Annotated in this window: 53 protein-coding genes and 2 pseudogenes (1 of these 55 cut by a window edge); 15 read left to right on the top strand and 40 right to left on the bottom strand. The window is 63.2% G+C overall.

Annotation, left to right across the window (positions count from 1 at the left end):
* Position 1: 1 nt before the first annotated feature.
* The 3 genes from MYCSM_RS38705 to MYCSM_RS09610 form a co-directional block, all read right to left on the bottom strand.
* The gene (locus MYCSM_RS38705; RefSeq protein WP_257720737.1) at positions 2 to 133 is read right to left on the bottom strand and encodes a hypothetical protein; all 132 of its coding nucleotides are present in this window, start codon (positions 131 to 133) and stop codon (positions 2 to 4) included.
* Positions 134 to 420: 287 nt separating this feature from the next.
* Positions 421 to 711, bottom strand: coding sequence for a hypothetical protein (locus MYCSM_RS09615; RefSeq protein WP_015305956.1), 291 nt, complete (start codon positions 709 to 711; stop codon positions 421 to 423).
* Positions 708 to 1979 (bottom strand): cytochrome P450, encoded by a 1272-nt coding sequence (locus MYCSM_RS09610; RefSeq protein WP_041311664.1) that lies wholly within the window; start codon positions 1977 to 1979, stop codon positions 708 to 710. Before MYCSM_RS09610 ends, MYCSM_RS09615 begins: the two co-directional genes overlap by 4 nt.
* Positions 1980 to 2243: 264 nt before the next feature.
* Between MYCSM_RS09610 and MYCSM_RS09605 the strand changes: the two genes are divergently transcribed.
* Positions 2244 to 2798 carry a TetR/AcrR family transcriptional regulator gene (locus MYCSM_RS09605; protein ID WP_015305954.1) on the top strand — a complete coding sequence of 185 codons (555 nt, stop codon included), beginning with the start codon at positions 2244 to 2246 and terminating at the stop codon, positions 2796 to 2798.
* 323 nt (positions 2799 to 3121) lie between these two features.
* On the opposite strand, the gene MYCSM_RS09600 is transcribed toward MYCSM_RS09605, so the two are convergent.
* Both MYCSM_RS09600 and MYCSM_RS09595 read right to left on the bottom strand, forming a co-directional pair.
* A complete protein-coding gene (locus MYCSM_RS09600) occupies positions 3122 to 3517 on the bottom strand; it encodes a nitroreductase family deazaflavin-dependent oxidoreductase (protein ID WP_041311662.1) in 396 nt (131 codons plus the stop codon).
* A gap of 1079 nt (positions 3518 to 4596) precedes the next feature.
* Complete coding sequence (locus MYCSM_RS09595; RefSeq protein ID WP_015305953.1) at positions 4597 to 5403, bottom strand: hypothetical protein; 807 nt, start codon at positions 5401 to 5403, stop codon at positions 4597 to 4599.
* Between the two features lie 273 nt (positions 5404 to 5676).
* Here MYCSM_RS09595 and MYCSM_RS09590 point away from each other — a divergent pair, with 273 nt between their 5' ends.
* The gene (locus MYCSM_RS09590; protein WP_015305952.1) at positions 5677 to 6312 is read left to right on the top strand and encodes a TetR/AcrR family transcriptional regulator; all 636 of its coding nucleotides are present in this window, start codon (positions 5677 to 5679) and stop codon (positions 6310 to 6312) included.
* A 54-nt stretch (positions 6313 to 6366) separates the two neighbouring features.
* On the opposite strand, the pseudogene MYCSM_RS09585 reads toward MYCSM_RS09590, so the two are convergent.
* From MYCSM_RS09585 to MYCSM_RS09570, 4 genes and pseudogenes are all read right to left on the bottom strand, one after another.
* A pseudogene (locus MYCSM_RS09585) lies at positions 6367 to 7390 on the bottom strand (class I adenylate-forming enzyme family protein); the annotation flags it as partial.
* A 128-nt stretch (positions 7391 to 7518) separates the two neighbouring features.
* Positions 7519 to 8649, bottom strand: a complete 1131-nt coding sequence (locus MYCSM_RS09580) for an adenylate/guanylate cyclase domain-containing protein (protein WP_015305951.1) — start codon at positions 8647 to 8649, stop codon at positions 7519 to 7521.
* Between the two features lie 81 nt (positions 8650 to 8730).
* On the bottom strand, positions 8731 to 10347 hold the full coding sequence (locus MYCSM_RS09575; protein WP_015305950.1) for a fatty acid--CoA ligase: 1617 nt from the start codon (positions 10345 to 10347) through the stop codon (positions 8731 to 8733).
* 167 nt (positions 10348 to 10514) lie between these two features.
* Complete coding sequence (locus MYCSM_RS09570) at positions 10515 to 11168, bottom strand: helix-turn-helix domain-containing protein (RefSeq protein WP_085976608.1); 654 nt, start codon at positions 11166 to 11168, stop codon at positions 10515 to 10517.
* 196 nt (positions 11169 to 11364) lie between these two features.
* Here MYCSM_RS09570 and MYCSM_RS09565 point away from each other — a divergent pair, with 196 nt between their 5' ends.
* Positions 11365 to 12150, top strand: coding sequence for an IclR family transcriptional regulator (locus MYCSM_RS09565; protein WP_015305948.1), 786 nt, complete (start codon positions 11365 to 11367; stop codon positions 12148 to 12150).
* Here the strand turns inward: MYCSM_RS09565 and MYCSM_RS09560 are convergent, their stop codons facing one another.
* Genes MYCSM_RS09560 through MYCSM_RS09530 form a run of 7 tightly spaced genes read right to left on the bottom strand, consistent with a single transcriptional unit; the run spans position 12151 to position 17627 of the window.
* The gene (locus tag MYCSM_RS09560; protein ID WP_015305947.1) at positions 12151 to 12585 is read right to left on the bottom strand and encodes a hypothetical protein; all 435 of its coding nucleotides are present in this window, start codon (positions 12583 to 12585) and stop codon (positions 12151 to 12153) included.
* Positions 12582 to 13415, bottom strand: a complete 834-nt coding sequence (locus MYCSM_RS09555) for an SDR family NAD(P)-dependent oxidoreductase (RefSeq protein ID WP_015305946.1) — start codon at positions 13413 to 13415, stop codon at positions 12582 to 12584. The genes MYCSM_RS09560 and MYCSM_RS09555 overlap by 4 nt, the downstream gene beginning before the upstream one ends.
* Entirely contained in the window at positions 13412 to 14287 is an 876-nt protein-coding gene (locus tag MYCSM_RS09550; RefSeq protein ID WP_015305945.1) for an alpha/beta fold hydrolase, read from the bottom strand. The genes MYCSM_RS09555 and MYCSM_RS09550 overlap by 4 nt, the downstream gene beginning before the upstream one ends.
* A 20-nt stretch (positions 14288 to 14307) precedes the next feature.
* Positions 14308 to 14883, bottom strand: a complete 576-nt coding sequence (locus MYCSM_RS09545; RefSeq protein ID WP_015305944.1) for an aromatic-ring-hydroxylating dioxygenase subunit beta — start codon at positions 14881 to 14883, stop codon at positions 14308 to 14310.
* Position 14884: 1 nt separating this feature from the next.
* Positions 14885 to 16126, bottom strand: coding sequence for an NAD(P)/FAD-dependent oxidoreductase (locus MYCSM_RS09540; RefSeq protein WP_015305943.1), 1242 nt, complete (start codon positions 16124 to 16126; stop codon positions 14885 to 14887).
* Positions 16123 to 16458, bottom strand: a complete 336-nt coding sequence (locus MYCSM_RS09535) for a non-heme iron oxygenase ferredoxin subunit (protein WP_015305942.1) — start codon at positions 16456 to 16458, stop codon at positions 16123 to 16125. The genes MYCSM_RS09540 and MYCSM_RS09535 overlap by 4 nt, the downstream gene beginning before the upstream one ends.
* Positions 16455 to 17627, bottom strand: a complete 1173-nt coding sequence (locus MYCSM_RS09530; protein ID WP_041313679.1) for an aromatic ring-hydroxylating dioxygenase subunit alpha — start codon at positions 17625 to 17627, stop codon at positions 16455 to 16457. The genes MYCSM_RS09535 and MYCSM_RS09530 overlap by 4 nt, the downstream gene beginning before the upstream one ends.
* Before the next feature lie 287 nt (positions 17628 to 17914).
* Between MYCSM_RS09530 and MYCSM_RS09525 the strand changes: the two genes are divergently transcribed.
* The 8 genes from MYCSM_RS09525 (at position 17915) to MYCSM_RS35870 (ending at position 26314) form a co-directional block, all read left to right on the top strand.
* Positions 17915 to 18910 (top strand): zinc-binding dehydrogenase, encoded by a 996-nt coding sequence (locus MYCSM_RS09525; protein WP_015305940.1) that lies wholly within the window; start codon positions 17915 to 17917, stop codon positions 18908 to 18910.
* Positions 18907 to 19851 (top strand): 3-carboxyethylcatechol 2,3-dioxygenase, encoded by a 945-nt coding sequence (locus MYCSM_RS09520; protein ID WP_015305939.1) that lies wholly within the window; start codon positions 18907 to 18909, stop codon positions 19849 to 19851. Before MYCSM_RS09525 ends, MYCSM_RS09520 begins: the two co-directional genes overlap by 4 nt.
* Before the next feature lie 28 nt (positions 19852 to 19879).
* Positions 19880 to 21586 carry a PHA/PHB synthase family protein gene (locus MYCSM_RS09515; protein ID WP_015305938.1) on the top strand — a complete coding sequence of 569 codons (1707 nt, stop codon included), beginning with the start codon at positions 19880 to 19882 and terminating at the stop codon, positions 21584 to 21586.
* On the top strand, positions 21583 to 22395 hold the full coding sequence (locus MYCSM_RS09510; RefSeq protein WP_015305937.1) for an alpha/beta fold hydrolase: 813 nt from the start codon (positions 21583 to 21585) through the stop codon (positions 22393 to 22395). The genes MYCSM_RS09515 and MYCSM_RS09510 overlap by 4 nt, the downstream gene beginning before the upstream one ends.
* A gap of 74 nt (positions 22396 to 22469) precedes the next feature.
* Complete coding sequence (locus tag MYCSM_RS09505; RefSeq protein ID WP_015305936.1) at positions 22470 to 23270, top strand: 2-keto-4-pentenoate hydratase; 801 nt, start codon at positions 22470 to 22472, stop codon at positions 23268 to 23270.
* Positions 23267 to 24223 carry an acetaldehyde dehydrogenase (acetylating) gene (locus tag MYCSM_RS09500; protein WP_015305935.1) on the top strand — a complete coding sequence of 319 codons (957 nt, stop codon included), beginning with the start codon at positions 23267 to 23269 and terminating at the stop codon, positions 24221 to 24223. The genes MYCSM_RS09505 and MYCSM_RS09500 overlap by 4 nt, the downstream gene beginning before the upstream one ends.
* On the top strand, positions 24223 to 25260 hold the full coding sequence (dmpG, locus tag MYCSM_RS09495; RefSeq protein WP_015305934.1) for a 4-hydroxy-2-oxovalerate aldolase: 1038 nt from the start codon (positions 24223 to 24225) through the stop codon (positions 25258 to 25260). The genes MYCSM_RS09500 and dmpG overlap by 1 nt, the downstream gene beginning before the upstream one ends.
* Before the next feature lie 55 nt (positions 25261 to 25315).
* Entirely contained in the window at positions 25316 to 26314 is a 999-nt protein-coding gene (locus MYCSM_RS35870) for an NAD(P)H-dependent flavin oxidoreductase (RefSeq protein ID WP_015305933.1), read from the top strand.
* Here the strand turns inward: MYCSM_RS35870 and MYCSM_RS09485 are convergent.
* Positions 26238 to 27734, bottom strand: a pseudogene (locus tag MYCSM_RS09485) (acyl-CoA dehydrogenase); the annotation flags it as partial. The gene MYCSM_RS35870 and the pseudogene MYCSM_RS09485 sit on opposite strands and share 77 nt — an antisense overlap.
* A gap of 294 nt (positions 27735 to 28028) precedes the next feature.
* A complete protein-coding gene (locus MYCSM_RS09480; RefSeq protein ID WP_015305931.1) occupies positions 28029 to 28823 on the bottom strand; it encodes a nitroreductase family protein in 795 nt (264 codons plus the stop codon).
* A gap of 533 nt (positions 28824 to 29356) precedes the next feature.
* Here MYCSM_RS09480 and MYCSM_RS09475 point away from each other — a divergent pair.
* Positions 29357 to 30112: an SDR family NAD(P)-dependent oxidoreductase gene (locus tag MYCSM_RS09475; protein WP_015305929.1), complete on the top strand. Its 756-nt coding sequence runs from the start codon at positions 29357 to 29359 to the stop codon at positions 30110 to 30112.
* A gap of 4 nt (positions 30113 to 30116) precedes the next feature.
* On the opposite strand, the gene MYCSM_RS09470 is transcribed toward MYCSM_RS09475, so the two are convergent.
* The 21 genes from MYCSM_RS09470 to MYCSM_RS09370 all read right to left on the bottom strand — a co-directional run bounded on the left by MYCSM_RS09470 (position 30117) and on the right by MYCSM_RS09370 (position 54059).
* The gene (locus MYCSM_RS09470) at positions 30117 to 32429 is read right to left on the bottom strand and encodes an ATP-binding protein (protein WP_015305928.1); all 2313 of its coding nucleotides are present in this window, start codon (positions 32427 to 32429) and stop codon (positions 30117 to 30119) included.
* A gap of 52 nt (positions 32430 to 32481) precedes the next feature.
* Positions 32482 to 33273, bottom strand: coding sequence for a 3-oxoadipate enol-lactonase (gene pcaD, locus MYCSM_RS09465; RefSeq protein WP_015305927.1), 792 nt, complete (start codon positions 33271 to 33273; stop codon positions 32482 to 32484).
* Positions 33270 to 34049 (bottom strand): acyl CoA--acetate/3-ketoacid CoA transferase subunit beta, encoded by a 780-nt coding sequence (locus MYCSM_RS09460; protein WP_015305926.1) that lies wholly within the window; start codon positions 34047 to 34049, stop codon positions 33270 to 33272. The genes pcaD and MYCSM_RS09460 overlap by 4 nt, the downstream gene beginning before the upstream one ends.
* Positions 34046 to 34876, bottom strand: coding sequence for a CoA transferase subunit A (locus MYCSM_RS09455; protein ID WP_015305925.1), 831 nt, complete (start codon positions 34874 to 34876; stop codon positions 34046 to 34048). The genes MYCSM_RS09460 and MYCSM_RS09455 overlap by 4 nt, the downstream gene beginning before the upstream one ends.
* Positions 34869 to 35162: a muconolactone Delta-isomerase gene (gene catC / locus MYCSM_RS09450; protein ID WP_015305924.1), complete on the bottom strand. Its 294-nt coding sequence runs from the start codon at positions 35160 to 35162 to the stop codon at positions 34869 to 34871. Before catC ends, MYCSM_RS09455 begins: the two co-directional genes overlap by 8 nt.
* A gap of 18 nt (positions 35163 to 35180) precedes the next feature.
* The gene (gene catA, locus MYCSM_RS09445; RefSeq protein WP_015305923.1) at positions 35181 to 36017 is read right to left on the bottom strand and encodes a catechol 1,2-dioxygenase; all 837 of its coding nucleotides are present in this window, start codon (positions 36015 to 36017) and stop codon (positions 35181 to 35183) included.
* A gap of 34 nt (positions 36018 to 36051) precedes the next feature.
* On the bottom strand, positions 36052 to 37155 hold the full coding sequence (locus MYCSM_RS09440) for an enolase (protein ID WP_015305922.1): 1104 nt from the start codon (positions 37153 to 37155) through the stop codon (positions 36052 to 36054).
* A 1-nt stretch (position 37156) separates the two neighbouring features.
* Positions 37157 to 38209: an NADH:ubiquinone reductase (Na(+)-transporting) subunit F gene (locus MYCSM_RS09435; RefSeq protein WP_015305921.1), complete on the bottom strand. Its 1053-nt coding sequence runs from the start codon at positions 38207 to 38209 to the stop codon at positions 37157 to 37159.
* A gap of 18 nt (positions 38210 to 38227) precedes the next feature.
* Positions 38228 to 38548 carry a phenol hydroxylase subunit P4 gene (locus tag MYCSM_RS09430; RefSeq protein ID WP_015305920.1) on the bottom strand — a complete coding sequence of 107 codons (321 nt, stop codon included), beginning with the start codon at positions 38546 to 38548 and terminating at the stop codon, positions 38228 to 38230.
* A complete protein-coding gene (locus MYCSM_RS09425; RefSeq protein WP_015305919.1) occupies positions 38545 to 40080 on the bottom strand; it encodes a YHS domain-containing protein in 1536 nt (511 codons plus the stop codon). The genes MYCSM_RS09430 and MYCSM_RS09425 overlap by 4 nt, the downstream gene beginning before the upstream one ends.
* A 1-nt stretch (position 40081) precedes the next feature.
* Entirely contained in the window at positions 40082 to 40366 is a 285-nt protein-coding gene (locus MYCSM_RS09420; RefSeq protein ID WP_015305918.1) for an MmoB/DmpM family protein, read from the bottom strand.
* On the bottom strand, positions 40363 to 41370 hold the full coding sequence (locus MYCSM_RS09415; protein ID WP_015305917.1) for a phenol 2-monooxygenase P1 subunit: 1008 nt from the start codon (positions 41368 to 41370) through the stop codon (positions 40363 to 40365). Before MYCSM_RS09415 ends, MYCSM_RS09420 begins: the two co-directional genes overlap by 4 nt.
* Positions 41371 to 41391: 21 nt before the next feature.
* The gene (locus MYCSM_RS38130) at positions 41392 to 41628 is read right to left on the bottom strand and encodes a hypothetical protein (RefSeq protein ID WP_232425753.1); all 237 of its coding nucleotides are present in this window, start codon (positions 41626 to 41628) and stop codon (positions 41392 to 41394) included.
* 163 nt (positions 41629 to 41791) lie between these two features.
* On the bottom strand, positions 41792 to 44380 hold the full coding sequence (locus MYCSM_RS09405) for a flavin-containing monooxygenase (protein WP_015305915.1): 2589 nt from the start codon (positions 44378 to 44380) through the stop codon (positions 41792 to 41794).
* A 112-nt stretch (positions 44381 to 44492) separates the two neighbouring features.
* On the bottom strand, positions 44493 to 47444 hold the full coding sequence (locus MYCSM_RS09400; protein ID WP_015305914.1) for a protein kinase domain-containing protein: 2952 nt from the start codon (positions 47442 to 47444) through the stop codon (positions 44493 to 44495).
* 14 nt (positions 47445 to 47458) lie between these two features.
* Positions 47459 to 47827, bottom strand: a complete 369-nt coding sequence (locus MYCSM_RS37100) for an adenylate cyclase regulatory domain-containing protein (RefSeq protein ID WP_041311646.1) — start codon at positions 47825 to 47827, stop codon at positions 47459 to 47461.
* 106 nt (positions 47828 to 47933) lie between these two features.
* Positions 47934 to 49505 (bottom strand): class I adenylate-forming enzyme family protein, encoded by a 1572-nt coding sequence (locus tag MYCSM_RS09390; RefSeq protein WP_015305912.1) that lies wholly within the window; start codon positions 49503 to 49505, stop codon positions 47934 to 47936.
* Between the two features lie 14 nt (positions 49506 to 49519).
* The gene (locus MYCSM_RS09385) at positions 49520 to 50818 is read right to left on the bottom strand and encodes an acyl-CoA dehydrogenase family protein (protein ID WP_015305911.1); all 1299 of its coding nucleotides are present in this window, start codon (positions 50816 to 50818) and stop codon (positions 49520 to 49522) included.
* A gap of 29 nt (positions 50819 to 50847) precedes the next feature.
* Positions 50848 to 51681 (bottom strand): enoyl-CoA hydratase/isomerase family protein, encoded by an 834-nt coding sequence (locus tag MYCSM_RS09380; protein ID WP_015305910.1) that lies wholly within the window; start codon positions 51679 to 51681, stop codon positions 50848 to 50850.
* 30 nt (positions 51682 to 51711) lie between these two features.
* Complete coding sequence (locus MYCSM_RS09375) at positions 51712 to 52938, bottom strand: thiolase family protein (protein WP_015305909.1); 1227 nt, start codon at positions 52936 to 52938, stop codon at positions 51712 to 51714.
* Positions 52935 to 54059: a saccharopine dehydrogenase family protein gene (locus tag MYCSM_RS09370; RefSeq protein ID WP_015305908.1), complete on the bottom strand. Its 1125-nt coding sequence runs from the start codon at positions 54057 to 54059 to the stop codon at positions 52935 to 52937. Before MYCSM_RS09370 ends, MYCSM_RS09375 begins: the two co-directional genes overlap by 4 nt.
* Positions 54060 to 54257: 198 nt before the next feature.
* Here MYCSM_RS09370 and MYCSM_RS09365 point away from each other — a divergent pair, with 198 nt between their 5' ends.
* Genes MYCSM_RS09365 through MYCSM_RS09355 form a run of 3 tightly spaced genes read left to right on the top strand, consistent with a single transcriptional unit; the run spans position 54258 to position 57047 of the window.
* Positions 54258 to 55223 carry a helix-turn-helix domain-containing protein gene (locus tag MYCSM_RS09365; RefSeq protein ID WP_015305907.1) on the top strand — a complete coding sequence of 322 codons (966 nt, stop codon included), beginning with the start codon at positions 54258 to 54260 and terminating at the stop codon, positions 55221 to 55223.
* A gap of 49 nt (positions 55224 to 55272) precedes the next feature.
* Positions 55273 to 56202: an alpha/beta hydrolase gene (locus tag MYCSM_RS09360; RefSeq protein WP_015305906.1), complete on the top strand. Its 930-nt coding sequence runs from the start codon at positions 55273 to 55275 to the stop codon at positions 56200 to 56202.
* The gene (locus MYCSM_RS09355; protein ID WP_015305905.1) at positions 56202 to 57047 is read left to right on the top strand and encodes an SDR family NAD(P)-dependent oxidoreductase; all 846 of its coding nucleotides are present in this window, start codon (positions 56202 to 56204) and stop codon (positions 57045 to 57047) included. Before MYCSM_RS09360 ends, MYCSM_RS09355 begins: the two co-directional genes overlap by 1 nt.
* A gap of 262 nt (positions 57048 to 57309) precedes the next feature.
* Here the strand turns inward: MYCSM_RS09355 and MYCSM_RS09350 are convergent, their stop codons facing one another.
* Positions 57310 to 57671, bottom strand: the 3' portion of a protein-coding gene (locus MYCSM_RS09350; protein WP_442928526.1) for a CAP domain-containing protein. 283 nt of this gene lie beyond the right edge of the window; the window shows 362 of its 645 coding nt (coding positions 284–645); its start codon lies off the right edge, out of view — the gene reads right to left on this strand; its stop codon occupies positions 57310 to 57312.

The raw sequence follows: 57671 nt of genomic DNA, 5'->3' as shown, positions 1-57671 counted from the left end.
GTTATGTGCGGGCCGCGGGCGTCGCGCGGCGTTCCCACCAGTCCGGGTTGAAGCCCTCGGAATCATCGAACGGGGTCCAGCTGTACGTGTCCGCTCTGCCGCGCCATATGTCAATAAGTTCAAATTCCCCCATGGCCGCAGAGTGTAGGGCCGGTATCCGAAGCGACGTCTCCATCACGTTGGAGCCAGGTCCAGCGCCTGCAAGAAACTACACAACGTCGCGGAGGGTTGACACACGTCGCAGAGGCGATCAGATCGCAGCTGGTCCGATTGGCGCATGCCCGTGATCCGGCCATTCGTGACGCGTGCGACAGTGCTGGCGGCCGGTCGGCGGGATACACCTCACAGGTTCCACACCCGCCGCCGCCCGTGGCCAACCTACAAGATGGCGGTCGATTCCACCCGCGCCTACGAGTGTGATTAGTTGGCCAAGGCGCGCTGCCTGTGCAGGAGGCTGGCGTTGAAATAGGTCAGGTAGGCAAGTGTGGCTGCTAGGGCGGGTCGACGAGTCCGAGAGTTGAGCAGCGCTAGACCGAGTGCAGCTTCGATGCTGCCGTTGATGAGAACGTGGGCACGGATGTTGTCCTTGAAGGCCAACCGATTCACCGGTTCGAACGCAGGTGGGCACACTAAGTGCGCAACGCCGGACACCGTGAGGGCAAGCCCGCCGAACAATGCCCATCGTTCAGATGGCTTGAGCTTCGACTTCATGGCGTCGACCCCTCGTGGAGGATGACGGGTAGTTGGGTAGGCCCGCGAAGTGAGCTATTGGTGGACCACGTTGTGGGTCCGGTGGTTTCGATTCGCGAAACGCGGTCGACCAGTTCACGGAGTACGGCCTGTGCCTCCATGCGGGCCAGTGGCGCTCCGAGGCATAGATGTGGACCGTAGCCAAAACCGACGTGGGAGCGTGGGTTTCGGTCGGCGCGGAAGGTGTTGGGGTCGTCGAAGGCAAGTGGATCGCGGTTGGCCGCTCCGAATGACATCAACACACGCGAGCCCGATGGGATGGTGACCTCGCCTACTTGATAGTCGGCACGGGTGTAGCGGTAGAGGTTCTGAATGGGGCTGGTGTAACGGACATGTTCTTCGATGGCCTGCGGGATGAGGTCCGGATTGGCACGGATCATGTCGTATTGATCGGGATGCTCGGCGTAGGTGTGCAGCATCCCGCCGAGCAGGTTGGTCGTGGTCTCGTTACCGGCGATCAGCAGCAGGATGGCGATATAGAACAACTGGTTGTCAGTGAGCGCTCCGTCGGTGTTGTGCTCCAACAGGCGTCCGAGGACGGTGTCCGATCCCTTGAGCTCTCCATCTGCGAGGTGCTTCAAGAAGTAGCGGTGCAGCGCTACAGCGGCCCGCATGGATCGCGCGGTACTCACGACACCACTGAATGTAGGGGTGAAGTTGATCAGTTGGGTGCTGTCGTCTGACCAACGGCGGAAGTCGGCGATGTCGCTCTCGGGGACACCCAGGATGGCGGCGATCACTCGAAGCGGCATCGGCATTGTTAGCCGCTCGACGGCATCACAGTTGCCAGCAGCAATCATGTCGTCGACGAGTTCGGCGGCAAGCTTGTCGATGATGGTGCGCCAACTGTCCAGTGCACCTTTTGTGAACGCCGGCTGGACTTGTTTACGCAGGCGGCTGTGCTGCTCGCCATCGGTGACCACTACCAGATCGGCGACCATCCGTACTCGGGTCACTCCATGGCTGCTGGTTACCCGGTCTGTGTCGCGTAGGGCTGCGCGGACATCGTCGAGTCTGTGCAGAATCCAGGTCGCGCGCCGGGGGTTGTAGTGGACTCGTCCGCTGCGGTGCAAAGCGTCGTAGGCAGCGTGGGGTTGTGCGGCGACGGCTGGGTCCAACGGGTCATAGCCGGTATTGACCGCGCCCGTCCAGCCGCTGTAGCCACGTCTGTGCGTGCGGATCGCCGCAGAGACGTTCAATCGCCCCGCCGCAATGAGGGGCGAGAACATCGAGGCCGCGCCGTCAGCGGCCCTTCCAAGCTTCAAGATTCAGCACACCCTTTCGACAGCACTTCCCCCAGAGTCATTACCTGCCGACCGGGCGGTCAACGGTTGGCATCAAAGTTGAAAGGCTCACCACATTGCCGGTTACCACTTCTGTCCTCGGGAATTGCGCAGAGCTGCGAAAATCGATGAGGCATATCACCGAATATGTCTCGTGGTGAGAGAACGGATTTCTTGTCTGTCTGCGCCTCAGCGGGAAGGCTGGTAGCCGTGGGACGGAAAGACTGGGTCCTCAGAGCGGACCGTAGCGCGGAAGCGCGTGACCGGATTATGTCGACGGCCTCAGAGTTCGTCTCGCGCAATGGTTTTGAAGCGTTCACCATCAATGCGCTGGCTGCGGAGTTGAATTGCTCGCCGGCAACGATCTATCGCCACGCCGGAGGGAAGGCGGAGATCCTCGAACGTCTTATCTTTGCGTTTTCCCAGCGGATAATCGGCTCGATACGGCAAGCCATAGCCGGGTTGGAGGGAACCGAGCGCGTCGCGACTGCCATCATCGTCGCGCTCGACCTCATGCGGGGTGAGCCGCTCGGAAAGCTGATGATCGGAGGCCCTAGCCCCGACCGCGACGCTGGCACCGTGACCGCATCGCCGTTCGTGGCCAAAATGGCCGAAGAAATGATCGGGCGCAGCGACCCGCTGGCCGCGCAGTGGCTTATCCGCATCACCTTTGCCTTGTGGTACTGGCCCGCCAAGGACAAACACACCGAGCACGAACTGGTGAAACGGTTCGCCGCACCATCAGTGACCCTGGGACTTCGCTGATTGACTGCGCCCTAGCTTCGGAGGCAAACCGGGGAATTGAACTAACACTGTTCGGTGAGAGCTCGGTACACGGGTCGCCCTGCGCGAACTTCTGCAAGATAGCGGGGACAGGATTCGAACCTGCGACCTCTTGGCTAGAAGTCCGCATATAAAGACCTTCGCTCGCGTCATGGCCCACCAGCCACGGTTGGGTCGCCGAAACACTCGACAGCCGCAATGAAATGGCGCGCCTCGGTCGCCCTATACCGGCTGATCTCCTCGACGTCGCGACCGCATGTTCCTTATAACACGGTCGTGTGTGAAAGCGCGAGGAGTGATGAATGTCAATCCGCCTGGGTAATTTTCGTCAACACCAATGCTGCTTCGTTGTAGGGGAACAGCCGATAGAGCGATCGGGGTGCCGGCCTGATAAGGGGCGCGGCCTCAGCTTTACTGACGATGCGCGGGCTGCCCAACGCGAGGGCGTTGCCCCGCTTGTGCAGTACGGTCGGCCCGCCGGCCAATACGTTTTTGACCCAGTCCGTTTCAGGCCCGTAGCCGATGAGAATGACGAAGCCGTCCCGGGTCTTGAACACCAAGAGGGGCGTTCGATAATGCCTGCCTGACTTGCGTCCGGTGTGCTCGAGCGTCCCTAGGCACGGAAGCCACGGTGTGAGCGAGCGAGCCACAGGATTAGTGACACGGCGATTGAACTGTGCGACAGCACGAGGCACTCGCATGAAAATCCTTTCTCACCATATGCAGTTCTGGTCCGCCCGGGTGACTGCAGCGGGTCTGGCGTGAAACCTACGTCGTTGGAACCTCTTTGGGCCGATCCATAACGGCTCGCCCAATTTGGCACGTATTTCCCCCACGGGTCGGCGTACTGACCGGGTGCGTTCCGATACGGCGACCGGCGCGCCATGACCACTCGCACAAGCCGGGCGATGAGCGGGCCTTGGTAGCGCAACAATCGGTACTTCTCGACAATCCGGCCCGCAGTTCGGGCCACGAGTGGTTCTGGAAATGCAAACGCCTCTTGGGCGCGGGTGGTGTCCATCCAGTCGGTGACGAACCAATCGTCGTCGCTGTTCGGATCCCCGGGCCGGCCCGGTGGCATGGCGCCCGGTAGACCCAGAGCCGCGACGAGGCCCGAGGTGACCTCCGCGTACGTCAAACGGTGGGAATCGTCGCCACGGTTGCCAAGATCATGTTCACGTCCGGGTCCACCGGCATGCCGTTGTGATTGCCACCGAAGCAGCGGCGTCATGGGCGCCGACTCGATGTCGGCAAGCGGTGTCAGGCCCGGCACGGTGCATACATCCGCTGAGCGAAAGCTGCTTGCGCCCCATTGAGGATGGTCGGCATCGGGGAGCGGCGAGTCGGCCATCACCATTGCGAACACCCTCAAAGTCAGTCGAGCCACTGTCTATCGCTCACTTAGCGTCGATGGGACCTGACCTCGCACGTCAGCGGCGACGTCGTCTTCAGCGAGGAGGCCGATGGGGGCGGTGAGGCGAGACCGCGCGGTGGCGCAGCACCAACAGCAGGTGGCGAATTTCCTCCTCCGACAAGGTGACTAACTTAGATTCGGCCCGGCAGTTGGATTCGGGAAGTGCATTCTCCTGCGACTCATCGCGCGCGTCCAAATGAGGTTTCTCATTTTCACTCTTCACAACTGCCCACCCCTAGATGCGTGCGTGCGGCGAGTTGCGCGAAGCGATGAGTCAGGTGTGATCCACATGCCCGAAACGAAACACCGCCCGGCCGCTGGCCGAAAGCCATTGCGTCGGGCGGTGTTCGGTGACAATGGTCTGTTTCAGACGCCGATTGCAGTCGTGCGGCCGTCGGGCGCAAAGTTGTCAACCGGCGCGGAGACGGTCTTGCGGTATAGGTAGCCCAACTGCTTGGCGACGAAAGGCAGGCTGACGACGGGCGCGATCATCCACGGCAGGTTCTCGTAGATCAGGACGATCGAGACATCCCAGAATCCATGGCGGGGAAAATTGGGGAACCCATGGCGTGCTTCGGCGACGAAGTAGATGAAGAACACCGTCAACATCGCCGACATGGTCGCAAAACTCCACCACAGTGGCCGGATGCGCTTGTGGGGGTCGTTGCCTGCCTTCCTCAGCTTCCACCACGAGAACAGCAAAACGGCAGCACCAACCACGACGACCAGTTCCATGGCCCACAACGGCCCGTCGCTATTGAGATACCGCACGTCATTAATGCCGTAATACCAAAAGACCCATCCCCACCGCTGCTGGTCGTTGATGTGCATCCACCCCGCAAGATCACCGACCAGCCATGCCACTTCCCACCACAACTCGCTCGCCGCGCCCGCGATGCAGAACCAAAGCATCTGAAACTCGTTGGCCTTTTCCAGCGTTGTTCGCGTCTCGCCCGGAGCGTTGATCCACGATGCCCCGAACATGACGAAAACTGGCGTCATGAACAGGAAGCAGGCAATGACTCCTGTCAGGGGCACCATGGGGATCCAGCCCACGCCGACACCAATGATGCTTCCGACAGCGACCGTGGCGGTGATCGCAGAGCACCAGGCGTAGACCTTGACGCGCCGCTTCGCCCATGGTCTAGCGAAGTCGTGTTCTTCCTCGCGCATCGTCACGTTAACCCCTTTTTCAATGTGCTCATCTGGCTGCTCAGCGGTCTAGCAGAACATTAGTACTGATAAACAGAATCATGATTCTGGTAAGATAGCAGCGTGTTCGCCGCGGCGCAATGGGCTGTCCCGCCGTGGATCACGTCCAAGCGGGCGACACGCTGGCTTGCACGCGGGGTGGGCAGCGCTCAGTCCACGTCTGCGGCTTGCCCGCCTATGATTCGAACGTCAGACCTCGGCAGAGAGGTGGCCCTACGTGGTGGCAGAAGAGTTGTGAAAGTTCCGAATATTCGCGATGCACGCCGCGACATGTACCGCCAGCAGATCATCTCTGCCGCAGAGTTCGAATTCGCCAGAGCGGGCTTCGACAAAACGAAGGTCACCGACATCGCTCGGACCGCCGATGTGTCTCTCGCGACGGTGTACAAGAACTTCGCCGGTAAAGACGAGATTTGGGATGCGCTCAATCGTCAACGAATGGACGAGTTCATCGCTGCGGGACGGCAAGCGCTAGAAGACGTTGACACGCCGCTCGACCGGTTATTCAGCGCACTGCGGGCACTAGTCGTCTATTTCACCGAGCACCCGAACTATCTGCGCCTCCACATCAACGAAGGGTTGAACTGGGCCACCGCAGGCGTCGACTGGGGACGTGGGAACCAGCGAGCCGCATGGCAGATAGGTCTTGACACCATGGTCGAATTGGCTGAGGACGTCATCGCTTCTGGCGAGACGCCGTCAATGAGTCCATCGGTGTTGGCCGGCTTGGCGGTGTCGGCGTTGCAGGTCTGGCTGACTGATTGGGCCAACTCTGGATGCGACCGTCCCGCCGACGAAGTGGCAAGGGAACTGGTCGAACATATGAAACGGTCGCTAACGATCCGCAGTGTTGCAGAACGGTCTAGTTGACACCTGGGATGTTGGTACCCCGTGATGCTCCGGTGCCGGGCCTCGAGCGGTACATCATATGATCGTCTCTGGCGGCGGTTGGTAGACCTCCTTGAGCATTCGACGTAGCACCTCGCCAGATGCGCTGTGTGGGATCTGTGCGACGAACAGGACTACTCGTGGTTGCTTGCAAGAAGCAAGTCGTTCACGAACAAACGAAATGAGTTCTGCTGCTTCGACTTCTGCGCGTGGTTCCACTGCGATGACAATCGCCTCACCGTCAACTGCGTCGGGGACTCCGAAGGCGGCGCAATCCGCGACCGACGGATGCCGATGAAGTACGGCCTCGATCTCGGCAGGGGCGACTTGGAACCCACGAACCTCTATCATCTCCTTTAGCCGATCCGTGATCCTGAGATACCCGTCAGCATCGACGGTTCCGATATCACCCGTCCGATACCATCCGCTTGCGAACGCCTCGGTTGACGCGTCCTCTGGTAGATAGCCGGCCATCATCGAATCCGACCGAACCTGCACTTCACCTGCTTCCCCAATCGACGCGATCTCTCCGGTATCCGCAGCGACGATACGGACCTCGACCCCGGGTACGGCTGGACCGACGGTATCGAGTCTCGGCGCATGAAGCGGATTGCAGGCGATGACGGGCACTTCGCTTGCGCCGTAGGCTATTACCCAGCGAACGCCTGCTCGTCGGCTCACAATCTCGGCGACGCTCGGCGCGAATGGAGTCGCACCCCAGACCATGTACCGAAGCGACGAAAGGTCGTATGACTCAAGCGTGGGATGAGCGGCCATCGCCAGCGCGATTGGTGCCACCGCCATCTCAGATCGTGATCCGATCACGATCGATTGTCCTCAACATGGCATCGACGTCGAACCTGCGGTGCAGTCGCATCCAAACGTCATTCTCCATCGCCGTCACGATGTTCAAGAGACCGAGAATGTGCGGAGGGGGGGTTAATATCTGAATCCGATCCGCCGACGTCAACCCCAGTACCGTCTGCCATTGCGCTCGCGCCGCGGCAAAGGAGCCATAGGTGTGTCGCACCGCCTTCGGCATCCCCGTTTTTCCAGAGCTCTGCAGCCAAGTGCAACTGTCCCAGCACCTGTCTGCGAATGCAAAGAAACTACAAGCTCGAACCTTTGTCGCTCTCCGCCTTTGGCGTCCAGTCGGCGCCAAGTGCCGCCGCCCGCCGTTTCAGCCGTCTAATGTGGCGCGCGGGACACGCGATACAGCCGCACACGGCCGGGCACGCCGCGCAGATGTTGCGCCCCTGCCGGGGACCACACGAGTCCTGCGGCTGTACCGACTGTCTTGCGTGCAGAAGCCGTAACCACGACTGTGCCAGCGCGTGCGAGTCCGGTGACGCGGCTGGCGATGTTCACCGGGCTGCCGAACCAGTCCCCTGCACGGCTGACGGCGAGCCCCGTCGCCACACCCCCACGCAATTGCGGTAAGTCGTGGGCGGCGGCGAGGTCGATCAGGTCCAAGAGGGCGGCGATCAGCCGATCCGTGTCCGTTGACACGAACATCGCTGCATCACCAATGGTTTTGACAAACGACACCGGCGGCACAGCAACGTCATGAGCCAATTCGCCGAGCCTGCCTGCCACGCGTTGGAGATCCTCGGGCGGCAACATCTCGCCGAGCCGGGTGAAACCGGCAAGGTCGGCAAATGCAACCGCAACCTGGCGGGCGCCGGGAAGCCGTCCAGTTGCGCGTTCGGCGGCGGTGATTCCCTCCCCTTCGAACATGTGGCGTACCTGCAACATCAACAGGCCTTCAACCATTCTCTTGAGCGAGGGAATGACGGCCTGCGCCAACGCGTCGGCGGACTCTGCGACATCAACCTCGCTCGCTCCAGGTGTTGCGAAAGCCTTGAAGGCCGGTTCGCGCATCATGGCAGCTCCACGGCGTAGTCCCTCCGCGAGCACCCTGACAATGGCAAGCATGTCATCTGGATCGACACCGAAGTCGAGAAGATACTTGGCTCGCGTCGCGGCCTCGACGTCGGCCCGCGGCAATACAGCAGCGTCGGGATCATCGATACGGGGCAGACCCGCGGCTCGCTGCATCCCCTGTAGGAGCTCAAGGTCAATGCCGGTCGCATGCACCATCTCACGCGTGGAGACATACACACCGTCGGCGCCCATCGCGCGGTTCGCGGGCAAAAGCATCGGGGTCACCGACGCCGAGATTTCGTCGGCCGTGAAGCCCCGCCGCATCAACCACGCGATCAATTCGGCCCGGTCTCGTCGAGCTTCACCCTCGAGTCCGTCGAGCAGGGCCGACGTGCCGACGCTCGCTGCGGACTGATCAGCGTCTTCCTGTGCCATGACTAATCTTCACGCGCAACCGGGTGTGGTTTCTACAGATCGGCGACCCTGCGCAACCGTCACCGGTTGCCGTCTCTCAGGTCATTCTTCGATCACACCAAGAAGCCCGCGGCGATGCGAATCACGAAGAAGCTTCTTGTCGTACTTGCCGGTCGACGTTCGGGGCAGCCGATCGACGAACGTCCATCGTTCCGGAACCCACCAGCGCGCCACCTTGTCCCGCACGAACTCTTGCAGCTGCGCGACGCTGACCTCCTTACCAGAGTCCAAGACGACCGCGGCAAGCGGACGTTCCTGCCATCTGTCGTCGGGCACGGCGATGACCGCAGCCTCGAAAACCGCTGGATGTGAGGAGATCACGAGCTCCAGTTGTACCGAGGAGATCCACTCGCCACCGGATTTGATGACGTCCTTGGCGCGATCAGTCAGCGTGACATACCCGTCGGGATCAATCGAACCAACATCGCCGGTGACCAGCCAGCCATCGCTGAACGAGTCCTCCGATTCCCGCCCGAAGTAGGCACCGGTGATCCATGGACCTCGCACCTGCAATTCGCCGACCGCAGTTCCATCATTCGGCAGCACCGTTCCCTCACCGTCGACGATTCGTATCTCGACGCCGCACACGGGTCGCCCTTGGAGAGAGCGCAGTTGCCAGTGCTGTGCCTCCGGCAGTTCGGCAGCCGGCTTGGAGATCGTGGCCAGCGGTGAGGTCTCGGTCATCCCCCACGCCTGGGCGATGTATACCCCATACTTCTCCTGGAAGGTCCGCATCAAGTGCGTCGGAGTCGCTGAACCACCACAGCCGACCAGACGCAATGACGAGATATCCGCGTCAGGCCGGTCCTCGAGGTATCGCAGGATGTCGTTCCATACCGTGGGGACGGCACCGGCGATCGTCGGCCGCTCGCTCTCAATGAGTCCGACCACGGGTTCTGCTTGCAGAAAGCGGTCCGGTAGCACCAAGTCGGCGCCGGCCATCATGGCGGCGTAGATCAACCCCCAGGCGTTCGCATGGAACATCGGTACGATGGGCAGCACGACATCGTCGGGTCCGACCTCGAGTGCGCCCTTGGCGCAGATGCCCATTGAGTGCAGGTATGTCGATCGGTGGCTATACACAACACCTTTGGGATTGCCCGTTGTGCCTGACGTGTAACACATTGCGGCGGCGCAGCGTTCATCTAGCTCCGGCCAGTCAAAGCCAGTCGGCTGGCCAGCGATGAAATCGCCGTAGCGCACAACCGATTTCCCGGTCTCGGCCAAGTCCGCCAAATTTCCATTGCCGGTCACAATGACGGTGTGCACCAGCGGAAGCTCGGGCAAAACAGAGGCCAGTTGCTGCGTCAGGCTGCCGTCGACGATGACGACTTCGTCCTCGGCGTGGTTTGCGATGAAGCTGATTTGCTCTGCAGCCAAGCGGATGTTGAGGGTGTGCAGCACCGCTCCCATGGCTGGAATGGCGCAGTAGGCCTCGACGTGCTCCTGGTTGTTCCACATGAAGGTGGCCACTCGAGTGTCGGCGGTTACTCCAACATCGCGTAACGCGTTGGCCAGCTGCGCTGTCCGCAGGCCGACTTGGTGAAAGGTCGAGGCTCGCACGGTGCCGTCGGGCTGGAGCGTTCGGACCTGTCGCTGCGCATGCACACTGGTTCCGTGTCGGAGGATCGCGCCGACCGTCAAGGGGTAGTCCTGCATCGTGCTTTTCACGTTTCGACCCTTCCGCCCCGCCGCCACTCAAACAGCAGAAGGTCAAGATCGCGCCGCAACAACAGGCTTGACTTCATCGTGTCATTGCACCGGCTACACCCCGATTTCGCCGAGTCGCTGTTCCGCGCTGCGGCACACGACGGGGGCCGCCGCGATCACCGCGACGCGGCCGCCTCATCGCCGTCGCGGAGCCGCTCAGTGTTGCCATCATTGATCACGGTCGGCCCGAATTGGCGTACCTGCGGCACCGTGGTGACCATGTGCGCCGATGCTCGTTCAGAGCGGCAGGCGATCAGATGTGGTGTGTCGCCGGGGAAGCGGATGAAGTCACCGGCTGACAGGTCCACCGGCTCGGTGACCGGGCCTGCCCATACTCGTCCGGAGATGACATACAGGTGGTGCAGTGTGCCGGCAGAGTGCGCACCGATGACGCGAGGTTCTCCATCCACCCGCTCGAGCTTGAGCGTCAACGTCCGCACATAACCCGAACCGTAGGTTTCGTCGAGGATCCGCTCGGACCGTTCCGCCCCATCCACCCACGAGCCCTCGTAGTGGCGCTTTACATAGACAGGCGTGCCCCACTCGGTGAATAGTCGCCGCGCAGGCAGGTCGAGGGCAGCGCCGAGCTGAGCCAGGGTGTCCACCGTCGGGTTGCCGCAGCCCTGCTCGATTTTCGACAGCGTCTGTTTCGATAGACCAGATCGGCGGGCCAGCTCCCCCATCGACATGGCGCGTTCTCGACGGAACCGCCGAACATTGCGGGCTACGAGCTCGTTTTCAAGCTGCATCCCGTCACTTTTGACGGACATAGCGTCATTATTGAGCGTTTCGCCGGCCACACCAGCCTCGTGTGAAAGACAGGTATGCCGACAGGTATGGCATCGGGTATCCCCACCGATGCGGCACCGTCGACGCCACGGCCATGGTGGAACCGTTCACTTAAAAGTGACCGTGTAGCCAATTTGATTTGACGACCCGGTCTTGTCCGTGGAGGTTTTGCACCGCATGACTATCACCGCCGTCGAGCCGATCCGTGACGACCGGGCGGCGATCGACAAAGCGTTCAGCTTGCTATCAACCCTGGGTGAGCACCGCGCTAGCCCGCTCGGAGTCAGTGAGCTCGCCCGCCGGACACAGTTGAGCAAATCGACCGCCTTCCGCGTTCTCGGCATGCTTGAGCGCAACGCGATGGTCGAGCGCGTCGGGGCCAAGTACCGGTTGGGAGCGCGCCTGCACGAGTTGGGCAGCAGCGTGTACGCGCCCGGCCACGAGCGGCTCCGAGACCTCCTGTTGCCGTTTCTGGTGGATCTGTTCGAAGCGACCCGCCGCACAGTGCACTTGGCTTCCCTTCATGGCAGCGACGTTGTGTACCTCGCCAAACTGTATGGCCACGGCACGGCCGCGGCGCCGTCCCGCATCGGTAGCAGGTTGCCTGCCCATTGCACAGCGGTGGGAAAGGTGCTGCTGGCCTACGACGCCAAGGCGGCCACGGCCGCGCTGGCGACGCCGCTGATTGGCTTGACACCCCGGTCGATCTGCGAGCCGGACAGTCTGACCGCAGAGTTGACGCGGGTGCGTCGCGATGGAGTCGCGATGGATCACGAGGAAAGCCGATTGGGGCTGACGTGTGTGGCGGCGCCAGTCATGGGGCGGTCGGGTCGGCCATTGGCGGCGATGTCGGTATCCGCCCCCCTCGGAACGGACATGCGCCCAGTGACTGCGTCCCTGCGGCGGGTATGCGCGTCTGCGTCACAGGCCCTGTCACGGTCCACGGTGGCTCGGATTGCCTAATCACGCACCCGGGACCCGCTGAAGGTCTATGTTCGAGACCCAAACAGGCTCGGCGACAAACAATCTCAATTCAGCACCTGGGACGTCGACGTCAACCACGGGCCGAAATTCAGCCATTTCGGCCGCCAGAGCCATATCGGTCTGGCCGGCCGACGCGGCGAAAACTACTCGGCGGCACAGTGGATCAGCTTTGAACACCGCCTCGGAAAGTTCCGCCAATGCGCGCGCGAACGCGTGCGGCGGCACATCATTCAAGCCGAATACTTCGATGTCGTGGGAGCTCACGGGATAGGTGTCACGCAGGCGGCTGCTTATGCAGCGGCGGACGCCCAATTCGACGACGCCTTCGCCCTCGAATCGCACCTGCACAACAGGATCCCCGACGTTGGTCTGCGCCCACCCTTGCGCAAGCGGCAATTCCGGCAATGCCGTCATAGGTGATCACCGCCCGCAGCGGCGGCGAAGCCGCGCACTCTGATTCCGCCGTCGACTTCGATCGCGTGGCCGGTGATGTTGCCACTCTGCTCGCGGGAGGCCAGCAGCACATACGAACCGGTGAAGTCGCGTGGATCGGTGCTGGAGTCGTGCAACGGAATTGGTGGCGGCGGGGAGTCGGGTGTCTTTTTGGCGAACGAGGCGGCCAGGGTGCGGGTGTTGAGGCCGAGCGTCTCCGGGCCGCGCAGATTGGTGTTCATCGCTCCGCACGCCACGCCGTTGACCCGCACCTTGGGCGCCAATTCATACGCGAGTTCGCGCATTAGGCCGAGGCAGGCGTGCTTGCTCGCGGTATAGATCGGCCCGCCGCCGTTGACATAGAACGAGGCGTTCGACAGCGTCATGACGATACTGCCGCGCGTCTTGACCAGTTCCCGCCAGCAGGCCTCGGCCGCCAATAGGTAGCCCTTGACGTTGACGGCGAACACCTCGTCGAAGGCGTGCTCCAGTTGGCTCGCAGTCAATTTGGTCAGCTGCCGCTGGTAATCCCACACTCCGGCGTTGGCGATCAATGTGTCGAGCTTGCCGTACTGCTTCACCGTCTGGGCCACCGCGTGGTGTAGCTGCTCCGCGTCGCGCACATCGGCGCGCACGGCGTGAACCCGCGATGGATCGGGGCATTCATCGACCACCGTGCGCAACTGGTCGAGGTCGCGGCCGACGATGGTCACCGACGCCCCTTCGGCGACGAATCGTTCGGTTACCGCGCGGCCGATCCCAGAGCCGCCGCCGGTGACCAATGCGACATAGTCCTTCAACCAGCCGCTCATGACCGCTCGGCCAGGAAGTCGATGACGAGGCGTTCGAAGTCGCGTTGGCGCTCGAGCTGGACCCAATGACCGCAGTTGCCAAAGACATGCAGCTGCACATTGCGAATGTGCTTGAGCATGATCTGGGATCCATCGAGGGTGATCGTGCGGTCGTCACGTCCCCACAACAACAAGGTCGGCGCGGCGATCTTGTGCAGGTCCCGCCACAGCGGGTCCATGCCATGTCGTTTGGTGAACGCTGCGTTATACCGGTGGTAGAACTTGATGTGGCTCGGGTCGAGTGACGCTTCATAGCGGGCTCTTACCACATCCGCACCGAACTGCTTGTGATCGAACACCATCGTTCGGATGAAGTTCGCCATCTTCTTCTCCGATGGGCCGCCGCCGTTGTAGTAGCGGAACATCTCCTTTTGTCCCTCGGTGGGCGTAGGACCGAATGGCAGCCAGCCACCCCCGGGCGCCATCAGAACCAACCCCGAAATCCGCTGCGGCTGGGCCTGCGCCATCGCAATCGCCGCCGCCCCGCCTAAGCTGTTGCCTAACAGGTGAAATCGGTCAATCCCGAGTTCGTCCAATGCTTCAAAAAGCGCGCCCACAGTAATTTCCGTGATGGACGCCGCGTCGAGATCGTCTTCGGAGGGGCGGTAACTGCCGCCGAAACCCGGCTGATCGGGCAGCACCACCCGAAACTGCTGCGTCAGGGCGGGCAGGTTCTGGTGATAGTTGCTCACTGCAGATGCTCCCGGTCCGCCACCGTGCAGCATCACCAACACGGGGCCCGAACCCGCCTCCGCAACGGCGATCTCGCCGTGAGACGTGCTCACCGTAAAGTGGCGTAGCTCCATGGTTGTGTCGACTTCGGTCGTCGGCATGGCATAACTCCTGTCGGCGGTTAGAAGAACGTCGAGATGTTCTTGGCTTGCAGAACGTTCTGGTCGAGTAACACAACCCGCCGTGCCACCTGCAGACCTGCGGACACGCGCCGGAGAATGTCGGTGCGTCGCCCCGCGAAGATGTTTTCTTCGCGCTGGAGTCGATTGCGGTAGACCAGGAAGGCCGATCGAACCTCGAGATCATCGACGCTCAACTCGCGATGCTGGCTCGGATCGACATGGCGGACAACGACGTTGGTGATCAGGTGCCTGGTCCTGGACGGGGGGTCCTCTGCCCACGCCATCCCCGAGTCGAACCGTCGGATCCGCCACGCCAGGCTCTCTTTGGTCTCGTCATAGAATGCGGCTTCACCGCGGGCCGCGATCGACAGGGCCTGCTGGCGACGCAGGCGATTGGTGCGGGTTGGCATCCAGTAATCCAGGTCGTCGGCCAGCAGTTCGAGCCAATCGGCGAAGCGACCGTCGTCCAGTAGTTCGGCTTCCTCGTAGTAGAACTGTTCAACCTCGAAATGGACGTCGCGGCTGGCCCGCTCGCCGGCCATTGGCCCGCTGGTCGAGGGCTCAGTGCTCACCATGTCATTTCACCTCTTCGACTGATCGGCGCCGCAGGAGTCTGCGCAAATCGGTTGCAGGGTCGCTGAGTTCGGCGGCGTCGACCTCGACGGCATGTTCGATCATTCGGCGTGCCGCACGTACGGCGGTTGAATCACCGACGCTGACCGCACCGACGACGTGGCGACCACTTACGGCAAAGACCGAAAATGGCGGCTGTCCTAGCTGCCCGCGCGGCACGAGCTGATCGGTATCGTTGAGCCGGCCAACCACTTCCACGTGTGCGCCATAGCGATCCGTCCAGAACCAGGAGGCCGTGTCGGGCGGCGGAGCTGCTCCCAGTATTGTCGCGGCGGCTCGCTGTCCGTCTTGCTGGGCGGCTTCCCAGTGCTCGCCACGTCCGATCGGCACACCATCTATGTGACGATGCGCGGCATCACCGACCGCAAGTACCGCCGGGTTCGAGGTCACCTGTCCGGCGTCCACCGCGATGCCGCCGCGCCCAAGGCGCAGTCCGCCCGTCTGGGCCAGCGATGTCTCGGGTGCCATGCCGACGGCAAGCAGCACCACGTCGAAGACCTGCGGTTGGTCGCGGCCAGCGAGCTCCGCCGATATGCTTCCACCGGCAACGTCCAAACTTTGGATTGCTGCGGATACGGTTGTGGCACCGTGCCTTTCATGCATGCCGTGCAACCAGGTGGCGACATCGGGAGAGAACGCCGACGCCAGCGGGGCTGCAACAGGATCCGCGATGACCACCTCACAACCCAGCTCACGGGCGGTGGAGGCAACTTCGGCTCCGATGAGCCCCGCTCCGACGATGAGGATCCTGGCGCGCGACGCCAATGCGACCCTGAGCCGATCAGCGTCGTCGGCGGTGCGCAGTACGTGTATCCCGGGGTTGGTGACGCCGTCGACCGGCGGCCGAGCGGCCCTGCCACCGGTAGCCAGAACGACCTTATCTGCGGGCAGCGTGGTTCCGTCGCTCAGCTCGACGGCCCCGAGATCTGTTCTCAGTTCGTCAACACTGGTCTGAGAGATCAGTCGCACACGGTGGTCGTCGTACCACTGCGGCGACTGCAGCGCAATGCTTTTGAGGTCGACACGACCGGCGAGGTAGTCCTTCGACAACGGGGGGCGGTCATATGGGAACTCACCGGCGTCGACCAATGTCACATCACCATCAAACCCACCCGCCCGCAGCGCAGCGGCGGTGCTGACGCCGGCGATGCCTCCGCCGACGATCACGACACTGTGCACCGTCATTGCCCCGCCTGTGGGAAGAGGAAGACGTCGCCATCGCGTACCTCGACGCGGTGGGCCACCGCATCACAAGTGGCCGGAAGGCCTTGCACCTTACCCGTTTTCAGGCAGAACTTGCTGGAGTGAAGTGGGCACTCGACATAACCGTCCTCGACCCAGCCCTCGGCGAGCGACGCCTCTGCGTGAGTGCACGTGTCGTTCAAGGCCCACACGCTGCCGTCGTCGTCACGTAGCAGTGCGATGTCATCGGCGGTACCGGTGATCGTTTTGTCGATCGCGATACCTTCCCCTTGCGGGATGTCGTCCACTGCGGCGACGCGGATTGGCTCGCTCATGATGTCTTCCGCTCATGCCAGGCCGGCGTGTTCATCAAGTGACGCCAGTGTGCGTAGAAGTAGCGCGCGGCTGCGTCGCTGTACAACTCACTGGTGATGCCGGGGTGCCGGTCGTCACGGCGCTCACTGCCGATACCCATCTGGTAGTTCAGCGGCACGGAATTGGTGATGAAGCCATGTGAAATCGCTTGGACTTCACTCCAGTTCTCGCCGTCGTCTTGTTCAAAGATGCCGCTGGGACCGAACGTGCGCAGGTTGTACAGGCGCTGTGCCTCGCGGACATGCTCGGGCATCGACTTGTCCACGATCGTCCAGGCCCAGACCTCCATCCGGTCGGGGCCTTTCGGATGCCACACACGTATCGATCCGTTGACCGGAAGGTAGGAGAAGTTCGGGAAGACGTTGCCGTGGCCGGTGGTCAACGGGCCCTCGACCCGCGCGTCGCCGAGGCGTTCTCGCAGAGCGGCATAGTCCATCCACTCATGCACGGTTTGCGCGTCGAATCGATTCCTGGGGTGCACGGGGAAACCGTGTCCGTGACCGTTCGGGTCGGTGTACTGCCGCCCTGTGCGGTGCACCACCTCGTCTTTCGGCTTGCCGTCGGGTGACAACACCGTCAGCGCCGAGGCGTGGCTCATGTTGACGTGGTACCAATCGCTGGCGAATTGCTCTGCCGCTAGCTTCCAGTTGCCTTCGAGCACCCACTTGTGCACACCGCCGACCACGATTGTGCCGTCCTCGTCATGGTCGAGCATCGCGTCCAGATACCATGCGATGTCGCCCAACGAGTCTCGTAGCGAGACCGGCTCCGGATCCCAGTTACCGAAGATCAATCCGCGATAGCTCGCCACGTGCGGTACTTCGACAAGGCCCCAATCCTCGGTGCGGAAACTGTCGGGATAGCCGTCCTTGTTCGGCACACTGACGAGCTTTCCCTCCAGGTCATACGCCCAGCCGTGGTAGGTGCAGGTGAAGCTGCGAGTAGCGCCGTAATCCGCTCGGCACACCCGCGCACCGCGGTGCCGGCAGGAGTTCAAGAAGGCCCGGATGCGCCGGTTCTTGTCCATCGTGACGATCACCGGGTCCTCACCCATGTAAGTGGTGAAGAAGTCGCCGGGGCGGTGGAATTGATCGGTGTGCGCGAGGAACAGCCAGCTGCTGGCAAAGATGCGGCGCAACTCCTGCCGGTAGACCTGCGGATCGGTGAACACCGCGCGGTCTAGCAGCCCCCCGTCGGAGTCCACCAGGCCGGACACGTCGATGTCGCGGTGCAATTCCGCGGGTCGCCGCAGCGCACCGCACGGCGGGCTGCTGACCGTTCGGGCGTCGTGGGCCGGGTCGATCGTTGACGTCATGTCACATAGAAAACTGCACGCGCCCGGTCAACCTCTATAGCGCGTTTCGCACAGCGGCACACCAGCTGGGGTTTCAGGGTCGGCGGCACGATGGTGGTGACGTGCTCGCCGCAACCGCCGTCTCACAGAACGCCGCTGACCCATTGTCTGGTCTGGTGCTAAGCGAGCTGGCCCAGCCCCGCCCCAAGCCGGGTTGGGCTGTGGTCAAGGTTGTTTCGTCCTCGCTGAACATGCATGACCTCTGGACGTTGCGTGGTGTCGGGCATCCGGCCGAGCAGCTGCCGATCGTGCTGGGCTGCGATGCCGCGGGTTACGACGAGGACGGCAACGCGGTCATCGTGCACCCGGTGATCGGTGACTATGACGCAGGCCGCGGCGATGAAACACTGGATCCCAACCGTGCGCTGTTGTCGGAGCGCCACGACGGTGCCTTCGCCGAGTACCTGACGGTTCCGCGTCGCAATCTCGTGCCCAAACCGGACTGGTTGTCGTTCGACGAGGCGGCCTGTCTGCCGGTGGCATGGACGACCGCTTACCGAATGCTGTTCACCCAAGCCAACATCCGAGCGGGCGACCGCGTGCTGGTCCAGGGCGCGGGTGGCGGTGTGACCTCCGCGGCGATCAAGCTGGCCGTCGCTGCAGGCGCTGTCGTGTACGCGACCAGTCGCAGCGAATCCAAACGTGCACAGGCGATGAGCTGGGGCGCACGGGTCGCACTGCCTCCTGGCGAACGCCTGCCCGAACGCGTCGACCTCGTCATTGAAACGGTTGGCGAGGCGACCTGGTCGCACTCGTTGAAGTCTTTGCGTCCCGGAGGGACGGTTGTGATCGCGGGAGCGACCACCGGGATGAACCCACCCGCCGACCTAGGCCGAATCTTCTACTTGCAGCAGCGGATTCTTGGCTCCACCGGAAGCACCCGGGCCGAACTTGTGGCCATGCTGCGCATGCTCGAAGCGACCGGGGTCCGGCCGGTCATCGACCGCACGCTGCCCCTGACGGACATCCACAAGGGTTTTCAGCTCATGATCGACGGCTCGCTCACGGGCAAGGTCGTCGTACACCCAGCCGCACCAGACGACCAAGGAATGTCATGACTGCAGCAGTTGTCGGCCTCTCGCACTCGCCACTCATAGGCAAGAACGATCCGCAGCCGGAAACGCTTGACCGTGTCAACGCGGCGGTGCAGGTCGCAAGGGCGTTCCTCGCCGACTTCGCGCCCGACCTTGTGGTCCTGTATGCGCCGGACCACTACAACGGTTTCTTCTACAAGGAGATGCCGCCCTTTTGCCTTGGCACAGAGGCGCATTCGGTCGGGGACTTCGGTTCCGCGGCTGGTCCGCTGTTGGTCGACACCGCGGCGGCCAAAGCGCTAGCTCAAGGGGTGCTGAACCGTGGGGTGGACCTGACAGTCTCGGCCCGGATGACCGTCGACCATGGATTCGCCCAGCCGTTGGAAGCGCTGTTTAACGGCATCGACCGCGTCCCGGTGGTGCCCATCTTCGTCAACGGGGTGGCCACTCCCCTGTGTCCGGTCCATCGCATTCGCGCGCTCGGCACCGCGGTGGGCCAGGCGGCTGCTGAGCTCGACCGTCGAGTGCTGTTCGTCGCTTCTGGTGGCCTGTCGCATGATCCGCCGGTGCCGGTTCTCGACGGAGCGCCGCCCCGCGTCGCCGATGCGCTGATCGGTGGCCATCCGCCGACGCCCGAGCAGCGCAGCAGGGGTGAAGAACGCGTGGTCGAAGCAGGGCGACGCTACGCCGCGGGCTCGACATCGATGATTCCGATCAACCCGGCGTGGGACAACCGCCTTCTCGACCTGCTCGAGCGTGGTGATCTGCCCGAGTTCGATACCTGGAGCGTCGAGGAGATGGCCGCCCAAGGCGGCGGCTCGAGCCATGAGGTGCGCACCTGGATCGCCGCCTTCGCTTCGCTGGCCGCGAGCGGCGACTATCGCATGAATTACCGCTTCTACGAGGCGATTCCGGCGTGGATCGCGGGATTCGCCGTGGCGACCGCGTCCCAAACAGGGACTTAGCCTTAGCCCGACCGAGGGGGTACAACACGTGCACGATGAGGACTGGGAAGAGGTGGCTTGGGACGCGGACGAGGTCGCGGCCCCGCTCGATCTACTCTTGTCGGGCTCGACGCTGGGGGTGGCGCGTCGCCTGCTGCCGAACGCGTCGTCGAGCCGGCTCGTAATAAACCTCGCCAAGCAACCGCGCACGGTGACGTCGCAGACGACCGGCCTTGTGCAGGAACTAATCTCGGTAGTCCGGGGCAGCTCGGAAATTGAACCCGCCAAGGGTGACAAGCGGTTCGCCGACGCGGCCTGGCGGGCCAATCCGTTCCTCAAGCGGACGATGCAGGCTTATCTGGCGGCCGACAAGACCGTCGAAGGGTTGTTCAGCGCCGCGGATCTGGAGTGGCGTGACGCCGAGCGGATTCGCTTCGCTCTGGACTTTTTCACCGAAGCGCTGGCACCGAGTAACAATCCCCTGCTTAACCCGTTGGGGTGGAAGGCCTTGATCGACACCGGCGGCCTCAGCGCATTGCGAGGTGTGCGGCACTTCCTCAGTGACATTGCGTCGTCGCCACGGGTGCCTGCCATGGTGCGTCAGGATGCCTTCACTGTCGGCGAGACGGTCGCTGCCACGGTGGGTTCGGTGGTGTTTCGGGCCGAGGAGTTCGAACTGATCCAGTATGCACCGCGGACCGAAAACGTTTGGTCAGTACCGCTTTTGATCGTTCCTCCAGTGGTCAACAAGTTCTATATTCTTGACATTTCGCCCGGCCGAAGCATGATCGAATACCTCCTCGATCAGGGCGTGCAGGTGTTCACTATCTCGTGGCGCAACCCGACCGCGGCCCAGAAAGACTGGGGGTTGGATACTTTTGGCCGCGCGGTGCTGAATGCGCTCGAAGCGGTCGAGAAGATCACCGAGACCACCCGAACGCACCTGTTGGCCGCGTGTTCGGGCGGAATGCTCGCCGCGATGTCCGCCGACCACCTCGCTGCCACCGGTGATCTTGATCGGGTTGCCAGCCTCGGATTGATGGTGACCGTTCTCGACCAATCGAAGGCCGGATTTATGGCGGCAGCGGTCGACGAGGAAGTCGCCAAGATCGCCACCGCGTTGTCCGCCAGGAAGGGATACCTGGACGGCCGGTCGTTGGCCGAGGTGTTCGCATGGCTGCGGCCGGCGGACCTCGTGTGGCGGTATTGGGTCAACAACTACATCGAGGGCAAGTCGCCGCCGCCGTTCGATGTGCTGTTCTGGAACGCGGACACGACGCGAATGCCAGCAGCACTGCATCGTGACATGGTCAAGATGGCCATACACAACGTGCTTGCTCGCCCGGGTGCGGTCAGCATGCTGGGAACGCCAGTCGATCTCAGTCGGCTCATCCTCGATAGCTACGTGGTGGCAGGGATCGACGACCACATTTCACCGTGGCAGGCCTGTTACCGAAGTGCCCAACTGCTGAGCAGCGAGCACCTCCGCTTCGTCCTGTCGACCAGCGGGCATATCGCGTCGATCATCAACACGCCCGACAACACAAAGTCGACGTACCGTGTGGGCGATTCGTGTGAAACGGATCCGGCCCTGTGGGTGCAATCGGCCGAGACGCACAGCGGTTCCTGGTGGCCTGATTACGTCGCCTGGCTCAATGAGCGTAGTGGTGAGCAGAAGACTGCTCCGCAGAGTCTCGGCGGTGCCGGCATGGCGCCGCTTGCACCCGCGCCCGGCCGCTACGTGCTTGACCGATGACCATGGATCACCTTGTCCCCGTCCTTGGACAACAGATTCGAGTCAAGGTTCGCCCGGGGACCGGTGTGCCGTTGGTGTTGTGTAACGGCATTGGCGCCGGGCTGGAGGTCCTGGATCCCCTTGTGGAACAGCTGAACCTGGACGCCACAGTGGTGCGCTTCGATGTCCCCGGTACGGGTGGCTCACCGAATTCCTCTCTGCCGTACGGATTTCCGTATCTCGCGATGGTGTTGAGCCGATTGCTCAACAAGATCGGCCTGGCCGGCCAGCCCGTCGATGTGCTTGGCCTGTCTTGGGGTGGGGCGCTGGCACAGCAGTTCGCGTTCCAGAATCCACGCCGCTGCCGAAAGCTGATCCTCGTATCGACGGGGACGGGCATGCTGATGGTGCCCGGACGCCCGGCCGTGCTGGCAAAAATGGTGACGCCGCACCGGTTTCGGGATCCCGAATACGCGGCGTCCGTGGCCGGCGACTTGTACGGCGGATCCGCACGCACCGATCCGTTGGTGGTCAAGGAGTTGATGGACCGCCAGCGGATGGCAGGCTCTCGGATCGGCTATCTTCATCAACTGCTCGCGGGATCGATATGGACCAGCCTCTTCGGGTTGCCGCTCATTCGGCAAGAGACATTGATTGTCGCCGGCACCGACGATCCGATCATCCCTGTGGTGAATGCGAAGTTGATGCTTCTGTTGCTGCCCCACGCGGCGCTGCATCTGCACGACGGCGGCCATGTGGAGCTGATCACGAATGCCGCTCAACTGGCGCCGATTATCGAACAGTTCAGAAACCCCACGCTGTCACGGTGATCACCGGGCAAGGTACGTTTCGCACAGCGGCACATGGACTGGGGTATCGCTCGTAATTGCGCCAACGTAGAGACGTGCTAGCCGCAAACGCCGTCACCGACGCTGCCGACCGGATCGCGCTCGCCACTAGCACCGGGCAACCGACTCCACCCGTCCGCACGCTGATCGGCGACACCGACATCGAGACGGCGTACGCGGTGCAGCAGGAGCTGATCGGCCGCCGTATCGCCGCAGGGGCTATTGTTGTGGGCCGCAAAATCGGGCTCACGTCGCCGGCAGTCCAACAGCAACTGGGCGTTGACCAACCCGATTTCGGTGTGCTGTTCGCCGATATGGATGTGTCTGCCGAGGAGGAGGTGCCGTCCGAGCGGCTGTTGCAGCCCAAGGCCGAGGCCGAGATCGCGTTCGTCCTGGGCCACGACCTCGTTGACGACGACTTCTCTGCAGACGACGTCCGGGGCGCCGTCGATTACGCGGTCGCGGCCCTCGAAATCGTCGACAGTCGCATCGCCAACTGGGATCTTACGATCACCGACACCGTCGCCGACAACGCCTCCAGCGGAGTATTCGTCCTCGGTACCAAGCGATTCAGCCTCTGCGACTTCGATCCTCGCAATGCCACTATGCGCATGTACGTCAATGACAACCTGGTTTCTGAAGGATCAGGCTCCGCGTGCCTTGGTGACCCACTCAACGCGTTGGCGTGGTTGGCGCGCACCGCCGCATCGTTCGGCGACCCGCTGCGGGCCGGGCAGATCATCCTGTCTGGCGCCCTCGGACCGATGGTCGCTACTCCACCCGGCACCCGGATCCGAGCCGAAATCGCGCCACTGGGCGAAGTGTCGGCGACGTTCTCGCGAAAGGAGCGGTCATGACGAGGTCCAAGGTGGCCATCATCGGATCCGGCAATATCGGCACCGACTTGATGATCAAGATTCTGCGCACCTCCGAGAATCTCGAGGTCGCAGCGATGGTCGGTATCGACCCCGACTCCGATGGGTTGGCTCGCGCGAAGCGGTTGGGAATTCCCGTCACCCATGAGGGCGTGGACGGCCTTCTGGCGATGCCCAACTTCACCGACATCGAGATCGTGCTCGACGCGACGTCGGCGCGTGCCCATATCGCCAACGCGGCCGCGCTTGCGCCCCATGGTAAGAAGCTCATCGACCTCACTCCGGCGGCAATCGGTCCGCTTGTCATTCCGACGGTCAACCTCGACGAAAGCCTCGACGCCGGAGCTGACAACGTCAACATGGTGACGTGCGGCGGGCAGGCGACCATTCCCATGGTCGCGGCGGTCTCGGCAGTCACGCCCGTGCATTACGCCGAAATCGTCGCGTCGATCGCATCCAAGTCAGCCGGACCCGGCACCCGCGCCAACATCGACGAGTTCACCGAAACCACGTCGCACGCAATCGAAAAGGTTGGCGGCGCTGCGCGTGGTAAGGCGATCATCATCCTCAACCCCGCCGAACCGCCACTGATCATGCGCGACACCGTTTTCTGCCTCATCGGTGACGCCGACCACGACGCTATCCGGCGTTCAGTGGCCGACATGGCCGACCGCGTTTCCCGCTACGTCCCCGGGTATCGGCTCAAACAAGATGTCCAATTCACCGCGCTCGAGCCCGACGAACCGATTCACACGCTGGTGCCCGACGGCACCGGCCCTGTGAACACCAGGGTGGCGATCTTCCTCGAAGTGGAAGGCGCTGCACACTACCTGCCCGCTTACGCCGGAAACCTCGACATCATGACCTCGGCGGCCATCCGCGTAGCCGAAGCAATCGCCCGGCGGTCGAAAACTCCTGCCGCGGAGGCAATGTGATGAACCGTCGACTGTATATCCAGGACGTCACCTTACGGGACGGGATGCACGCGATCCGCCACCGCATCAGCACCCATGACGTCGGCCGCATCGCGTCCGCCCTCGATGCGGCCGGTGTCGACGCGATCGAGGTCGCCCATGGTGATGGCCTTGCCGGAGGCTCGGTGAACTACGGTCCCGGCAGCCACACCGACTGGGACTGGATCGAAGCGGCCGCAGCCAACATTCGCAACGCCGTGCTCACCTCCTTGTTGCTGCCCGGCATCGGCACCATCGCCGAACTCAAACGCGCACATGATCTCGGCGTGCGCTCGGTGCGCATCGCCACCCACTGCACCGAAGCCGACATCTCAGCCCAGCACATCGCCACCGCGAGAGAGCTCGGCATGGATGTATCCGGGTTCCTGATGATGAGCCACATGGCCGCGCCGGCACAGCTTGCCGCACAGGCCAAACTGATGGAATCCTATGGCGCCCACTGTGTATACGTCACCGACTCGGGTGGGCGCCTAACGATGGACGGTATGCGTGAACGTGTCAGCGCGTACCGCGATGTCCTCGATCCAAGCACGCAGATCGGCGTACACGCGCACGAAAACCTCTCGCTGTCGGTGGCCAACAGCATCGTCGCCGTCGACGAAGGCGTGACCCGCGTCGACGCGTCACTGGCCGGGCAGGGCGCCGGCGCCGGAAACACCCCCATCGAGGCGTTCGTCGCGGTCGCCGATCTGCAAGGCTGGCACCACGGTTGCGACCTCCTTGCACTGCAGGACGCGGCCGACGACCTGGTGCGGCCGCTGCGCGATCGACCTGTTCAGGTCGACCGGGAGACGCTCACGCTCGGCTACGCAGGCGTGTATTCGTCATTCCTGCGACACGCCGAAAACGCTTCCCGCCGTTATGGAATCGACGCGAGGACCCTGTTGCTGGAGGTCGGTAGGCGTGGCCTTGTCGGCGGCCAAGAAGACATGATCCTTGACATCGCACTCGATCTATTGGCGAGTGCGCCCAACGAGGGTGCGCCGCTTTCCACATAGCCGTATGGCGAGGAATCTCCGACCGTTAGTACCGCACACCTTCTGGAGGAAATTCATGGCTTTGCCTGATGTTCTGTCGCGACCGCTCGCCCTGCCCGTGGTGGCCGCGCCGATGTTCATCTCATCGGTGCCCGACCTCGTGATCGCGCAATGCCAAGCAGGCGTCGTGGGATCGTTTCCGGCGCTCAATGCACGCCCTTCATCACTGTTGGCGGACTGGCTGGACCGCATCGTCGAAGAGAACGGGGCCTACGCGCGAACGCATCCCGATGCGCCCGTCGCGCCATTTGCAGTCAACCAAATCGTGCACCGCTCCAACGACCGGCTCGACCACGACATGAACGTCATCGTCGAACACCGCGTGCCGATCGTCATCACCTCGCTGGGCGCGCGGCCGGAGATCAACGACGCGGTCCACTCGTACGGCGGGATTGTGCTGCATGACGTCATCAGCAACGAGTTCGCCCGCAAGGCAATCGACAAGGGTGCCGACGGAATCATCGCGGTGGCCGCAGGCGCGGGCGGTCACGCCGGAACCCAATCCCCGCTTGCGCTCATCCGTGAGATTCGGGACTGGTTCGACGGCCCGCTGCTGCTGTCAGGGGCTATCGCACACGGCCGCTCGATTCTTGCCGCACTGGCCGCCGGCGCCGACTTTGCCTACATCGGCTCTGCGTTTCTCTCGACTGTCGAGGCCAACGCCGCGCCCGCCTACAAGCAGATGATTGTCGACTCAACGGCCAAAGACATCATCTACTCCAATTTGTTCACCGGAGTCCACGGCAATTACCTGCGCGGCAGCATCGTCGCCGCCAGACTGGACCCTGACGACCTACCCGAATCAGATCCCTCGGCGATACGGCGCGCGTCTGCTCGTCGGCTACGGCGGCCGCGGGAACGCACGCCTACAACACGGCCTCTAGCGTTGTCCTGTCCAGGCTCTGCAGTAGGTCAAGCTGTGACGCCGTCTTGGGCAGCTCGTAGCGGTAGAAGTACCGCGCGGCGTACCGCTTGCCGTCGTAGAAGCTTCCGTCCTTGTCTGCAGCCGCGATAACCTGCTCGAGCCAGATCCAGGCAATGACGATGTGTCCGAATGCTTCTAGATAGATGGCACTGTTAGCGAGTGTGACATCGAGTTCATCGCAACTCAACAAAGTCGCCGTGGTATCGGACAGCCGCCGCCATGCCCAATCCAGTTGCCTCGCTAGCTGTTCAGGTTCCCCACCGAGCAGATCGGCTTCTGCGATCGTGCGGGCTATTTCGCCAGCCAGCAGCCGAAGACCGGCGCCGTCGCGCTGACGCACCTTGCGTCCCAGCAAGTCGAGGCTCTGGATCCCGTGGGTGCCTTCGTGGATGGCGTTGATCCGGTTGTCCCGATAGTGCTGCTCGACGTCGTATTCGCGGGTGTAGCCGTACCCGCCGTGGAGTTGGATCGCCAAGTCGTTGGCTTCCAGACACCATTGCGACGGCCAGCTTTTGGCGACAGGGGTCAGCAGGTCGAGCAGCAGTGTGGCCGACTCGGCTTCGTCCCGTGACTCAGCACCAGCCGCGATGTCGACTAGGCGGGAACAGTACAGCACCAACGCGAGCGCGCCCTCGACGTAGGACTTCTGGGCTAAGAGCATCCGTTTGACGTCGGGATGCTCGATGATGGGTACGGGTGGCGTCGCGGGATCCTTCGAAGTGATCGGACGGCCCTGTGTCCGGGTTCTGGAGTACTCCAACGACTTCAGGTGCGCGGTGTATCCCAGTGCTGTCGCCGCCGCCCCCGTCATCAGCCGTGCTTCGTTCATCATGTGGAACATGTATGCGAGTCCGTGGTGTGGCTGACCCACAAGGTAGCCGATTGCCCCGGCGCGGCCGCCCGGGCGGAATGCACCATCGCCGAAGTTCAGCAGCGCGTTCGTCATTCCGCGTTGGCCCATCTTGTGGTTGAGCCCGGCGGTGACGACGTCGTTGCGTTCGCCAATCGAGCCGTCGGCGTTTACGAGGTGCTTTGGCACGATGAATAGCGAGATGCCTTTGGTGCCGGCCGGTGCGCCGGGCAGCTTGGCCAGCACCAGATGCACGATGTTTTCGGTCATGTCATGATCGCCAGCAGAGATCCACATCTTGGAACCGAACAGCCGGTAGTCGCTTGAGTTTTCGGGTTCTGCGCGGGTGGTGATATCGGCCAGCGATGAGCCGGCGTGCGGCTCAGATAGGCACATGGTCCCGGTGTACCGACCGGACAGTATGGGCGACAGTAAGGTCGCGGTTTGCTCGGCGCTTCCAAATTTTGCAAGCAGATTCGCATTGGCCAAGCTCAGCAGTGAGTAACTAATGGTGCTGAAATTGGCGGCCTGAAGCCACAGATGCGCTGCCGTGGCGACAACGGCGGGAAACTGTGCCCCGCCGTGCTTTTCGTCCAGACTCATCCCGAGTAGGCCCGTGGCGGAGAATGCGCCGAAGGCATCTTTGACCTCTGGAACCACGGTGACATTGGTGCCGTCAAAGACGGGTTCGTGAACGTCTGCGAGCTTGTTGTGGGGCGCGAAGCACTTCTCTGCCAAATGCTCGCAAAGGGTGAGCACGTCGCCGAACGACTCGGTGGAGTGTTCGGCGAACCGTTCACGCTTCGTCAATTCGTCGACGCGGAGCCATTCGAATAGCAGGAAATCGATATCGCGGCGGTGCAACAGCAGAGACTTCACGGGTCTAGTGCACCCTGCCTATGCGCCGCCGTACAGGCGTTGTGCCGTCTATCGGCACGCCCCATCTGGCCACTGCTACCAGTGATTCCAGTGCAGGACGTGGTCGACAGGGGCGCGGTTGACCGGGCCGAATCGGCCGATGGGGTAACCAATTGGCACGACGGCGAATGTGCGGACATTGCGTGGTATCCCGAGTATGCCTTTGAGTTCCCGCTCATACATCGCATGCCAGGTGGTCAGGCTGGCACCCAGGCCGGACTGGCGGGCGGCCAGGAGCAAATTTTGAACCGCTGGGTAGACGCTGGCGGCGGTGGATAGGCGTGCGAACTTGCAGAAGTTCGCCCCACCCGTTGCGCCTCGGCGGATACCTAGCTTGCCGAAAGCACGTGCGACCGTCACAGCATTGGCGAGCCAACCGTGCATTATCGACGACATATCACAGGACACCACGATCAGCGCTGGCACGTCTTCGAAGTGGTCGGCGAGATACTGCGACGCCCCCAACGTGCGCTGCCATTGCTTCGGTGACATTGTCGGTGGACATGCTTCGGCCTGAGCGGTGACGTAAAAGCCTTGAAGTCGCCTCCACAGCGGCGCAATTCGTGCGATTTGGGTTCGGTCGTCAACCACGATGTAGCGAGTGGTCTGCGAGTTGCCGCCGCTGGGCGCCCACGACGCAGCCTGGATCAGCCGTTCGATCAGCTCACGCGGCACCGGCTCTGGTCTGAGTCGGCGCATAGCGCGCATCGTGCTCATGACGTCATACAGATCACGGCCCGGCGGCCGCGTCCCTGGAGGCAGTTCTTCCGCCGGGTCCGGCGGGATAGCTGCCGTGTGCTCAACGGGCGACGCAGTGATGGGCTGATCCACTATTGGTGTTTCTCCTCGTCTTGGCCGGTGGAGACTTAGGAGGGCTCAGAAACTGGCCGCGCTAGGTATCCGATTGACGCCGGGTCCGTCCCGGCGCCGGCAGCGGGCTTCGGCAGAAGGTCATCAGACGACCTACTTCGATGCGTTCGGGAGGAGTGCGCAGCCAAACTCGACCAGCGGCGCACAGCAGCGATGATGGTGACAGCTATCGGAATGAACAGCGGCGACAGCACTACCATGAGAATGGCTGCGCCGGAAAGGTATTCGGACATAGCTTCAGGACTCCCTCCGTCGCACCGCGTCACTGTGCAACACCTCTCACAGCATCGGCCGCAGTGGCGCAGACCACATCGGTTGAGGTACCCGTCCCCATACCTGTGGGCATACCTGTCTTTGCCCTAAGCCATGTTGCATTCGGGAACCGGTTTCTAGCGTTGAGGTGGCCAGCTGGTGAGGCTGGTCGACGCCAATTGCCAAGGCACGGGACCGGTCATCTCGCGGTGACCCGAGTGAGTAAGGAGCGATGAGCTCAAATGGGTGGAGTCCTTGAAGGTAAGCGAGCGCTCGTTACCGGCGGCCATCGCGGCCTAGGGCGCGGGATCGCCGAGGCGTTCGTTGCCGCGGGCGCAGCCACGGCGATTGCCGACATTCAGGGAGCCGAGGCCACCGCGCGCGAGATCGGCCAGGGCACAATCGGTGTGGCATGTGATGTCCGCTCCACCGAGAGCGTCACCGGCGCGATCGCTGAGACCACACGTGCCCTCGGTGGTCTGGACATCTTGGTGAACAATGCCGGCGTGGAATGCCTTGCCCCGCTACACGAACTGAGTGAAGACGAGTTCGACCGCATGGTGTCAGTGAACCTGCGTGGCACCTGGCTGGTCTACAAGCACGCCCTCCCGGTGCTCCTCGACGGTGGTGGTGCAGTCATCAATATCGCCTCCATCGCGGGGCTGGTGGCGTTCCCGCTCCTCGGTATCTACGCCGCGACGAAGGGGGCGGTGGTGCGAATGACTGAGGCGATGGCACTCGAATTGCGCGACCACGGAGTACGCGCCAACGCAATATGCCCGGGGTTCGTCGACACCGAAATGGTCCAACGCTCGGCCATGGATTTCACAGCGGCCACCGGTATGCCATTCGACGAGTTAGTCAACAAGGGTCAGGGGCGGCTCGCAAGACCTGACGAGATCGCGAGCCTCGCGGTCTATCTCGCCTCCGACGCGGCGTCGTTCGTCAACGGAACCGCCATCGCCGTCGACCGGGGAATGAACCTTCGACGGGGGTGAGATTTCAGGAGGCTCGGCGAGCCATCCACGCGGCCACCTGAGCTCGGGAACTGAAACCCAACTTGGCTAGTATCCGCTCAACGTGACCGTCGGCCGTTCGTTTCGAGATGACAAGCCGCTCCGCGATCTCGCGATTCGAAAGACCGGTTTCGATCAGCGCAGCGACTTCGAGTTCTCGCTTCGTCAACGGTTCGCTCGGTAAGCGTGCGGATCTATGCGCCCCGTCGAGCACACCGAGCACGAAATCGATCACCTCGTCGACATGGTGGAAGGGACTTGCACCATGTCTCTGGATCGCAGAAGGCTCGGGCTGATGTGGGCTGTGCGCCACGGCGAAACCGGACAATCGCGGGCCGAACGCGTCGATCGTGGTGCCCATGGAGCGCCACACGTCAGCCGCGGTACGTGACAGAACCTGCGCCCGGGCGAATTGCTTGCGGTCGTTGGCAATCCATGCGAGCAGCTCGGTCGTGAGCCCGACCGCAATACCGTCGGTGAGCGTTCGCCGGATCATTAACGCCTGACGTGCGGATCGTTCTGCCTCATCAAGGTGACCCAAGGTCCAATGCGCCACGGCGGCCGCCCACTCGGCGTACCCACGCGCGGATCGTTCGCCATAGGTCTCGCACAAGGCCGCGGTTTCGCGGGCTTCGGCCAGCGCTTCCTCCGCGCGGCCATCGAGAGTAAGCGCGCAGGCAAGCATGTAGCGAGCCGTCAGCTCCATCTCACGATCTCGACGCGCGCCGTGCCCCTCCACAGCGAGCCGAAAGCCGTTCACGGCCTCGGCAGAATCGCCGGCGAACAGCGCCAGCAGCGCCCTCCAGTGGTGCACATGCGCGTCGAGCATCCCGTCATTCAATTGCTCGGCAACCACGGCCAGTTCATCGAGCCAGCGTTGGGCCTGCTCATGATCGCCTTGCAACGACGCAATCCAGGTGACCACCCACAGGCAGTCCGCCCGCGCAGGCGACGCTTCTGGCACGGCCGCCAGCATGGACTCGATCCGCATGCGGCCTTCCGCCAGCCGCCCACCCGACAGCCACAGATAGCGCAGCCACGCAAGCAGTAGCAGCCCGGTCTGCTCCTCGCCGGCCGTCGCGGCGCTCCACTGCACTGCGGCCACATAGCTCGGATGATCGAGGCCCATCTGCAGGATGAGCGTGTCCTGATGCGGGCCACACCACTGCTGCAACATCTGCCCGGCCCGACGCAGCATCGCATCGCGGTGTCTGCGGTGCAATTCATCGGTCTCGCCGGCTTGGTCAGCAAGTTCGGCGGCCACCTCACGCACGGCCGCCCCGAGGTGGTATCGCATGGCAGTCGCACTACGGTCGGTAAGCAAAATCGATTGGGCGACAAGCCGATCGATGGCATCGATCACGTCATCGGGGCCGAATTCGCCGAACGCACAGACTTGCTCTGCAAGTTCGAGGTCGAACGTGGCGGGGAACACCGACAACCGTCGCCATAGCACCTGCGCGCTCTTCGGGCACAGTTCGTAGCTCCAGTCCACCATCGACCGCAATGACCGCTGACGCGGCGCGGAGCGCGCATCCGAAGCGGTCAATGATGTCAACCGCTTGCTGAATCGCTCGACCACCTGCTCGACCGTCAGGGCTCGCAATTTGGCCGCCGCAAGCTCTATGGCCAGCGGCGAACCCTCCAACAAGCGACACAGCTCTATGACGGCCACAGCATTGTCGTCGGTGATATCAAAGTCCGGATCGACCGCGCTGGCACGCTCCAACAACAGACTCACCGAGCCGTCGGTGATCAGCTGTTCGGCCGGCGTGCCCGGTTCGGGCACGCTCAGGGGTAGCACCGGCCGAAGCGCTTCGCCGACGACACCCAGCTGCTCTCGGCTGGTGGTGATCACGCGGATTTGAGGCGCCTCGCGGAGGATGACCGGCAGCGTCGTTCGCACTGCCGCGACGACGTGCTCGCAGTTGTCGAGGACCAACAGCAGTTTGCGGTCCGGCAGGAAGGACAGCAGCTTCTCGCGGAGGCCGGTCGCGGACTGGTCGCTGATACCAAGGGCGCTGACGATCGCCGACTCGACCTCGGCGGCTTCGGCGCCGACGCTCAAATCGGCGAGCCGCACCAACCAGGCGCCCTCGGGAAATTTCTCGCGTGCGCGGTATGCCACCTCCAAGGCAAGCCTCGTCTTGCCGACCCCGCCGGGTCCGGTGAAGGTCAGCAACCGCGACTGCGACAGTGTCCGCAACGCGGCATCGAGGTCTTGCCTGCGGGCGACGAGCCGGTTCAACGGCGGACCGACCCGCTCTCCTCCACGTCGAGGGCCCAGACCTGAGCTCATGCAGAAATCCTAGGTGGGCGACATGTCACGAATCGCCGAATTGGACGGCGAGTCAATCGCGGCTGCAGGGAACTGAAGCTCGCAGATGACTGAGGATGAGCGGATTCACCTTATGAGGACATTCGGCACTGGCCAGGTGCGCTGCTGGGGAGACGATTTCCAACCGCGCCCCAAGGACATTGGCCGCGATGCGGCGCGCGTGCTCGGGCGGTGTTGCAGGGTCGTTCGCTGCCGCGATCACCAGCGTTGGTGTGGTGATGTCGCCCAAATCTGAGGCGATATCCATCGTTTCTATCGCTTCACAGCAGGAGGCATATCCCTCGGCCGGGGTGGCCTCGACCATGGCCTGGTAATTGCGGGCCCGTTGAGGGTGGACCGCTCGCCAGCGTGGCGTGAACCAGCGTTCAACGACCGCCTTCGACACGGCTCGTGTACCGCTCTTACGGACCGTTGCGGCGCGTTCCGCCCAGCCGCTGGCCGGCCCCAATTCCGCCGATGTGCAGCACAACGACAACGACATCAATCGGTCGGCGCCGTGTTGGGCCAGCCACATCCCGACCATGCCGCCGAGTGACAAACCCACGAAGTGGGCACGCTGTACATTCACGTGATCAAGTAGTTCGACGACGTCGCCGCCTAGGTCGGCGAGGCTGTAGGGTCCCGCCGGCACCGGTGAGAAACCGTGACCGCGGTGGTCGTAACGCAGCACGCGGTAACCGGCCGCAGTCAGGGCGCTGACCTGTGGATCCCACATGCGCAGGTTGCTGCCGAGCGACCCGCTGAGCACTACCGGCTCGCCGAGGAGTGGCCCCTCCCAGATGTAGTGGAGCGGCACCAGGGTCATGATTTGTCCTGGAGTGCACGCAGCGCCCGCAGTTCCGCCGCGGACGGTGGTGCGCTGACCTCAACCTTGGCGGCGGTCCGCAGTTGCCAGCCTGTCGCGTCGCGAACGTCGTCGACGGTGACACCAGGGTGCGTTGCTGCCAGGACAAGTTCACCGGTGTGGTCCGGGCGGAGCACGCCCAGGTCCGTGACCACCACGGTCGGTCCTGCGCCGCGCAGCCCGAACCGGTGGCGGTCTTCTCCCCCGTGCCCGTGTCCAAGCGAAGTGATGAAATCGACCCTCTCGACGAACGTGCGATTCGATTGCCGCACGACGACGAACACCTCTTTACACGCCGCGGCGATTTCGGGGGCGCCTCCGGCCCCGGGCAGTCGTACTTTAGGCTCGGCGTAGTCGCCGATCACCGTCGTGTTGATGTTGCCGTACTTGTCGATCTGCGCCGCGCCGAGGAAGCCGACGTCGATGCGGCCGGGCTGCAACCAATAGTTGAACACCTCGGGGACACTGATCACCGCGTCGGCGGTTTCGGCGAGGATGCCGTCGCCGATGGATGCCGGCAACCGGGCCGGCTTGGAGCCCAGCGTTCCTGATTCGTACACCAGCACCAGCCCCGGCGCATGCGTCGTTCGAGCCAGATTGGCCGCGGTTGACGGCAGTCCGATTCCGACGAAGCAGCGGGTGCCGTCCCGCAGCGCCCGTGCGGCCGCCACCGACATCATCTCATCCGTGGTGTAATCCAATTGCTCTGTGCCAGTGGTGTTTTCGGTGATCGTCATAAGAGCGCTCCAGACTCGGGTGACGTCGCGAACACGTGCTCGTCCAACCACTCGCGAAACACTGCGCGGTCGCGGCTGATCGCGTCCCAGGCCGCGTAGTATGCGTTGTCCCGCTCGGAATAGTCCTGCGCATATGACGGATGGGCGCCGCCTGGTACTTCGGCGACTGCGGTCAGCACCCAGGTCGGCAGGACGATCGCGCCGGGCAGTGGGGTGAGTTCGTCGACAATCTGTTCGACGGTGACCAGGCAGCGGCGCGCGGCCAACACGGCTTCCTTTTGCACGCCGAGTAACCCCCACAGCTGCACATTGCCGTGCCGATCGGCCCGCTGTGCATGGATCACGGTCACGTCGGGGTTGATCGCGGGTACCGCTGCGAGTTGCTCTCCGCTGAACGGACATTCGATGGTCTTCACCGTGTCGGTGACGGTCGGCAGATCGGTACCCAGGTATCCGCGCAACACCGCGAACGGCAGACCGGAGGCGCCGGCGACATAACGGTTCGCCATGCCGGCGTGGCTGTGCTCCTCGATCTGCAACGGGGTCGGCCATCCGTTCTGGATGGCATCGCGAAAGCGGTGCAAGGAGCCGACTCCAGGATTACCGCCCCACGAGAAGATGAGCTTGGCTGCGCAGCCTGCACCGATCATCTGGTCGTAGACGATGTCGGGCGTCATGCGGACCAGTGTGAGATGTCGCTTTCGCTGCCGGATGATCTCGTGCCCGGCGGCGACCGGAATCAGGTGAGTGAAGCCTTCCAGCGCCACGGTGTCGCCGTCGGCCACGAACTGCGCAACGGCGTCGCTCAGCGATGTGATTTCAGCCATTTGCGCCCTCGGTGATAGCGGAGGGGTGAGTCGCCAACGGGGTCACCGCGATCCGCATGAATGCAAACAGCGGCAGCTGCCACAGGATGGCGTGCAGCTCGTCGTTGTCGGCGACGTCGAAGATGCTGAGATTCGAATACTGCCCGGCTATCCGCCAAATGTGGCGCCATTTGCCCGACCGCTGCAACTCTTGGCTGTAGGCCTTTTCTCGGGCCAAGATGTCTGCCTTGGTCACGGCGTCCATGTCGGATGGCAGGTCGACGTCCATCGTGACGGCGAAAATCACGTTGTCTCCCAGTTGGATTCAGTCTGCGTCGAGAACGAAGTCGTAGTTCACTTCGAGTCCCTGGCCAACAACGGGTGTCGGGTGCAAGATGAGCTCGGGCTTGACCGCTGACGCGATGTCGGTGTGAAGATATTCACCACCATCGAAATAGAGCTGGCTGGTGATCAGCCGATAACCCGGCGCCGACACTTTGACGTGCAGATGCGCCGGCCGCCACGCAGTCCAGCCAGCCGCGGCCAGCAGGGTGCCCGTAGCACCGTCGGTCGGAATTTGGTATGGCGCAGGCACAATGGTGGTGATGTCGAATCGACCTTGCCCGTCGGCATGTACCACACCACGCAGGTTCCACTCGGGAAGTCCCGGGGCGAACTGCGAGTAGAACCCGGCATCGTCGGCGTGCCAGATGTCGATCGTCGCGTTGTCGATGGCCCGACCATCCACCCGCTGCACCCGGCCGGCGAATCGCAGCGGTGTGCCGGGTTCGTCCTCCCGCATCGGCAGCGTCGTCTGTGCGGGCAGCGATGGGGCACCGGGGACGTAGTAGGGACCCTCGATTGTTCCCTTGCTGCCCGGCCGTTCGGCGTTGACTTCCTGCTCCACGGCGTGTTCGAGGAAAACGTCGAGGAACAGCGGCCATTCGCCGTCGAGGCCCACCTGAATAAGCCAGGCCTTGAGGGCGTCATATTCGGGGTAGGTCAGGTGGTGCCGCCGCACGATGTCGTGGGCGGCGGAAATCATCTCTGACACCAGGGTGTTGACGCGCTCGGTGCTGGCGTGCGCGCCGTCCCTGGCCCTCTGCTGGAATCGTGCGGTGGCCGATGCCCCAGATTGGGCTGCGGTCGCGATATCGGTCATGTGCTACTCCTTTGGGCTGGTTGAACCGCACGACTCAGCGGTCTTGGCGATAGTGGGCGAGTTTGTCCTCATCGATGTGCAGTCCGAGCCCCGGACCTTTGCGGACCAGTGCTGCACCGCGGTCAATCTGTAGTGGTTCGGTGAGCAGGTCGTCGGCCATGTCGAGGAAGTTGGACAGTTCAGCCGCGCGTCGCGATGTCGCTTCAAAGGCGGCGCCGAACGCCAGGGCGCACAGCGACCCGATTTGGCCGTCGATTTGGTTGCCAATCATGACTTCGACACCAAGTCCCTCGCACAGGTTCAGGACGCGCTGAGAGTAGGTGAAGCCGGTGCGGGCCGTCTTGATGCTGATCCCGGTGGCGGCACCAGAGAGCAGTTCCCGCACGACTTCGGCTGGGCGGGTGGCACTTTCATCGGCGAAGATCGGGATGGTGCTACGCGAGACCAGCCAGCGACGGCCGAGGACGTCGTCGGCGGGGCACGGTTCCTCGGCGAACGCCATATCGAGTTCGGCGAACACCCGCAACGCGCGTGCGGCTTCGCTGACTGCCCACCCGCGGTTGGCGTCGACGTAGAGTTCGACGGCAGGGCCTAGGGCGAGCCGCAGCGCCCGGCACGCGCCAAGGTCTTGGTCGATCGGCCGACGTCCCACCTTGACCTTGAAGCTCGTGATGCCGAACACATCGCGCATGTGCTCGGCCTCGGCGACCATCTCGGCTGCGGGGGCGAACCCAACCATATGGGAAACGCGCAGCCGGTCGGTGAACCCGCCGAGCAGTTCGGTGACCGATACGCCAAGCGACTGCCCGATCAGATCCCATAACGCCATGTCGATGGCCGCCTTCGCGGTGGGGTTGCCCACGGTGCGATTCATCCGGGAGTGGATCAGTTCACGCTGCAGCGGGGACTGACCGATTATCTGCGCGGCGAAGACGTCGTTGATGACTGCGATGATGGATTGTTCGGTCTCGCCGTATGTGAATGGACGCGGGGGCGCCTCGGCGGTGCCCACAAGACCGACGTCGGTGTGAACGCGCACGAGCACATGCTCGGCGACGGTGACCTCGCCGCTGGCGAACCGCAGCGGTTTGCGGTACGGGATGGCGAACGGAATCGCCTCCAGTTCCGTGACTTTCACATCATCTCCTGATCAACGGGCCTCGTACCAGGGTGACGCCGGCCGCTCGGGCGGCCGAGTCGAAGAAGTCCTCGCGATAGATGTCACGGGGGAACAGACGCGCCTTCATCAACGCCTTCACCGTGTCTGTCACCATCGCCGGGCTCCCGCACACATAGGCGACATGCCCGGCGGCGCGTGGGTAGTCCTGCGCGAGCAGTTCAGGGACGCGGCCTGTGCGACCGTTCCAACTGTCACGTGACAGCGCCGGCCGGTAGCTGAACCATTCGTGCTCGGCGGTGAACGCTTCCAACCAATCGTGCTCGTAGAGATCGTCTTTCGTCGCAACACCGTGGTAGAGCGTCACGGAACGCTTAGATCCGATCTCCGCGAGGTGCACGGCCATGGATTTGAGCGGGGCCAAACCCGTTCCGCTGCCGAGCAATAGAATCGGATCTTCTCGCGCAGGGCGCAATGAGAACCTGCCGTACGGTCCCGACAGCGTCACTCGCTCGCCTGCCGTCATCGACTTGAATATCCAGCCGTCGGTGGCTGGTCCTCCCGCAGAGCGTTTGATGTGCAACTCGATCCGATTGGCTTGCGACGGGGTGCTGGCGATGGAATAGGGACGCTGTTGGGCGTCTGGCACGTTGAGCATCACGTACTGCCCCGGGTTGAACCGCAGCGGCGTGTCCAGGTCGATGGTTACCCGGCGCACGTCGCGCGCGATGTCGACCACGCTGTCGACGACGCCGCAATGATCCCGAACCGGATGAACATCGACTCCGTCCTCGACGTCGACGTCGGCTTCGACCACCAGATCGCCCCGAGGCCTGGCGACACACAGCAGCGCACACCCCTCGGCACGCTCGCTGTCGAGAAGCGCATACGGTGACGCATCACCGAAGTCAACCTCTCCGTCCAGGATTTCAGCTTTGCATGTCCCGCACGTGCCGTGGGTGCATGCGTGCGGCAGCCAAATCCCTTCCCGCAGACAGGCGTCGAGAATGGTTTGGTCCTCGCGGCAGTCAAGCTCTGCGCCGAGTGGTTCGATGGTGATCCGGTGTGTGGACATGGGCCGCTTCCCCGGCGCCTAGGTGGAGAACTTCAGTAGCGCTTTGTGCCCCACCCCCAGCTGCGCCAGCGATCGATCCGCCGCAGGGCTGATCGGCTCGTCGAAGAGCCGCCAATCGCGCACAGTGTCGGGGTCGAAATCGGGGTCGGACGCGGCCCAGGGATACACCGTTGTCTGGAGGAACTGGGCGAATGACGTCGCCTTCGGCACACGGAAGCACGCCGCTGAACACAACAGCGGGTTGCCGTCCCACAGGACGTACACGAGCTGGTCGTCGCCAAACACCTCTGCGCGGTCGGCCGATGGGAATTCGTAGTTGTACAACGCCTTAACGGTCATTTCGCCGTCCCCGTCTCGTCGGCGTGCCACGCTGCCCACGCCAGCTGGTCGGCCGATCCTCGGTACTCGCCGTTTTCGCCGTCCTGGATGCCGTACCAGGCCAGGACCTCCGGTATGGTGGCGCCCCCGCAGTTACCCTGATAGATCTGGTGCACCGGCAGCCACGCCTGCGCGTACTTTTCGGGTTCGCGGTCGAAGATCCACTTGCAGCCGTCACTGCAGGTGTGGAACGCCTCGCCGCGGAACTCGCTGCGGCGCAGGCTGATCCGCGTCGGATCGCTGACCTCGCTGAACGCCATCGGGACCTGGCACACCTGACACAGTTGGGGCAGGCCCTGGAAGAAGACACGGCCACCGGCTTCCTCGATCCGCCGATGCTTGTTCCAGACGGGTCGGTAGTAGCGGTCGAACGTGTCAGGGTACTGCTGCGACAACCACTCCATGTGCTTGTCATTCGGAGTGTGGGTCGTCAACGCGGCGGCAAACGAGAAGTTGTGCAAAATGCGATAGACCTCGTGAGAAAGCCTGTCCTTCTCGGCAATTGCGTCGTTGACGTGGCGCGGCGGGTTGATGCCGTAATAGGCCAGGTCCGGAAACAGGCCGCCCAGCATCTGTTCTTCGAAGTAGAGCTCGAAGGCCTCTTTCCAGCACATCACCGGCTTGGGCAGCATGTAATCCATCATCGCGGCGACCAACGCGGACATGCGGTACGCCCGCCAGAACCACTTGTCGATCCAGTCCTGGATGATCGGCACGTTGCCTTCGTCCTGTTCGAGCAGGAACTTGATCGCCTCTAATCCCAGTGTCATATGGCGACTTTCGTCGGACTGCGCAGAGAACCCGAAAGACATCGTGGGCAGGTCGCCGTTGAAGCTTGCGCCGCTCATGAACGGCACAAACAGCAGGTTGGTCAACAAATACTCGAAGCTGAACGAGATCGAGATGAGAAACTCGAACGGACCCGCGGCCATCGCGTCATCCAAAAGCGATTTCGGGACTGACAGGTACCAGACCCGGTCGTGCATCTTCGACCAGCTGTGAAACCCGCCGTAGTACTTGTTGTAATTGCTGATGGTGTGAATCTGGGTCTGGCAGTGCCGTAGCTCGTCGATGCTCTGGCACAGCGCAGCGAATCGAGGCGCGGGGCCTTCCAGATGCCTTGCCAGGAAAGCGAAATGGCGGTGTGCGGCGTATTCCAGTGGCGTGACGCCCTGGATGAACAGCTTGATCGCGTTGAAATAGCTGGCGTCGGACAGGGTCAGGTGACCCTGCCCTTGTGCGAAGCTGTCCAGGACGGCGTACAGGCGTTTGTCCTTTTCCGCCTGGTACTTGTAATACGCGTCGACGGTGAGTCGGAAGGGATCTTGCCACCCGTCCCAGTCGTGGATCTTGATGCCCTCATAGCGGGTGTACGGGAACAGTTCCTCCCTTGAAACATAGCTGGGTTCCCAATCCAGATCGCGCGTCAGGCGTGCGTAGCGTTCCTTTAGTGGAAGCTTCTTGCGGGTCGGTTTGGCGGCTTCAATCGTCACGTCAGTGCTCCCATTTCACAATGATTTGGTCGTCGTCCCACTCGGCGAAGTTCCCTGCATACGACACGATCGCCAGCTGGAATTCACCTGTCTCCCAGTCACGGCCGAGCTTCTCTTCAACCGTTTGCCGGTTGATGACGATCTGCCCGACTGACTGGAGTTTCACCAGGCCCGGCATATGTCGAATGGTCAGGTCCGGATTGTCCGCCTTGATCGCTTCTATGAGCGCGCGGTTGTCTTCGGATTCCTGAATGTCTATGCCGACCTGGCGAACAGTTGGGCTCATGCCGCACCTGCTGTCGTCTGCGCCCAGGCGGGCCCGGTGGTGCCGGCCAGCAGCTCGGTCGAGCGCACACTCGGCTCGCTCGCATCGATCGCGGCGGCCAGGGCGGCGACTGCACTATGCACTCGCGGTTGCCACCTCTGTGTTATCTGCGCGAGCGTGGCTCGGTTGTTGTCACCGTGGTTCGGGTCGTCACTCCATTCGCGAGTCAAGGCGTCAATCCATTTGCGGTGATCTGCAAACCAAGCCGTAAAGTGCTGGGCGAGCATGCTATAGGCGCCGGCACCGCTCATAAGGGCGGCATCATCGAGGTCGCGGTACAGCACCGGATAGATCAGCGAATCGACCAAATCTATTGCGAGAAGGCCTTCTGCCCAGTCCGACACCACCATGATTTCCTCCGCGAGCCGGCGCAGCGGCTGCAGGTGCTCGGTGTCGAGCCAATTGTGTTTCGCGGTATCGAGCGCGTCCGCCCGGCCGCCCGCGAGTTCGAGGCCGATGTGAGACAGCATCTGGGCGTTGCCGATCCGGTCGAACGCCGCGAACGTGCAGCACTGTTCGATGGATGTGCCGTCGGCGAAGCGTGCACCGGCCACACTCACCAGCTGCGCGGCCGACTCGAAATGCCTCAATGGAACGATCACCGAGACCAGAACTTCGCGCCAGGCGTCTGGCATCCGCATTAGCAGATCGCGCTCCTGGATGTACCCCAACGTCTTTGCGAACGCATCATGCAGAGCGCAGCGGGCGGTGACATATGGCGTGTAGAAGTACTGCCGAGGATCGACGAAACTGTAACTGTCGCTTAGCTGTAACGCGGTGAACCGTGGGTCGTACAGTTCGCAGTCAGGTGCCCACGTCGGCCGGTAATGGAAGTTCTCCTGAGGTTGGACGTCGACGGTGCCCTCCAGATAGCGGCTGGCTGGCTGATCGCCGTATCGGTCGATGAGGTTCTGATAGGTGTTGCGCTTGGCTTCGATGACCCGGTAGCGCAATTCATATTGCACGGGCGTACTCCTATATCTGTTTCAATTGACGCTGGCGCCAGCTACCAGGTTGAGTAGCAATGCGCGCAGCTGGTCTTCGCCGGTGAGCTGTCGCAGCGGCTGCGGTGTACCTGCGTACGCCAGCTCTGCTGTCGCCGTCCGACCGGACACCGTGGTCCGTATCCGGGCGACACGGTCGCGGTAACTGAGGCTGAAAGCGAGCTCGCTGGGGCCACTGTCGTCGACCAAGGTGATGGTCTCGCCGTTCGCGGACAACACCGCGTTAGCTTCGCTTACGAGCTGTTCTGCCGATGAGCGGATGACCACCTGAGAATCGGTAGCCTGCGCGACCGGCCGAGTTCTGCTCGGCTCGGTCCGAGGTACCGGAGGCGTGACTCCGTCGATCAGGTCACTGACCTCAATCATGAAGGGCGTCAACGGCTTACCCCAGCGCAGGTTCGGTCGCAGCCAGCTGTGCAGACAGTAGCGGCGTAAGGAATTCCGCGATCGCCGTGTGAATTTCGGCCGCCCGGGGTATTGCGCCCGACAGCTCAAACGCGGCGTGGCACAGCCTGTCAATGCGCCGGCAGACGGTCGGCACTCCAGCGGTAGCCAATGCTTGAGCGTAGTTCTCGGCCTCGTCGCGCGTCGGGTCGATTTCCATCGTGACGACCAGGGCCGGCGGCAACCCGGACAGGTCCTCTGCTCGCGCAGGCGAGGCGTGCGGTGACACTGCATTGGCCGGATCACCGAGGTACAGCGACGCCATCCGCATGGCAAGTTCCATCGAGATGATCGGCCCGTGCGCGAACTGCCTGCGCGACTCAGTGTCGGCGAGGAAATCGACTGGTGGGGTGATGAGGACCTGCGCCTGCAACTGCGGGCCACCTTCATCGCGCAGGCGCAGTGCGACAACCGCGGCCAAATTGGCGCCGGCACTTTCCCCGGCAACCGCGATCCGCTGCGGATCACCGCCGAACTCGGTGATGTGGTCGGCGGCCCAGCGTACCGCCGCGACGGCGTCGTCGGTGGCCGCGGGGAACGGATGCTCGGGGGCGAGGCGATAGTCCGGCGACACGACAACAGCACCAACACGACGCGCCAGGGTTGCGCAGGGCTCGTCGTAAAGGTCGAGGCTGCCGCCGATCCAGCCGCCGCCGTGGTTGAAGACCACTACCGGCAGGGGACCCTCGACCGGCGGCCGGTATACCCGCACCTTGCGATGCCCCCCCTCGGTCGGATACCGCGCATCAACGATGCTGACGTCGTCGGCGACCGGCAGCTGCATGTGTTTGAACGAATCCATGGCGGCCCGGGCCTCTTCGAGCGTGCAGTCCTCCAACGGCTTGACGCCCATGTTCTGCAAGCCGGCCAGAAAGAACACCGCGGAGCCGTCGAGCTTGATCAAGCTGGACAGCGGCCGGTTCTCTCCGTCAAATGAGAAGCCGGCGTAACCGGTGGTCTCGACCTCTGCGCAAATCGCCCGGTACATCGGCGCGCCGGTGAACAACGAGAGCGGCGTGCGCGGCTTGCCGGGAATGTTGTCGCCCATGTACCACGTGGTCGCCGTCGGGAACAGCGTCGCGTCGGCGACCTCCCGAACCAGCTCGTTGTACCGGTCCTCAGCCAAGTCGGTCACCTCGGCCGTGGTATGACCGTGCGAATCGAGGTATCCGATGAGGTTTCCGACGAAGTCGACGCTGTCTTCGATCGCGATCGGATTGTTGAAAAGAGCTGCGGCACTTTGTGGTCCGTTGATGTGGAACAGGTTCGGGAACCCGTGGGTGGCTATCCCGAGGTAGGCGCGTTGACCGTGCGCCCAATGATCGGTCAGTTTTCGACCACCACGGCCGATGACACCCATCCGCGCCAGGGCTCCGGCGCCAACGTCGAAGCCCGTGGCCAGGACGATCACATCGAACTCATACTCGTGATCTGTGGTCGCGATGCCCTTCTCGGTGATCCGCACGATCGGCGTGGCCCGGGCGTCAACGAGATGCACGTGCGGCAGATTGAAAGCCTCGAAGTAGTTCGACTCGAATGTGGCGCGTTTGACCCCGTACGGGTGATCGTTCGGGCACAGCAGCTCCGCAAGCTTCGGGTCGTGGACCCGCTCGCGGATCTGCTCCCGGATGAAGTCCGCCGCGGTCGCGTTGGCCACAGGATTGAAGATCAAGTCGTAATAGGACGAGGTGAGCATCCGAAAGCCGCCACCGTTGTAGAACTCGTCGTAGACCTTGCGGCGTTCTTCGGGCGTGTCCATCAACGCCGATCGCACGGCGCGCGGATATGGCGCGCCGGCAATGCTATTGCGGGACTCCTGCCGATTTCTTGAGAAGTCCGCCACAGCCTGTGCGAAGTCTTCGTCGGTAAGCGGCCGATTGCCAAGGGGGCAGGCGAAGTTGGGAGTGCGTTGGAACACAGTCAACTCGCCGACCTGTGGAGCGATGGTTTGGATGACCTGGATTCCGGTCGATCCGGTGCCGATCACCGCCACCCGCTTGCCGGTCAGGTCGACCCCCTCGGCCGGCCACTGACTGGTGTGCAGCACTGTGCCGTGGAAATCGTCCTGGCCGGGGAAGTCGTTCTTCTTGAACACCGAGAACGCACCGGCGGCGTTGATGAAGAACCGGGCGGTCGTGACGGAGCCGTCGTCACTTCGGACGGTCCAGCGGTTGGTCTCCTCGTTCCACACCGCCGATGTGACGCGAGTGTTGAACCGGAAGTGGCGGCGCAGATCGAACCGATGCGCGACGTGGTTGAGATAGGCCAGGATCTCCGGCTGCGCGGCGAAGCGCTCGGTCCATCGCCATTCCCGCTGCAGCGCTTCATCGAACGTGTAGGAGTAGTAGATGCTTTCGAAGTCGCATCGCGCTCCGGGGTACTTATTCCAGTACCACACGCCGCCGGGGCCCTCGCCTGCCTCGAAACATTGCACGGTGAGTCCCTGCACGTTTCGCAGCCGGTGGGTGGCATACAGGCCGGAAAAGCCGGCGCCCACAATTACTGCATCAACGTCTCTGTTGGTCATGCAGCAACGATGCTTTGATGTGACCCTTCGCACATCGGCCTAATGACCCCAATGGATACCTGTCGGGATACCTGTTTCTTCCGTCAGACGTTGCGCAACTGTCTCCCAGTGTTCATCCCTCGCCGAGGGCATATGCCACCGCGTCGTCGAGACGAAGTGACTGGCCGGTTCGACGGGCGGTCTCGTAGGCTTGCGCGTCAATGGAGCTGCGGATGCGTTGATCGCAATCCGCATGGAAGGCAGCCAGATTCGGGAAGAGGAACGCGTAGTTGCCGGTTGCGCCGCCCAGTTTCTCTGCGGCGGCCAGCATGACCGCGGCCTGTGCCTGCCTGCCTTCCTCGGCGGCGATCCAGGCCAGCACCTCCAGATAGGACGCGGCGGTCCGGGTATCGCGCAGTTGCTGAGCCAGCTGCAGACCGTCTTCGAGCAACTCGACGGCCTGTTGGCGCTGCGCATTGCGCCAGCTTTCGATGCCGACACTCCACACCGCCCACGAACGAATCACCGATTCACCGTGTGATTCCGATAGTTCAACCGCTCGTTGATTGAACGCGAGCGCGGCATCTGCATCACCGCGCAACTCGTGTGCCCGTCCAAGCAGTACCAGCGCCATCGCCAGTGTCGTGAGGTCCGCAGCCCGATCGACGGCGGTGTCGAGGCACAAGCAGGCGCCGTCTGCGTCACCCGCCAACAGCGCGGCGAACCCGTCGGCGACAGCTATACGCGCCCACGCCCCCGGATCCTCTAGCTGCTCGGCCAGCCCTCGAGCTTCCTGCGCGCGGGCCGCCGCTGCGGACAAATCACGCTGGCCACAGGCCAGCAAGCTCGCATAGTAGAGAGCCTCGATTCGTTCGGTTGTCGCCTCGGGCGGCGTCGCGGCCAGCGCCCGATCCAGCCAACGGCGTCCCTCGCCAAACAGACCGTGCGTCGCCCAAAACACGCCGAGGTCAGTGGCCATCCGGACCACGACCTCGGGAGACGCGGTCAGGCCGAACTCGATCGCCTCCCGTAGATTTGGCAATTCTCGTTCGAGGCGCGCGATCCATTCGATTTGCCGAGAACTGAACCACTCCGCTGCAGCGTCACGCGTTAACCGTCGGTACGAATCGAGGTGGCGGCGCCGCAGTTGGATGTAATCGCCCGTTTCGTGAATCTTCTCGCGGCCGTAGTCACGCAGCGTATCGAGAAGCCGAAAGCGCACTACGCCGTTGGATTCGGTGCGGATCAGAATCGACTTGTCCACCAACGAAGTCAAAAGATCGATGAGATCGACCGGATGCCCCTCACCGCAAACATCCTCTGCGGCTTGAAGTTCGAAGCTGCCCGCGAAAACGGACAGCCGCGCCCACAGCCGCTGTTCGGCCGGGGTGCACAGGTCATAGCTCCAGCCGACGCTCCACGCCAGTGATTGTTGACGCGGCGGCGCGCCTCGCCTGCCTCGGGTCAGCAGCGCGTATCGGTTATCCAGGCGCTCCAGGATCTGCTCGGGCGACATCGCGCGCAGCTTCGCTGCGGCCAGTTCGATCGCCAACGGCAGGCCATCCAGCCGGGAACAGATCGCAGCAACGGTGGCCTCGTTCTCGGCCAGCGCGAAGCCTCGTACCGCGGCCGCGGAGCGCTCGGCAAACAGCATCACCGCGTCGTCGGCCAACGGGGACAGTGGCAGCACCGCCTCCCCGCCGATGCCCAGACCCTCGCGGCTTGTCGTGAGGATTCGCAGATCGGGGCAGGCGCGCAGCAGCATCTCAGCAAGCTTTGCCGCGGCGTCGACCACCTGCTCACAGTTGTCGAGGATCACTAGGAGTTCGCGGGAGCTCAGGTAGTCGATCAGCACCTCGTTCAACGGCGCTGCGGAATCGTCGCGCAAACCCAGAGCCGCAGCGACCACGTCGGTCACCGCGCACCCGTCGCCTAGTTCACCTAATTCGACGAGCCGCACGCCGTCCCGAAAGGCACCGGAAATGTCGGCCGCTGCGCGCAGCGCTACTCGCGTCTTCCCCACTCCGCCGATCCCGGTAACTGTCACCAGCCGGTACGTAGTGATGAGGCTCTTCAGCGCCGCCAGTTCTGCGCCGCGGCCGACGAAACTGGTGAGCTCCAAAGGAAGATTGCTCAGCGTACGGCGCAGCCTGGACGGGGCCACCGGCCCTCGCCCCGGTTGATCCAGCTCGGGCTCACCCTGGAGTGGTATCTCGTCGACAGGAATGCCGTAGTTCTCCTGGAGCTGTCGGAGCGCGTCACCTAGCGCCAACGCTGACGGACGGTCTTCCGGGTCGCGCGCCATCGCGCGTTCGATCACGGCGGCGACGTCATCTGGAGTGCCGGATTCGCGCAGATCAGGCGCCGGCTCGGTGGCGATGCGCAGAAACTGTGTCACCAGCTGTTCGCCGCTGCGACGTTCGTAGGCTGCATGTCCGGTCAGCGCACAGAACAGCGTCGCGCCCAGTCCGTAGATGTCGGAGCTCTTGCTCGGTGGATCACCGCTGAGGATTTCCGGTGCCGTGAATGCCGGTGAACCGGTGAACGTGCCGGTAGCCGTCTTGAACGCTCCAGTGACATGGGCGATCCCGAAGTCGCTCAGCGCTGGCTCTCCGTAGTCGGTATACAAGATGTTTCCCGGCTTGATGTCGCGATGCAGTATCTCGGCGCGGTGCGCGGTCTCCAGCGCGCCGACCAACTTCACCCCAAGACGCAACACTTCAGCCAGTGGCAGCGGACCGTCTCGGCGTATGCGCGCATCGAGGGAACCGCGCCGGTAATAGGTCATCACGAGATACGGATAACCGGTGTCGGTTCTGCCGACCTGCAGCACGCCAACGATGTTGGGGTGACCAGTCAGCCGGCCCATCGCCCGCTGTTCACGGACGAACCGCTCCCGGTTCTCCTCAAGATCAGCCGTAAGGACCTTCACGGCCACCGTGCGGTCCAATTCGGCCTGGATGCAGCGGTAGACGATCCCGAATCCACCGCGGCCTATCTCTTCGGCATCGTCGAATCCGGCCGCGTGCAACTCCGCCGCGACGGCAAGACTCACGTCGCGCTGCGTTGTGAACGGATCCGGCATCGACTACCTGCGATTCACCCCGACTGCAGCGTCAGCCTACCTCCAGGAACAGCAAACGCTGATCTGCTCGGGATCGATTCTGCATCTGCTCGGGCGTAGATGGCCTTGTCGGGATCGACGCGAGCCAGTCGTACCGCACGGTGCAGGCGCGAGATCAAATCGAGAGGGGCTCCGCTGGAGTCGGCGACAGTCCGGGCGGACACCAGCGTGCCATCGTCGCCGTACACGCGGTTTGCGGGTAACAGAATCGGGCTCGGTGTGTTGCGCACCTGATCGACGTCGAAACCGTGGTCCAACAGCCAGCGCAGCAGTTGCTGTCGTTCCTGCCGTGCGCGGCCATCCAGTCCGTCCAGCAGTCCTGGCGGTGCCGGCTCGGGATCCACGGCGTCAACGTACACCGCGTTGGCCCGTCGGCTGGTGACCTCTTTGAGCCGGGGGCATGTTTGCCGCGCGGCCGATCGCCGTCGATGAGGCCTGCGCCGAGGGCGGTCAGATGCGGCGTTCGTGACCGCGCCAGTACGGCTCACGGATGTCCTTCTTGAGCACCTTGCCGTTGGGGCTGCGCGGCAGAGCATCGACGAACAATGCCTGCTTGGGCGTCTTGATGCCCCCGAGCTTGGGCCGGCAATAGGCCAGGAGTTCATCTTCGGCCAGCTCCGCGCCCTCGTTCAGCTCCACCACCGCGGTGACCGCCTCGCCCCACTCCGGATGGGGGACGCCGATGACCGCACAGTCCTGCACTGCGGGGTGAGCCCAGATGACCTGTTCCACTTCACTGGGGTAGACATTGAAGCCGCCGGAGATGATGAGGTCCTTCTTGCGGTCGGTGATGTGCAGGTAACCCTCGTCGTCGAGGTGGCCGATATCGCCGGTGTGCAACCAGCCATCAATGATCGTCTCGGCAGTCTTTTCCGGCGCGTTGTAGTACCCCTGCATGACCAGATCGCCCCGAACACAGATTTCTCCGGTCTGGCCGGCGGCCAGAATGGTGCCGGTGTCATCCATGATCTCGACACGCACCATGGGTGCAGCGCGCCCTGCCGCCGACAGCCGGGCATCTTCAGCGATCTCGTCACCCCGGAAGTGCTCCTCTGGGCGAAGATACGCGATCGCGGTGGGCGCTTCGGCCTGTCCGTAGCCCTGAAACAGCACCGGCCCGAACACCTCGATCGCGCGGCGCAACTTCTCGGTCGACATAGGTGCTGCGCCGTAGATGAGGTATTTCAGCGAGGAGAAGTCCCGCTCCTCGATTCCCGGGGTTTCCAGCAGCCGGTAGATCACCGTCGGGGGAAGGTACATCTCCGTAACTCGATGCTGCTCAACCAATTCCAGCAGCAGGTCGAGGTCCACCCGGGTCATCACCACGACGGTGCCGCCGCGCGCCGTGCACGGCAAGGTCAACGTGCCCGCGGCGTGGGTCATCGGTGCGGCGACCAGGTTGACGATGCGCTCGTCAGTGGAGTACGGGGCGGCGAACATGTGGTGCAGCGCGCTCACCGACAGGCTGCGGTGAGTGTTCATCGCTCCTTTGGGCGGTCCGGTGGTGCCGCCGGTGGGCATGATGCCGGCCACCGAGTCCTGATCGGGAATGAACTGCGGCACTTGGCTACTCGCCGCCTCGATGAAGGTTTGCAGCACGACGCCGTCGACCGCCGCAGCGGCCGCGGTGTCGTCGCCCAGCGAAATCACCGTGTGAAGTGCGGTCAGTTCGGTCCGAATCTTGTCTACGACCGGTAGGAACTGCTCCTGGCAGAACAGCACTTCGCAGTCAAAACCTGCCAGAAGGTGCTGGATCTCGTCAGGCGGGCTGGCAGGGTTGACGGGCACCCAAGCCATACCTGCCCGCCACAGACCCAGCACGCAGGCCCACGCCAGCGGGTCGTTTCCGGCCAGCACAGCGCCTTTCACCTCGCGCCCAACACCCCGTGCCAACAGCGCATTTCCGACACGACACGACAAATTTCCGATTTCGTCATAGGTGTAGGAACGTTCACCTGCGATGAACGCCGCGCCGGTGGGATTCGCACGCCAGCCGCGGTCGAAGAAGTCGGTGACAGACACTGCTGCTCCCTTCGTCAGATCCGTCCGCTGCGGTGCAGCAGCGAGGTCAGGTAGCCGAATTTCATGTTGAGAAGATGGTTTTCGCCATCCTCGATACGCGCGGCGCGTGCGTCGCGGAACAGTTTTTCCATCGGGTACTCGCGAGTCAGCCCGTATCCGCCGAACAGTTGCAGCCCCTCGTCGGCCACTTCGAAGGCAAGGTCGGTGCAGGTCACCTTGGTGCCGCCGGTGTAGTAGGGATGCTTTGCCGGGGTAAGCAGCGTGTACTCGGTGGCACGACGAGCCAGCGCGCGCATTGCTTCGACTTTGCGAGCCATGGTGCCGAGCCGGTATTGGACCATCTGATGCTCTGCCAGCAGCGCGCCGCCCTGTCGGCGCTCGTGGGTGTACTGAACCGCGTGCTCCAGCACGGCGCGAGCCAGGCCGGTGATCATTTGACCCATCGCCACACCGGCGGTCGACCAGGTCGCCGCGTGTCCGCGCCAGTACTGTTCGCCAAGCGAAATGGCGTACCGGACAGGGACTTTCACGTCGTCGAAAAACAACTCGCCCTGGGGCAGTGGCCGTTGCCCCAGTTTCTCCAGCGGCTTGCCGTGCGTGACGCCCGGCAGGTCGAGGGGCACGATTACCTCGACACCGTGCGGATGGCCTTCCTCGTCGAAGAATCCGTCTCCGTAGTCGGCGACGATCGTGAGGATTGCGACCTGGGCGACCGCGCCGTTGGATACCCACGCCGAACTCTGCCCGTTGATGACGATGTCGCCGCCGCGGATCTTGGCGGTCAGGTTCCCTTTGTTGCCCTGCGCGGCCCGGGCATGCCGTTCGGCCGGGTAGAGCATGGTTCCGTCGGAACCCCGGTCAGGCTGGGTGGCCACCCAGGCGCCCAGCTTGCCCGCGGTCAGGTCGACGAGTTCTTGATTCCCGATCCTCTTGGCCATCATGTTGGGGAACGCAGCCGCGGCCAGCGAAACTGTCAAACCGACGTCGCCCCAACCGAATTCCTCGATCATGATCGACTGCATGCGAGCCAGGTCCTGCGGTGCCATGTCGTCGGAGGCGGCGTCGAATTCGATGCCCGATGCCGCGACCGTCGCCATGAATTCCCAATACGGTGAGTCAGGGGCGACCGCTTCTTCAGCGCTGAGCTTGTCGATCGCAACGCCGGCTGGGCGCATAACGTCGCGGGCAAACTTGTGCATAGCCTGTTGGATGCCGCGCTCCTCGTCGTTGAGGACCTCGAATCCCGTCAGTTCGACGTACGGCAGCGCTGGTCGCACCGCTTCAACCTCAACGCGCTCAATCTGCTGTGTCATCCTCGTGTTCCCTTCGTTCTTCCCGCCCACTACTGGGCCGCGGCGATCGCCGACGGAAGGTCGCGTTCATGATCGGGGTCTTGCAAGCTGGCCAGCAGCTGCAGGGCTTCCCTGACACCCGGCGCGGCGCTCAAGGTGCGCAGCCCGTCGTTCTCGCTGGCGAAGCCGGCGAATTGGGCGTCGACCATGGAGTCGAATACATCCTTGATGACCTGGGCCACCGCCGCGGTGGTTGCCGGCGGTCGGTTGGCGATGCTGCGGGCCAAGGCGTCGATGTAGCTCTTGAGGTCGCTGCGCGCCACCGTTCGGTTGACGATGCCGTACGCGGCCGCCTCCTCGCCGGTGAAGTCCCGGGCCGACAGCAGTACTTCCAGGGCACGGGCCGGCCCGATCTGCATCGCCAGGCGGGTGGTGCCGCCTCCGGCCGGGAGGATTCCACCGCTGGTTTCGGGTAGTCCGAACGTGCTCTCCGGAGAGGCGAATCGCATGTCGGTGGCTAGCAGGAATTCCAAGCCGACTCCGCGGCATATGCCGTCCACGACACCGATCGTCACTTGCCTCAGGGTTTGCCAGGTCGTGGTCAGGGCCTGGACAGCGTTGATGTCGTCGTAGCGACTCTGCGGCACGTCCGGATCTCCGCTGATCACCCGGGTGAGGTCATGCAAGTCGAAGTGCGCCATGAAGAACTCGGGATCAGCGCTGCCAATCACCACGACGGCGGTCTCAGGGTCAAACGCCAAAGACCCTGCTAGGTCGAATAATTCGCCAACCATCTGTACATTCATCAGGTTCAACGGCGGATTGTTGAAGTCAACGTAAAGGATGCGATCGTCGCGGCGAAGGTTGAGAGTTTGGTACGTCATGGTTGATTCCTCTGTTTGGAAGTTGGATGGCTAGGAGCTGAGGATGGTGACGGCGGCAACGGCCTCCTCACCGGCGTAGAGGCCGCCGCCGTTTTCGGCGAGAGCAACACGCGCACCGTGGACCTGACGAGGTCCGCAGTCACCGCGCAGCTGGTGCACGAGCTCGTAGATCTGGGCAAGACCCGATGCGCCCATCGGATGCCCCTTGGACTCCAGACCGCCGGAGGGGTTGACCGGTAGCCGGCCACCGAGCGTGGTCTCTCCCGTTTCGGCAAGCTTTCCGCCGGCACCGATTTCGCAGAACCCGAGCATTTCGGTCTGCAGAAGCTCGCCGAACGCCGAGGCGTCGTGGACCTCGGCCACCGCGATGTCCTCGGGTCCGAGACCGGCCTGTTCGTAGGCCTGCTGTGCGGTCCACCGGCTAACCGAACGATCCCATGCATGCAGAGGCCGGTCTGTTCCGGTGCCCAGCGCACACGCCAGCACGCGAATACCGCGGCTGCCCTGCCGCAGCCGGCGCGCCCCAGCGGCGTTGCACACTACCGCCGCCGCCGCCCCGTCGGTAAGGGGCGAGCACATCGGTACCGTCAATGGCCACGCAACCGGTCGTGCGGCCAGGACTTCTCGGGCGGAGATGGCAGTACGGAAGTGAGCCAACGGATTATGCACCGCGTGGGCGTGATTCTTCTCCGCGATGATCGCCAGCTGATGCTGAGTTGTGCCGAACTCATCCATGTGGGCGTGCGCCAACGCGGCGTAGTAGTCCATGAACAGACTGTGGGTGTCGGCGCTGGCCGGCGGTTGACCGCCCAGCTGCGTGAGCAGCGTCCGCAGGCCCTCGCGGTCGTGAACATCGACTCCGCCGTCGAACACCGCCAACGATTTGTGTTTGTCGCCGACGTTCAACTTCTCTACGCCCACCGCCAACGCCACGTCCGCGGCTCCCGACCTCACGTGCATGGCCGCCTGATGCAGTGCCGTAGCGCCGGTGGCGCAGGCATTTTCGACGTTGACCATCGGGATACGTTCAAAGCCCATCGAGCGAAGCGCCATCTGTCCGGGCACTACTACTTGACCCTCGAGGATGCCCTGACACGTGTTGCCGAAGTAGGCGGCCTGCACGTCACGCAGCTCGGCTCCAGCGTCGGCCAGCGCCGAATTCACCGCCTCCCGAGTGAGGTCCTTGATCGATGCGTCGGAGCGTACGCCGAAGGCTGTCATGCCCACCCCGACGATCCACACAGGTGTCTCGGTCACGACACCGACTCGTCGGTCAGCTGGGCAAGCCCATATGCCTGCAGGGCGCCGAGCAATTCGCGATGACCCACCAGTGCGGCAGGGGAGCGGAATCCGGTGCCGTGGTAGGTGTCTCCCAGCAGCCGCATCGCCGTATATGCCTGCACGAGGCCAGTGATCAAGTAGCCGGAGGTGCTGTGTATCACCGCCCGTGCTGTCACGGTGTTGCCGCGCCCGCTGCACCAGTCGACGCACCGGTTGACCTGTCGGTTCTCCCGGGCGGGTGTTGCGGGCGTCATGGCGGCTGCCACCTGGTCGAGGATCGGATACAACTTGTCCTCGGGCAGCCACTGGAACGTTGTCTTGAAGAGACGCTCAGCTTCGCGCACCCGCGGCGGAATATCGCCCTTGGCGTTCTTCATCGCGACGAACATGCGGCAATTGCGCACCCGACGATCGTTTTTGAAGAACACGGGCATGGCGGTGCCGCCCCAGTTGAGTCCCGGCACGACCTGTGAGGAGCCGGGCACGACCAGCTCCTGCTCCACGATGCCGTCGTATTTCTTCAGGACGTTGTCTTCGAGGTAATAGGCGTCCTTGCGGATGACGTCGAACATCGATTGCGTCGATCCCACGGTGGGGACGTTGCTGACGTATTCGCCAAGTTCGATGGTGTCCACACCGGGTGTCTCCAAGACGATGCGGGCGACGATGTCGGGTACGGCGTACTGAACAGAGTTGGCCGTGGAGACGGCGAGGCCAGCCGCTGCGAATTTCGGACCCCAGTCGTCCACGATCGCCAGGTGATGGGGTTGTTCACCGGCGGTGTCGAGATAGTGGCAGCCGCTCTGCAGTGCGGCCTCCAACACCGCCGGTGCGTAGCGCAGGAAGGGGCCCACGGTGTTGCAGACCACCTTGCGGCCGTCGAACAGTGCCTCCAACGAGGCCGGGGAGCCGTCGACGGCTGCGATCTCGTAGTCGGCGGTCTCGATACCGGGTACAGAGTTCATGACTTCCTGCAGCCTGGCCTTGTTCCGGCCGGCTGCCACGAAGGGGATGTTGTACTCGCGCAAGAACTCGGCCACCAGACGGCCGGTGTATCCGCTGGCTCCATAGATGACAACTGGGCGGGGATCGCTCACGGCTGCTCCTTTGCTCGTCTCCGTGTGATGTGTTGGCCATCACTTTCGCGACGGCGGCTGGGTCGCCGCTTGCACGACAGCGCAGACATCTTTGACTGATCGCGCCAGCGGGCCATTCCGCCTGACGGCACACGCGCTTGTCACGCACCTGTGGCGCATCTGTACTGAGCTTCTCGCCAACGGAGGTGACAAGCGCTAATGACAGCGACGGCGACGTGGTCTACCCACGTTTCATCCCGTAGGACGGACGATGACACCGGAGGCGGTGGGTTGTCCGACCTCCACATCGCTTGGACGCTGTCGACTCCCCCGAGTCGACAGCACCTGGACGTGTCGGCGCGGTACCGCAAACTGGATGCACTGACGATCGGCGAGTTTCGCACCACCCCGCTGAAGGGTCGCCGTCCACCGCAGTGTGTATCGGAGACTCCGTCGGTCGGCGTGCTCATGAATCTCGCAGGCCATCTGATGTGTCGATACGCCGAGGGAGACCAATTCATCCTGGAGCCGGGTCATCTAGCCATCTGGGACAGCGAAACCGCCCACGAATTCGAAGCCCTCGAAGCCCACCATGAGCTATACGTGCTGCTGCCTCGCGAGCGTGTCCCCGCCGGGCTGGCCAGGGCCGCGCAGCGACCGGCTTTGGCCGCACCCGCGGGACCCGGGTCGGGTCTGCTGGCGATCGCCGGCGAGCAGTTGTGCGCCATCACCCGCGAGCTCGACCAGCTTTCCGATGCCGGGCTCGCGATCGCCTGTCAGGCGTTATTCGACGTACTCGACAGCGCACTAAGCCCCCCGGCACAACAACCGTCGACCAACGCCGCGCTCTTGATCAAAGTGAAGCAGTACATCGAAGATCACCTCGACGACGCCCAGCTGAGCCCGTCGGAAATCGCAGCAGCACATGCCATCTCGGTGCGCAGTCTGCATCTTCTGTTCGCCGACACCGGCACGACGGTCAGCCGCTGGATCCGTGATCGACGGTTGAAAATCTGTTACCGCGAGCTTTCCCGCGCCGGCCACAAGGACACCGTGACCAACGTGGCGTTTCGCTGGGGATTCAACGACTCAGCGCACTTCAGCCGCACATTCAAAGAAACCTTCGGCGTCACCCCCAGCAGCATCCGCACCGGTACGAAATCCCGGTGTTCACGTGCCCGATAGGCCAGAGCGTCGCAGCCGCCCGACGTCCGACCCAACGAAGAGAGCGCGCATGACAACGCGACACGACGTGGCGTTCACCTCGGCGGGCATTACGTGCCAGGCATGGCTGTATCTGCCGCCCTCCCCCGAACCTCCACCGATCGTCGTGATCGCCCACGGATTCGGCGGCATCCGCCAAATGCGACTGGACGCCTACGCCGACCGACTCACCCGAGCCGGCTACGCATGCCTCGTCTTCGACTATCGACATTTCGGCGACAGCGACGGTCAGCCTCGGCAGCTTCTCAACATCAAGCGCCAATTGGCAGACTGGGCGGCCGCGATTAGATTCGCGCGCGCCCGCGACGATGTCGACGGCTCCCGAATAATTCTGTGGGGAAGCTCATTCAGCGGCGGCCACGTCATTACCACTGCGGCTCGCGACGCCGGAATCAGTGCTGCGATCGCGCAGTGCCCGTTTACCGACGGGGTGACCTCAGTGTTGGCGATGCCTCGAGTAACCGCGCTGAAGGTCGGCGCTCGTGCGCTAATCGACCTGACAGCAAGCCAATTCGGCAAAGGTCCTGTGCTGCTGCCCGTGGTCGGGCCGCCCGGTTCCACCGCAGTCATGACGGCTCCCGATGCGTTGCCCGCCATGCTGGCGATGGTCCCTGACGGCGTGCAGTGGCGCAATGAGGTGGCGGCGCGCGTGGCGCTCGAGGTGCTTACCTACCGCCCAGGCAGGACCGCCGCCCGGGTACAGTGCCCGGTTCTGTTCGGTATCTGCGACGCGGACACTGTGACACCCGCCGATACGACGCTGCGCTACGCCAACACCGCGCCCCGCGCAGAAGTGAGGCTGTACCCGGAGGGACACTTCGACATCTACCTGGGCGATGCTTTCGAACGCATTGTGAGCGACCAGATCGACTTCCTACACCGGCACGTGCCAGCCAACCCGACCTCGCCAGCGCCTACCCAACAACAGGAGACCGCGTAATGAAGTATGACCTCACGAACCGCACAGTCGCGATCACCGGCGCGGCCGGCGGCCTCGGCCAGGATCTGGCCAAAGCGCTACGCGCTCGAGGGGCGAGCGTCGCGTTGCTCGACCTCGATGCCGACGCAGTGGGCGACCTCGCCGAGCGTCTCGGCGGTGACAGCGTGGCCCGTGGCTGGAAAGCTGACGTCCGCAACCTCGACAACCTCACCGAGGTAATGGATTCGGTCGCAGCGCATTTCGAAGGGTTGGACGTCGTCGTTGCCGGCGCAGGTACCGGCGGTCCCATCGGACCCATTGCGGGCATGGCGCCCGGCGACTGGGAACGCACGATCGACGTCAACCTCAACGGCGTATGGCGCACATTCAAAGCCGCCCTTCCCCACGTCGCCTTCCAGCGGGGCCACCTCCTGGCCGTAGCGTCGATGGCCAGCTTCGTACACTCGCCGCTGCACTCTCCTTACAGCGCGAGCAAGGCCGGCGTGCTCGGGATGTGCAACTCGTTGCGGCCCGAATTGCGCCAGTTCGGCGTGACCGTAGGAAGTGCACATCCCAGTTTCTTCCGATCGCTGATGGTCGACGAGGTTCTCGACGACCCCGTCGCGCGCAATGTATGGAACGGCTTCAGCGGACTGTTCAAGCTGGTGCCGCGCGAGACGGTGGTAAACGCCATCGTCGACGGTATCGAGCGTCGCGCGGAACAAGTCGTCGTCCCGAGGCGGTTCACCCCCACCGCGAAGGTCTCGGGACTGTTCCGGCCATTGGTGGAGCGCTTCGTATTCCCGGATTCCCGCGTGATGCAGGCGATTGCACATTTCACCACAACCCCGTTTGGGACGACGTAGGCATCTCTCAAGTACGCGGCCGCGTCTATGACGATTCTGATGTCATCGCGCATGGCGACACATGCTCGGTGCTGCGTCTTGTTAGTGGGCGACTCCGTCTGATGTACCGCTGACCTATCAAGCGGCATCGAACAATCTCACAGGTTCGACACCCGCCGCCGCCCGTGGTCAATTTCGAAGATGGCCGCTTGGCCTGCTCCCGTGAATCGGTACACACGACTCCTCGCTTCGCTTTAAAATCTCGGGCGCCATTTCAGCCTGTCTACTGAGGAGGATTGGCGGGCGGCGGGTAGACGCCTCGTAATATCCACGGGAACCAGTGCATGCCGTAGTCCAGTTCGTCACTAGCGTCATAGTCAGGGTTTGGGTCGTTGGGGCTGATCAGCGGCACCTGGCGGGTCGGGTGTCCGTACAAGGCAACCACGACGGTGCGATCGAGGCTGTTCTCTGACCACACCCCCATCACGGAGTGTGAGCAGTCCTTGATGATCGCCAAGGAGTTGGGATCGTCATGCAACCGGTTGATCAGTTCCATGCTGCTGATCGAAATAGCGGGGTTGATCGTCACGGTTTCAGCGACGGTGCCTGGAAACCCCGCCGCATTGGCCCGGTCCTGGGGGGTGG

It is taken from the genome of Mycobacterium sp. JS623 (assembly GCF_000328565.1).
Lineage (GTDB): Bacteria > Actinomycetota > Actinomycetes > Mycobacteriales > Mycobacteriaceae > Mycobacterium.
The sequence above is the reverse complement of the archived record's forward strand: the minus strand, read 5'-3'. Positions and strand labels throughout refer to the sequence as shown.

Coding starts and splice junctions, on each gene's coding strand:
- MYCSM_RS38705 (WP_257720737.1), bottom strand. CDS start 133: ATGGGGGAATTTGAACTTATTGACATATGGCGCGGCAGAGCGGACACG.
- MYCSM_RS09615 (WP_015305956.1), bottom strand. CDS start 711: ATGAAGTCGAAGCTCAAGCCATCTGAACGATGGGCATTGTTCGGCGGG.
- MYCSM_RS09610 (WP_041311664.1), bottom strand. CDS start 1,979: ATGTTCTCGCCCCTCATTGCGGCGGGGCGATTGAACGTCTCTGCGGCG.
- MYCSM_RS09600 (WP_041311662.1), bottom strand. CDS start 3,517: ATGCGAGTGCCTCGTGCTGTCGCACAGTTCAATCGCCGTGTCACTAAT.
- MYCSM_RS09595 (WP_015305953.1), bottom strand. CDS start 5,403: ATGCGCGAGGAAGAACACGACTTCGCTAGACCATGGGCGAAGCGGCGC.
- MYCSM_RS09580 (WP_015305951.1), bottom strand. CDS start 8,649: ATGGCACAGGAAGACGCTGATCAGTCCGCAGCGAGCGTCGGCACGTCG.
- MYCSM_RS09575 (WP_015305950.1), bottom strand. CDS start 10,347: ATGCAGGACTACCCCTTGACGGTCGGCGCGATCCTCCGACACGGAACC.
- MYCSM_RS09570 (WP_085976608.1), bottom strand. CDS start 11,168: ATGTCCGTCAAAAGTGACGGGATGCAGCTTGAAAACGAGCTCGTAGCC.
- MYCSM_RS09565 (WP_015305948.1), top strand. CDS start 11,365: ATGACTATCACCGCCGTCGAGCCGATCCGTGACGACCGGGCGGCGATC.
- MYCSM_RS09560 (WP_015305947.1), bottom strand. CDS start 12,585: ATGACGGCATTGCCGGAATTGCCGCTTGCGCAAGGGTGGGCGCAGACC.
- MYCSM_RS09555 (WP_015305946.1), bottom strand. CDS start 13,415: ATGAGCGGCTGGTTGAAGGACTATGTCGCATTGGTCACCGGCGGCGGC.
- MYCSM_RS09550 (WP_015305945.1), bottom strand. CDS start 14,287: ATGCCGACGACCGAAGTCGACACAACCATGGAGCTACGCCACTTTACG.
- MYCSM_RS09545 (WP_015305944.1), bottom strand. CDS start 14,883: ATGGTGAGCACTGAGCCCTCGACCAGCGGGCCAATGGCCGGCGAGCGG.
- MYCSM_RS09540 (WP_015305943.1), bottom strand. CDS start 16,126: ATGACGGTGCACAGTGTCGTGATCGTCGGCGGAGGCATCGCCGGCGTC.
- MYCSM_RS09535 (WP_015305942.1), bottom strand. CDS start 16,458: ATGAGCGAGCCAATCCGCGTCGCCGCAGTGGACGACATCCCGCAAGGG.
- MYCSM_RS09520 (WP_015305939.1), top strand. CDS start 18,907: ATGACTGCAGCAGTTGTCGGCCTCTCGCACTCGCCACTCATAGGCAAG.
- MYCSM_RS09510 (WP_015305937.1), top strand. CDS start 21,583: ATGACCATGGATCACCTTGTCCCCGTCCTTGGACAACAGATTCGAGTC.
- MYCSM_RS09500 (WP_015305935.1), top strand. CDS start 23,267: ATGACGAGGTCCAAGGTGGCCATCATCGGATCCGGCAATATCGGCACC.
- dmpG (WP_015305934.1), top strand. CDS start 24,223: ATGAACCGTCGACTGTATATCCAGGACGTCACCTTACGGGACGGGATG.
- MYCSM_RS35870 (WP_015305933.1), top strand. CDS start 25,316: ATGGCTTTGCCTGATGTTCTGTCGCGACCGCTCGCCCTGCCCGTGGTG.
- MYCSM_RS09475 (WP_015305929.1), top strand. CDS start 29,357: ATGGGTGGAGTCCTTGAAGGTAAGCGAGCGCTCGTTACCGGCGGCCAT.
- MYCSM_RS09470 (WP_015305928.1), bottom strand. CDS start 32,429: ATGAGCTCAGGTCTGGGCCCTCGACGTGGAGGAGAGCGGGTCGGTCCG.
- pcaD (WP_015305927.1), bottom strand. CDS start 33,273: ATGACCCTGGTGCCGCTCCACTACATCTGGGAGGGGCCACTCCTCGGC.
- MYCSM_RS09460 (WP_015305926.1), bottom strand. CDS start 34,049: ATGACGATCACCGAAAACACCACTGGCACAGAGCAATTGGATTACACC.
- MYCSM_RS09455 (WP_015305925.1), bottom strand. CDS start 34,876: ATGGCTGAAATCACATCGCTGAGCGACGCCGTTGCGCAGTTCGTGGCC.
- catA (WP_015305923.1), bottom strand. CDS start 36,017: ATGACCGATATCGCGACCGCAGCCCAATCTGGGGCATCGGCCACCGCA.
- MYCSM_RS09435 (WP_015305921.1), bottom strand. CDS start 38,209: ATGTCCACACACCGGATCACCATCGAACCACTCGGCGCAGAGCTTGAC.
- MYCSM_RS09430 (WP_015305920.1), bottom strand. CDS start 38,548: ATGACCGTTAAGGCGTTGTACAACTACGAATTCCCATCGGCCGACCGC.
- MYCSM_RS09420 (WP_015305918.1), bottom strand. CDS start 40,366: ATGAGCCCAACTGTTCGCCAGGTCGGCATAGACATTCAGGAATCCGAA.
- MYCSM_RS09405 (WP_015305915.1), bottom strand. CDS start 44,380: ATGACCAACAGAGACGTTGATGCAGTAATTGTGGGCGCCGGCTTTTCC.
- MYCSM_RS09400 (WP_015305914.1), bottom strand. CDS start 47,444: ATGCCGGATCCGTTCACAACGCAGCGCGACGTGAGTCTTGCCGTCGCG.
- MYCSM_RS09385 (WP_015305911.1), bottom strand. CDS start 50,818: ATGACACAGCAGATTGAGCGCGTTGAGGTTGAAGCGGTGCGACCAGCG.
- MYCSM_RS09380 (WP_015305910.1), bottom strand. CDS start 51,681: ATGACGTACCAAACTCTCAACCTTCGCCGCGACGATCGCATCCTTTAC.
- MYCSM_RS09365 (WP_015305907.1), top strand. CDS start 54,258: ATGACAGCGACGGCGACGTGGTCTACCCACGTTTCATCCCGTAGGACG.
- MYCSM_RS09360 (WP_015305906.1), top strand. CDS start 55,273: ATGACAACGCGACACGACGTGGCGTTCACCTCGGCGGGCATTACGTGC.
- MYCSM_RS09355 (WP_015305905.1), top strand. CDS start 56,202: ATGAAGTATGACCTCACGAACCGCACAGTCGCGATCACCGGCGCGGCC.